Annotated in this window: 53 protein-coding genes and 3 tRNA genes; 25 read left to right on the top strand and 31 right to left on the bottom strand. The window is 65.6% G+C overall.

From position 1 onward, the window contains the following. Positions 1-168: 168 nt before the first annotated feature. The 3 genes from AC1D09_RS22675 to AC1D09_RS22665 all read right to left on the bottom strand — a co-directional run bounded on the left by AC1D09_RS22675 (position 169) and on the right by AC1D09_RS22665 (position 2,663). Complete coding sequence (locus AC1D09_RS22675; protein ID WP_477663728.1) at positions 169-726, bottom strand: DUF3617 domain-containing protein; 558 nt, start codon at positions 724-726, stop codon at positions 169-171. Positions 727-837: 111 nt separating this feature from the next. Then, positions 838-1,977: an ABC transporter substrate-binding protein gene (locus AC1D09_RS22670; protein ID WP_477663729.1), complete on the bottom strand. Its 1,140-nt coding sequence runs from the start codon at positions 1,975-1,977 to the stop codon at positions 838-840. A 206-nt stretch (positions 1,978-2,183) separates the two neighbouring features. Next, positions 2,184-2,663 (bottom strand): Lrp/AsnC ligand binding domain-containing protein, encoded by a 480-nt coding sequence (locus AC1D09_RS22665; protein WP_007872894.1) that lies wholly within the window; start codon positions 2,661-2,663, stop codon positions 2,184-2,186. Positions 2,664-2,784: 121 nt separating this feature from the next. Here AC1D09_RS22665 and AC1D09_RS22660 point away from each other — a divergent pair, with 121 nt between their 5' ends. Next, positions 2,785-5,757, top strand: a complete 2,973-nt coding sequence (locus AC1D09_RS22660; RefSeq protein ID WP_477663730.1) for an L-glutamate gamma-semialdehyde dehydrogenase — start codon at positions 2,785-2,787, stop codon at positions 5,755-5,757. 27 nt (positions 5,758-5,784) lie between these two features. Here the strand turns inward: AC1D09_RS22660 and AC1D09_RS22655 are convergent, their stop codons facing one another. The 5 genes from AC1D09_RS22655 to AC1D09_RS22635 form a co-directional block, all read right to left on the bottom strand. Beyond that, complete coding sequence (locus AC1D09_RS22655; RefSeq protein WP_074578808.1) at positions 5,785-7,653, bottom strand: potassium transporter Kup; 1,869 nt, start codon at positions 7,651-7,653, stop codon at positions 5,785-5,787. Positions 7,654-7,965: 312 nt separating this feature from the next. Beyond that, complete coding sequence (gshA, locus tag AC1D09_RS22650) at positions 7,966-9,261, bottom strand: glutamate--cysteine ligase (protein WP_074578810.1); 1,296 nt, start codon at positions 9,259-9,261, stop codon at positions 7,966-7,968. A 151-nt stretch (positions 9,262-9,412) separates the two neighbouring features. After that, the gene (locus AC1D09_RS22645; protein WP_477663734.1) at positions 9,413-10,666 is read right to left on the bottom strand and encodes a glutamate-5-semialdehyde dehydrogenase; all 1,254 of its coding nucleotides are present in this window, start codon (positions 10,664-10,666) and stop codon (positions 9,413-9,415) included. A 113-nt stretch (positions 10,667-10,779) separates the two neighbouring features. Further along, the gene (holA, locus tag AC1D09_RS22640; RefSeq protein WP_477701245.1) at positions 10,780-11,868 is read right to left on the bottom strand and encodes a DNA polymerase III subunit delta; all 1,089 of its coding nucleotides are present in this window, start codon (positions 11,866-11,868) and stop codon (positions 10,780-10,782) included. A 28-nt stretch (positions 11,869-11,896) separates the two neighbouring features. Beyond that, positions 11,897-12,319 carry an Lrp/AsnC family transcriptional regulator gene (locus tag AC1D09_RS22635; protein ID WP_477664527.1) on the bottom strand — a complete coding sequence of 141 codons (423 nt, stop codon included), beginning with the start codon at positions 12,317-12,319 and terminating at the stop codon, positions 11,897-11,899. Positions 12,320-12,457: 138 nt separating this feature from the next. Between AC1D09_RS22635 and AC1D09_RS22630 the strand changes: the two genes are divergently transcribed. Both AC1D09_RS22630 and rocF read left to right on the top strand, forming a co-directional pair. Further along, positions 12,458-13,546 carry an ornithine cyclodeaminase gene (locus tag AC1D09_RS22630; protein WP_477664528.1) on the top strand — a complete coding sequence of 363 codons (1,089 nt, stop codon included), beginning with the start codon at positions 12,458-12,460 and terminating at the stop codon, positions 13,544-13,546. Continuing rightward, positions 13,546-14,460 (top strand): arginase, encoded by a 915-nt coding sequence (gene rocF, locus AC1D09_RS22625; protein ID WP_477664529.1) that lies wholly within the window; start codon positions 13,546-13,548, stop codon positions 14,458-14,460. Before AC1D09_RS22630 ends, rocF begins: the two co-directional genes overlap by 1 nt. A gap of 16 nt (positions 14,461-14,476) precedes the next feature. Here rocF and AC1D09_RS22620 read toward each other — a convergent pair whose 3' ends face one another. The 6 genes from AC1D09_RS22620 to AC1D09_RS22595 all read right to left on the bottom strand — a co-directional run bounded on the left by AC1D09_RS22620 (position 14,477) and on the right by AC1D09_RS22595 (position 20,272). Next, positions 14,477-14,983 (bottom strand): LPS-assembly lipoprotein LptE, encoded by a 507-nt coding sequence (locus AC1D09_RS22620; RefSeq protein WP_477664530.1) that lies wholly within the window; start codon positions 14,981-14,983, stop codon positions 14,477-14,479. Between the two features lie 29 nt (positions 14,984-15,012). Next, positions 15,013-17,637, bottom strand: coding sequence for a leucine--tRNA ligase (gene leuS, locus AC1D09_RS22615; protein ID WP_477664531.1), 2,625 nt, complete (start codon positions 17,635-17,637; stop codon positions 15,013-15,015). A gap of 108 nt (positions 17,638-17,745) precedes the next feature. After that, positions 17,746-18,180: an ExbD/TolR family protein gene (locus AC1D09_RS22610; RefSeq protein ID WP_477664532.1), complete on the bottom strand. Its 435-nt coding sequence runs from the start codon at positions 18,178-18,180 to the stop codon at positions 17,746-17,748. A gap of 5 nt (positions 18,181-18,185) precedes the next feature. Then, the gene (locus tag AC1D09_RS22605; RefSeq protein WP_477664533.1) at positions 18,186-18,827 is read right to left on the bottom strand and encodes a MotA/TolQ/ExbB proton channel family protein; all 642 of its coding nucleotides are present in this window, start codon (positions 18,825-18,827) and stop codon (positions 18,186-18,188) included. A 39-nt stretch (positions 18,828-18,866) separates the two neighbouring features. Beyond that, positions 18,867-19,700: a 4-hydroxy-tetrahydrodipicolinate reductase gene (dapB, locus tag AC1D09_RS22600; protein ID WP_477664534.1), complete on the bottom strand. Its 834-nt coding sequence runs from the start codon at positions 19,698-19,700 to the stop codon at positions 18,867-18,869. Beyond that, positions 19,697-20,272 carry an outer membrane protein assembly factor BamE gene (locus tag AC1D09_RS22595; RefSeq protein ID WP_477664535.1) on the bottom strand — a complete coding sequence of 192 codons (576 nt, stop codon included), beginning with the start codon at positions 20,270-20,272 and terminating at the stop codon, positions 19,697-19,699. Before AC1D09_RS22595 ends, dapB begins: the two co-directional genes overlap by 4 nt. Before the next feature lie 125 nt (positions 20,273-20,397). On the opposite strand from AC1D09_RS22595, the gene fur reads away from it, so the two are divergent. Then, positions 20,398-20,853 carry a ferric iron uptake transcriptional regulator gene (gene fur, locus AC1D09_RS22590; RefSeq protein WP_477664536.1) on the top strand — a complete coding sequence of 152 codons (456 nt, stop codon included), beginning with the start codon at positions 20,398-20,400 and terminating at the stop codon, positions 20,851-20,853. A gap of 48 nt (positions 20,854-20,901) precedes the next feature. On the opposite strand, the gene hprK is transcribed toward fur, so the two are convergent. From hprK to hpf, 3 genes are all read right to left on the bottom strand, one after another. After that, on the bottom strand, positions 20,902-21,852 hold the full coding sequence (gene hprK / locus AC1D09_RS22585; protein WP_007872844.1) for an HPr(Ser) kinase/phosphatase: 951 nt from the start codon (positions 21,850-21,852) through the stop codon (positions 20,902-20,904). 36 nt (positions 21,853-21,888) lie between these two features. Further along, positions 21,889-22,362, bottom strand: a complete 474-nt coding sequence (locus AC1D09_RS22580; RefSeq protein ID WP_477656096.1) for a PTS sugar transporter subunit IIA — start codon at positions 22,360-22,362, stop codon at positions 21,889-21,891. A gap of 217 nt (positions 22,363-22,579) precedes the next feature. Further along, positions 22,580-22,909 (bottom strand): ribosome hibernation-promoting factor, HPF/YfiA family, encoded by a 330-nt coding sequence (gene hpf, locus AC1D09_RS22575; protein WP_007872838.1) that lies wholly within the window; start codon positions 22,907-22,909, stop codon positions 22,580-22,582. A gap of 466 nt (positions 22,910-23,375) precedes the next feature. Between hpf and AC1D09_RS22570 the strand changes: the two genes are divergently transcribed. Beyond that, positions 23,376-24,593: a patatin-like phospholipase family protein gene (locus tag AC1D09_RS22570; protein ID WP_477664537.1), complete on the top strand. Its 1,218-nt coding sequence runs from the start codon at positions 23,376-23,378 to the stop codon at positions 24,591-24,593. A 233-nt stretch (positions 24,594-24,826) separates the two neighbouring features. Beyond that, positions 24,827-25,813 (top strand): magnesium/cobalt transporter CorA, encoded by a 987-nt coding sequence (gene corA / locus AC1D09_RS22565; RefSeq protein WP_007872834.1) that lies wholly within the window; start codon positions 24,827-24,829, stop codon positions 25,811-25,813. A gap of 18 nt (positions 25,814-25,831) precedes the next feature. On the opposite strand, the gene AC1D09_RS22560 is transcribed toward corA, so the two are convergent. The 5 genes from AC1D09_RS22560 to AC1D09_RS22540 all read right to left on the bottom strand — a co-directional run bounded on the left by AC1D09_RS22560 (position 25,832) and on the right by AC1D09_RS22540 (position 28,926). Then, positions 25,832-26,305 carry an OsmC family protein gene (locus tag AC1D09_RS22560; protein ID WP_477664538.1) on the bottom strand — a complete coding sequence of 158 codons (474 nt, stop codon included), beginning with the start codon at positions 26,303-26,305 and terminating at the stop codon, positions 25,832-25,834. Between the two features lie 20 nt (positions 26,306-26,325). Then, positions 26,326-27,258, bottom strand: a complete 933-nt coding sequence (locus tag AC1D09_RS22555; RefSeq protein ID WP_477664539.1) for an alpha/beta fold hydrolase — start codon at positions 27,256-27,258, stop codon at positions 26,326-26,328. Between the two features lie 62 nt (positions 27,259-27,320). Further along, complete coding sequence (locus AC1D09_RS22550; protein WP_477664540.1) at positions 27,321-27,812, bottom strand: nuclear transport factor 2 family protein; 492 nt, start codon at positions 27,810-27,812, stop codon at positions 27,321-27,323. 83 nt (positions 27,813-27,895) lie between these two features. Next, positions 27,896-28,351, bottom strand: a complete 456-nt coding sequence (locus AC1D09_RS22545; protein WP_477664550.1) for a CinA family protein — start codon at positions 28,349-28,351, stop codon at positions 27,896-27,898. A 56-nt stretch (positions 28,352-28,407) separates the two neighbouring features. After that, the gene (locus tag AC1D09_RS22540) at positions 28,408-28,926 is read right to left on the bottom strand and encodes a phosphatidylglycerophosphatase A family protein (RefSeq protein ID WP_477664541.1); all 519 of its coding nucleotides are present in this window, start codon (positions 28,924-28,926) and stop codon (positions 28,408-28,410) included. Between the two features lie 107 nt (positions 28,927-29,033). On the opposite strand from AC1D09_RS22540, the gene AC1D09_RS22535 reads away from it, so the two are divergent. Next, positions 29,034-30,437, top strand: a complete 1,404-nt coding sequence (locus AC1D09_RS22535) for an esterase-like activity of phytase family protein (RefSeq protein WP_477664542.1) — start codon at positions 29,034-29,036, stop codon at positions 30,435-30,437. A 25-nt stretch (positions 30,438-30,462) separates the two neighbouring features. On the opposite strand, the gene AC1D09_RS22530 is transcribed toward AC1D09_RS22535, so the two are convergent. Then, on the bottom strand, positions 30,463-31,392 hold the full coding sequence (locus tag AC1D09_RS22530; protein WP_477664543.1) for a LysR family transcriptional regulator: 930 nt from the start codon (positions 31,390-31,392) through the stop codon (positions 30,463-30,465). A 113-nt stretch (positions 31,393-31,505) separates the two neighbouring features. Between AC1D09_RS22530 and AC1D09_RS22525 the strand changes: the two genes are divergently transcribed. After that, a complete protein-coding gene (locus AC1D09_RS22525) occupies positions 31,506-31,682 on the top strand; it encodes a hypothetical protein (protein WP_477664544.1) in 177 nt (58 codons plus the stop codon). On the opposite strand, the gene thiL is transcribed toward AC1D09_RS22525, so the two are convergent. From thiL to apaG, 5 genes are all read right to left on the bottom strand, one after another. Beyond that, positions 31,670-32,656, bottom strand: a complete 987-nt coding sequence (gene thiL, locus AC1D09_RS22520) for a thiamine-phosphate kinase (RefSeq protein WP_477664545.1) — start codon at positions 32,654-32,656, stop codon at positions 31,670-31,672. The two genes, AC1D09_RS22525 and thiL, sit on opposite strands and share 13 nt — an antisense overlap. A 34-nt stretch (positions 32,657-32,690) precedes the next feature. Further along, positions 32,691-33,830 (bottom strand): YbdK family carboxylate-amine ligase, encoded by a 1,140-nt coding sequence (locus AC1D09_RS22515; RefSeq protein ID WP_477664546.1) that lies wholly within the window; start codon positions 33,828-33,830, stop codon positions 32,691-32,693. Continuing rightward, complete coding sequence (locus AC1D09_RS22510) at positions 33,820-35,088, bottom strand: cation:proton antiporter (RefSeq protein ID WP_074578853.1); 1,269 nt, start codon at positions 35,086-35,088, stop codon at positions 33,820-33,822. Before AC1D09_RS22510 ends, AC1D09_RS22515 begins: the two co-directional genes overlap by 11 nt. Positions 35,089-35,418: 330 nt before the next feature. After that, a complete protein-coding gene (locus AC1D09_RS22505; protein ID WP_477664547.1) occupies positions 35,419-37,383 on the bottom strand; it encodes a site-specific recombinase in 1,965 nt (654 codons plus the stop codon). Positions 37,384-37,404: 21 nt separating this feature from the next. Further along, the gene (apaG, locus tag AC1D09_RS22500) at positions 37,405-37,806 is read right to left on the bottom strand and encodes a Co2+/Mg2+ efflux protein ApaG (protein ID WP_007874098.1); all 402 of its coding nucleotides are present in this window, start codon (positions 37,804-37,806) and stop codon (positions 37,405-37,407) included. Positions 37,807-37,911: 105 nt separating this feature from the next. Here apaG and rpe point away from each other — a divergent pair, with 105 nt between their 5' ends. From rpe to AC1D09_RS22480, 4 genes are all read left to right on the top strand, one after another. Further along, the gene (gene rpe, locus AC1D09_RS22495; protein ID WP_477664548.1) at positions 37,912-38,607 is read left to right on the top strand and encodes a ribulose-phosphate 3-epimerase; all 696 of its coding nucleotides are present in this window, start codon (positions 37,912-37,914) and stop codon (positions 38,605-38,607) included. Between the two features lie 88 nt (positions 38,608-38,695). Then, positions 38,696-40,417 carry an adenylate/guanylate cyclase domain-containing protein gene (locus AC1D09_RS22490; RefSeq protein ID WP_477701244.1) on the top strand — a complete coding sequence of 574 codons (1,722 nt, stop codon included), beginning with the start codon at positions 38,696-38,698 and terminating at the stop codon, positions 40,415-40,417. A gap of 136 nt (positions 40,418-40,553) precedes the next feature. Continuing rightward, on the top strand, positions 40,554-41,306 hold the full coding sequence (locus tag AC1D09_RS22485) for a response regulator transcription factor (RefSeq protein ID WP_477664760.1): 753 nt from the start codon (positions 40,554-40,556) through the stop codon (positions 41,304-41,306). A gap of 61 nt (positions 41,307-41,367) precedes the next feature. Continuing rightward, complete coding sequence (locus tag AC1D09_RS22480) at positions 41,368-43,881, top strand: PAS domain S-box protein (RefSeq protein ID WP_477664759.1); 2,514 nt, start codon at positions 41,368-41,370, stop codon at positions 43,879-43,881. Positions 43,882-43,888: 7 nt separating this feature from the next. On the opposite strand, the gene AC1D09_RS22475 is transcribed toward AC1D09_RS22480, so the two are convergent. Then, positions 43,889-44,503 (bottom strand): hypothetical protein, encoded by a 615-nt coding sequence (locus AC1D09_RS22475; RefSeq protein ID WP_477664758.1) that lies wholly within the window; start codon positions 44,501-44,503, stop codon positions 43,889-43,891. 130 nt (positions 44,504-44,633) lie between these two features. On the opposite strand from AC1D09_RS22475, the gene gph reads away from it, so the two are divergent. Further along, a complete protein-coding gene (gph, locus tag AC1D09_RS22470; RefSeq protein WP_477664757.1) occupies positions 44,634-45,323 on the top strand; it encodes a phosphoglycolate phosphatase in 690 nt (229 codons plus the stop codon). Between the two features lie 63 nt (positions 45,324-45,386). Here the strand turns inward: gph and AC1D09_RS22465 are convergent, their stop codons facing one another. Continuing rightward, the gene (locus tag AC1D09_RS22465) at positions 45,387-45,968 is read right to left on the bottom strand and encodes a chalcone isomerase family protein (protein ID WP_477664756.1); all 582 of its coding nucleotides are present in this window, start codon (positions 45,966-45,968) and stop codon (positions 45,387-45,389) included. Positions 45,969-46,413: 445 nt separating this feature from the next. Here AC1D09_RS22465 and trpE point away from each other — a divergent pair, with 445 nt between their 5' ends. The 8 genes from trpE to AC1D09_RS22425 are packed head-to-tail and all read left to right on the top strand — an operon-like array spanning position 46,414 to position 53,137. Next, complete coding sequence (gene trpE / locus AC1D09_RS22460; RefSeq protein ID WP_413328546.1) at positions 46,414-47,913, top strand: anthranilate synthase component I; 1,500 nt, start codon at positions 46,414-46,416, stop codon at positions 47,911-47,913. Then, positions 47,910-48,230 (top strand): chorismate mutase, encoded by a 321-nt coding sequence (locus tag AC1D09_RS22455; RefSeq protein ID WP_477664755.1) that lies wholly within the window; start codon positions 47,910-47,912, stop codon positions 48,228-48,230. The genes trpE and AC1D09_RS22455 overlap by 4 nt, the downstream gene beginning before the upstream one ends. 2 nt (positions 48,231-48,232) lie before the next feature. Next, a complete protein-coding gene (locus tag AC1D09_RS22450) occupies positions 48,233-48,814 on the top strand; it encodes an aminodeoxychorismate/anthranilate synthase component II (RefSeq protein ID WP_477664754.1) in 582 nt (193 codons plus the stop codon). Then, a complete protein-coding gene (ltaE, locus tag AC1D09_RS22445; RefSeq protein WP_477664753.1) occupies positions 48,811-49,860 on the top strand; it encodes a low-specificity L-threonine aldolase in 1,050 nt (349 codons plus the stop codon). The genes AC1D09_RS22450 and ltaE overlap by 4 nt, the downstream gene beginning before the upstream one ends. A 9-nt stretch (positions 49,861-49,869) precedes the next feature. Next, positions 49,870-50,520, top strand: a complete 651-nt coding sequence (locus AC1D09_RS22440; protein ID WP_477664752.1) for a LysE family translocator — start codon at positions 49,870-49,872, stop codon at positions 50,518-50,520. Positions 50,521-50,559: 39 nt separating this feature from the next. After that, positions 50,560-51,603 (top strand): anthranilate phosphoribosyltransferase, encoded by a 1,044-nt coding sequence (gene trpD / locus AC1D09_RS22435; protein ID WP_074578877.1) that lies wholly within the window; start codon positions 50,560-50,562, stop codon positions 51,601-51,603. A gap of 5 nt (positions 51,604-51,608) precedes the next feature. Next, complete coding sequence (gene trpC / locus AC1D09_RS22430; RefSeq protein WP_477664751.1) at positions 51,609-52,415, top strand: indole-3-glycerol phosphate synthase TrpC; 807 nt, start codon at positions 51,609-51,611, stop codon at positions 52,413-52,415. Positions 52,416-52,432: 17 nt separating this feature from the next. Continuing rightward, complete coding sequence (locus AC1D09_RS22425; RefSeq protein WP_477664750.1) at positions 52,433-53,137, top strand: uracil-DNA glycosylase; 705 nt, start codon at positions 52,433-52,435, stop codon at positions 53,135-53,137. 47 nt (positions 53,138-53,184) lie between these two features. Here the strand turns inward: AC1D09_RS22425 and AC1D09_RS22420 are convergent, their stop codons facing one another. Then, entirely contained in the window at positions 53,185-54,288 is a 1,104-nt protein-coding gene (locus tag AC1D09_RS22420) for a patatin-like phospholipase family protein (RefSeq protein ID WP_477664749.1), read from the bottom strand. Positions 54,289-54,368: 80 nt separating this feature from the next. Here AC1D09_RS22420 and AC1D09_RS22415 point away from each other — a divergent pair. From AC1D09_RS22415 to AC1D09_RS22400, 4 genes are all read left to right on the top strand, one after another. Beyond that, a tRNA-Tyr gene (locus AC1D09_RS22415) sits at positions 54,369-54,454 on the top strand. A 100-nt stretch (positions 54,455-54,554) separates the two neighbouring features. After that, positions 54,555-54,628, top strand: a tRNA-Gly gene (locus AC1D09_RS22410). A gap of 96 nt (positions 54,629-54,724) precedes the next feature. Then, positions 54,725-54,799: transfer RNA gene (locus AC1D09_RS22405), tRNA-Thr, on the top strand. Positions 54,800-54,890: 91 nt separating this feature from the next. Continuing rightward, positions 54,891-55,141, top strand: a 251-nt coding sequence (locus tag AC1D09_RS22400) for a GTP-binding protein (protein ID WP_477701243.1), incomplete at its 3' end; no start/stop codon positions are given.

Here is a 55,141-nt window from a genome sequence, read left to right as displayed (position 1 = left end):
CCGAGGCCTTGCAGGCCGCGGCTCGCGAGGCGCTTCGCCTCTGTCGCCCGTCCAGGCCTGCTCAAGCAGGCCTGGAGCCGCGGGCTCCAGCCCCTCCGGTGCCGCTGCGCCTGAGGCTCGGCAAAGCCGGTTCCTCGGCCCCTGCTAGTAAAGAGAGATCTCTTCGGGCTACTTTTTCGGTGGGGTGATGGGTTTGATAGTGCCGCAGTCGGCCGACAGCCATTTGCCCGTGGCATCCATGGTCATTTTCTCGGGCTTGCCCTTGACGGTGGTCGTGGTGTTCATCTTCATGGTGTAGCCGGTGTCGCCGTTGAAGGTCATCACGCCTTCGCCGCTGGAGGGCGGCTGGGTGCAGGCGTAAGAGAACTTCATGGTGTTGCCGCTGCGCGGCGACTGGGTGGTCTTGCAATCGCCTTGCTGCTGCTGCGGCAGCTCATTGCGCTCGGCCATTTCCTTGGTGATGCATACCTTCATGCTCATGCCGCCGCCGCTGCCGGGCGCCATGGACATGCCCTGCTTGGCCATCATGTCCTGCATCTGCTTGCGCTGCTCGGGCGGCATGCTGGCCATCTGCTTTTCCATATTGGCCATGGCTTTTTCCATTTCGCCGGAACTCGACTGCATTTTGTTGGTGATTTCCCACAAGCCGGGCTTGGTGGTTTGCGCTTGAGCGCCGGCGGCGAAGGCCAGTGTGGCACTTGCCAGCAGAAGAGATATGGATTTCATGGGCACTCCTGGTGAGGTCTGACTGGGAGGGGGTGGTTTGTGCTCGCATTATGGCCAGGGAGCGCCGCCTGGCAAGCCCCGGCGCGGCCTTGCCACAACGGCGGGCCCGGTTCAGCGCATGAATTTCCCGCCGCGCCCGATGATGGTCAGGTCGGTGAAACGCGAGCCTTCGTGGCTTTTGGGCGCGTAGCTGATGGTGAAGCCGCCCATGTTGTGGTCGCGCAGCGATTCCAGCGCCGTGGTCAGGCTTTCGCGGGTCAGGGGTTTGCCGGCCCGGCGCAGGCCTTCGGTGAAGACCTTGGCCGCGAGAAAACCTTCCATGCTCGAGAAATCAAAATCCTTGTTGCCGGCTTCCGTCATGCGCTGCTGGTACTCGCGCACGATGGCCGAGGAGGGCGTGTAGGGAAAGGGCACGACCTGCGAAATCGTCACGCCGGCCCCGGCGTCGCCCAGCTCCTCGGCCAGGGCCTTGGAGCCGACAAAGCTCACGTTGAAAAACTGGCCGCCGTAAGCCTTGGCGCGGGCCTGCTTGATCAGCGCGGCGCAGGACTTGTAGGCGCTGATCTGTATCACCGCTTCGGGCGCGGCCTTGAGGATCTCCGCCAGCGGCGCGGCCACGTCCACGCTGTTGCGCTCGACGGTGACGCTGGCTGCGGCCTTGAGGTTGCGTTTGGCCAGCGCCCGCGTCACGCCCTCCAGCCCGGCCTTGCCGTAGGAGTCGTTCTGGTAGAAGACGGCGATCCTGGTGATGCCGACGGTGCTCAGGTGCTGCACGATGCGCTCGGTCTCGTCAAAGTAGCTGGCGCGCACATGGAAGATGTTGCGGTTGAAGGGCTCGCGCAGGGCCTGCGCGCCGGTAAAGGGGCCCACCAGCGGAATGCCGGCCGCGTTGATGGCCGGCACGGCGGCCAGCGTGGTCGGTGTGCCGACCGAGCCGATCAGCGCGAATACCTTGTCCTCCTCGATCAGGGCCTTGACCGCGGCGGCGGCCTTCTCGGGCTCGTAGCCGTCGTCGCGCGAGACCAGCTTGAGGCTGCGGCCGTTGATGCCGCCCGCCGCATTCACCGCATTGAAGTGGGCCAGTATGCCCAGCTGCATGCGCTTGCCCAGCTCGGCCGCGGGGCCGGTCTGGGCGGCGAACTGCCCGACCAGGATTTCGCTGTCGCTGACACCGGTTTCCGCGCAGTGCGCGGTGCCGGCGGCCAGCGCCAGCAGCAGCGCGCCGAACCGGGACCATGGCTGGTTGTTCATCAGGAAGCCCTCCGATATTGTCCGCAGCCGGGGATACGGCTGCGCTACCTATGCAATCCACCACCTAGGTGTTGTGGTGCCAAGGTATCCCAAGCCCGCAGGCTTGGCAACGCGGTTAGCCCCCGTTCTTGCGCTTTCGGCACCTCAAGAGCGGCAAAAATGCCGCAAAAGTCTCGAATTGCACGATTTGGGTCTCGAGAGAGGTTTCAAACGCCCAGCGCCAGCCGGGTGGTGCTTTTGACTTCTTCCATCACCGCGTAGGTACGGGTTTCACGCACGCCCGGCAGCTGCCACAGCACGGTGCCGGCGAAAGAGCGATAGGCCGCCATGTCGGCCATGCGGGTCTTGAGCAGGTAGTCAAAGCCGCCGGCCACCATATGGCATTCGGTGATTTCAGGGTGGACCTGCACTGCCGCCTTGAAGGCTTCGAAGACATTGGGCGTGGTGCGGTCCAGCAGCACCTCCACAAACACCATCATGCCGGCGCCCAGCTTGAGCGGGTTCAGCAGGGCCTCATAGCCCAGGATGTAGCCGTCCCGGCTCAGGCGCTGGACCCGGGCCAGCACCGCGGTGGGCGACAGGGCCACGCTTTCGGCCAGCTTGAGGTTGGAAATCCGGCCGTCCTGCTGTAAAACATTCAGGATTTTGAGGTCTATGCGGTCAATTTCTGCGGAGGCTTCAAACATGAGTAGTGAGTTATTCGGTTATTTTCTGAAATTTAGCGGGAAACTCATCATTATTCAACGGAACATCGATGCATCCACTGAATAAGTGCCCCAAACCGTGAAATCCTCCATGGAGCCCCTGATGTCCACCTCCCCGCGCCTGCCTTTTCCCTACCGCCCTGAATCCGAGATCGTGGCCGGCCAGCTGCGAAGCCTGGCCGGCGCGCTGGACTGGGCGGCGGCGGCGCATTCGGCCCAGCCCTGGGTGCAGGCCGTGCGCGACAACCCGCCGCCTTTCTGGGCCATGGAAAGCCTGCTCAAGGAATACCCGATTTCCAGCGCCGAGGGCCTGGCCCTGATGCGCCTGGCCGAAGCCCTGCTGCGCGTGCCGGATGCCGAGACCGCGATTGCGCTGACGGCCGACCAGCTCGGGCGTGCCGATTTTGACGGTGCCGGCGACGGCGTGATGGCGCGCCTGTCGGCCTCCGCGATCGCCATGTCCAAGCTGTTTTTGCCCGAGGGCGGCCACCCCAACTTGATGAGCAAGCTGGGCGCGCGCACCGTCGTGGCCGCCACCCTGCGCGCCGTGCAGCTGTTGGGCCGGCAATTCGTGCTGGGCCAGACCATTGGCGACGCCATGGGCGAGGCCGACGACAGCCGCAAAAAAATCCCCAACCTGCGTTTCAGCTACGACATGCTGGGCGAGGGCGCGCGCACCGACGCCGACGCGCTGCGCTACCTGGCGAGCTACACCCATGCCATCCAGGCCATCGCCGCCGGCGCCAGCAGCAGCGGCCCGACCGAAAAAAACGACGGCATCTCGATCAAGCTCAGCGCGCTGCACCCGCGTTATGAAGACGCCCAGCGCGAACGCGTGATGGCCGAACTCGTGCCCCGCGTCTGGGGCCTGTGCGAGCTGTCGGCCCGGGCCAATATCAACCTCACGATAGACGCCGAGGAAGTCGACCGGCTGGAGCTTTCACTCGACGTCTTTGAAGCGCTGGCCGCGTTGGTGGCCCAACACCACCCGCAGTGGCAGGGCTTTGGCTTGGCCATGCAGGCCTACCAGACGCGCGCGCTGGACCTGATCCATCACATCGCCGCCATCGCCCGCAAATACAGGCTGCGCCTGATGTGCCGCCTGGTCAAGGGCGCGTACTGGGATTCGGAAATCAAGCGCGCCCAGGAGATGGGCCTGCCGCACTACCCGGTGTTCACGCACAAGCACCACACCGACGTGTCCTACCTGGCCTGCGCGCAGGCCTTGCTCGCCGCACCCGATGCGATTTACCCGCAGTTCGCCGGCCACAATGCCGCGACCATTGCCGCCATCCTGCAGATGGCTTCGCGCAACGCCGTGCCCTTTGAGCTGCAGCGCCTGCACGGCATGGGCGAGGGCGTGTTCCGTGAGGTGCTCAAGAACCCGCTGATCAGCTGCCGCGTCTACGCCCCCGTGGGCGCGCACCGCGACCTGCTGGCCTACCTGGTGCGCCGCCTGCTCGAGAACGGCGCCAATTCCTCCTTTGTGCACCAGCTCGCCGACGAGTCGGTCGGCATGGGCGAGCTGCTGACCTCGCCGCTGCGGCTGGAGCCCGAGTCTTCGCTGCCGCTGCCGCCCGCGCTCTACGGCCCCGGCCGGCCCAACAGCCTGGGCCTGGACCTCACGGTGGCCAGCATGCGCGCGCCGCTGCTGACCGCGCTGGCCACCACCTCCGTGCCCGCAGTGCCGGAGTTTGATCCCCGGCAGGCCGCGGCTGCGGTGGAGAAGGGCGTCGGCGCTTACCAGCAATGGCGCAAAGTGGACGTGGCCGGGCGCGCTGCCATCCTGCGCCGCGCCGCCGACACCATGGAGCGGCAAATGCCCAAGCTCTGCGCGCTGCTGGTGAAGGAAGCCTTCAAGACCTGGGGCGATGCCGTGTCGGAAGTGCGCGAGGCGGTGGACTTTCTGCGCTACTACGCCAATGAGGCCGAACGCATCATGCAGCCGGTGGCCCTGCCGGGTCCGACCGGCGAGACCAATGAGCTGCGCCTCTCGGCGCGCGGCGTCTGGGTCTGCATCAGTCCCTGGAATTTCCCGCTGGCCATCTTCACCGGCCAGGTCGCGGCTGCGCTGGCCACCGGCAACGCCGTGCTGGCCAAGCCGGCCGAACAGACGCCCGGCATTGCCTGGGAGGCGGTGAAGCTGCTGCATGAAGCCGGCGTACCCGAGGGCGCGCTGCAGCTCGCGCACGGCCCCGGCGAGACTGTGGGCGCGGCGCTGGTGGCGGCGCCCCAGGTGGCCGGCGTGGTGTTCACCGGCTCCACCCAGGTCGCCAAAATCATCAACCGCGCGCTGGCCGCCAAGGACGGCCCCATCGTCCCGCTGATCGCCGAGACCGGCGGCATCAACGCCATGCTGGTCGACAGCACGGCCCTGCCCGAGCAGGTGGCCGACGCTGTGGTGCAAAGCGCGTTTCGCAGCGCCGGCCAGCGCTGCTCGGCGCTGCGCCTGCTGTGCGTGCATGAAGGCATCGCGGACCACGTGATCGAAATGATCCAGGGCGCGGCGCAGGAACTGGTGGCCGGCGAAACCGCCGATCTTGCCACCGACGTCGGCCCGGTGATAGACCGTGAGGCCTTTGACAATATCCAGAAGCATTTGCAGCGCCTGGGTGCCAGCGCCAAGGTGCTGGTCACGCCGGCGGCACCGGCTGCACCGGTCAACCTCATTCCGCCCGCAGCCTTTGAAGTGCGCAGCCTGTCCGAGGTGAAGGACGAAATCTTCGGCCCCGTGCTGCAGGTCGTGCGCTGGGGCAGCGGCGAGCTCAAGGATCCGCAGGCCGTGATCGCGCAGATCAACGCACTCGGCTACGGCCTGACCCTGGGCATACAGACCCGCATAGACTCCCGCGCCCAGGCCCTGGCCGCGGCGGCCCATGTCGGCAACATTTATGTGAACCGCAACATGATTGGCGCAGTGGTGGGGGTGCAGCCGTTCGGCGGAGAGGGGCTCTCCGGCACCGGCCCCAAGGCCGGCGGGCCGCATTACCTTTACCGTTTCTGCGCTGAGCAGACGGTCACTGTGAATACGACGGCGGCTGGCGGGAATGCCGCGCTGCTGGCGGGCGGCGCTTGAGGGTTTGCTCGCCCTCGCAGGCGGGCGTCAGATCTCAATCTTGCTGCCCAGCTCCACCACGGAGTTGTTCGGCAAATTTAGGAAATCGGCCGCGCCGCTGGCGTTGTGGTGCATCTGCGCAAACAGCTTCTCGCGCCACGGCGCCATGCCGCTGCCAATCGTCGGGATCACGGTGTCGCGCGAGAGGAAGTAGCTGGTGGTCATGGATTCCAGCTCGCAGCCGCGGCCCTTGATCTGCTGCAGGGCCTTGGGCAGGTCCAGGTCGTTCTTGAAACCGTAGTGCACATTGACCTGCCAGCAGTCATGTCCTAGCGCCTGGATCTCCAGGCGCTTGTTCATGCCTATCCAGGGAATCTCGTGGTTGCGCACCGTGACGAACAGGTTCTGCTCGTGCAGCACCTTGTTGTGCTTGAGGTTGTGCAGCAGTGCGTTGGGCACGCTGCCGGGTTCGGCGGTCAGGAACACGGCCGTGCCTTCGACGCGGGCCGGCGGGCTTACAAAAACGGCGTCCAGGAAGCTGGGCAGGTCTATCGCGTCGGCGCGCAGTTTTTCATTGAGCAGGTGGCGGCCTTCCTTCCAGGTGATCATCAGCGTGAAGACGGCGCCGCCTATGACCAGCGGGAACCAGCCGCCGGCGAACAGCTTCATGAGGTTGGAGGCGAAGAAGGCGAAGTCGACGAGGAAGAAAACGCCGGTGGCGGCGATGCACAGGCTCAGCGGATACTTCCAGCCGTAGCGGATCACGTAGAAGGTCAGGATGGTGGTGATCAGCATGTCGGTGCAGACCGCGATGCCGTAGGCGGCCGCCAGGTTGCTGGACGAGCGGAACATCACCACCGCGAGCACGATGGTGATGAACAGGCCCCAGTTGACGAAGGGCATGTAGATCTGGCCGGTGTCGCGCACGCTGGTGTGCTGAATGTTGAGGCGCGGCAGGTAGCCCATCTGGATGGCTTGTTTGGTCACGCTGAAGGCGCCGGTGATCAGGGCCTGCGAGGCGATCACCGTGGCCATGGTGGCCAGGCCCACCAGCGGCAGCAGTGCCCATTCGGGCGCCATCAGGTAAAAAGGGTTCTTCACGGCGGCGGGGTTGCTGATCAGCAGCGCGCCCTGGCCGAAGTAATTGAGCACCAGCGAGGGCATGACCACCGAGAACCAGGCCAGGCGTATCGGTTTTTTGCCGAAGTGGCCGAGGTCGGCGTACAGCGCCTCGGCGCCGGTCACGCACAGCACCACGGCGCCCAGGATGATGAAGGTGGTGCCGGGATTGGCCCACATGAACATGACGGCGTAGTGCGGGCTCAGTGCCACCAGGATGTGGGGGTTGGTGGCGATCTGCGAAATGCCCAGCAAGGCCAGCACGGCGAACCAGATCAGCGTGATGGGCCCGAAAAACCGGCCTATGCCGGAGGTGCCGTGCTTTTGCACCGCGAACAGGGCAAACAGGATGATCAGGGTGATGGGGATCACGCCCTGCTTGAAGGCCGGCGAGACGACTTCCAGGCCCTCGACCGCCGACAGCACCGAGATCGCCGGGGTGATGACGCCGTCGCCGTAAAACAGCGAGGTGCCGAAAATGCCCACGACCAGCAGGGTGCGGCGCAGCTGGGGTTTGTCCTTCACCGCGGTGGAGGCCAGCGCCAGCATGGCGATCAGCCCGCCTTCGCCGTTGTTGTCGGCGCGCAGGACCAGCGCCACATACTTGATGGAAACGATGACGGTCAGCGTCCAGAAGAAAATGGACAGGATGCCGTAGACGTTGTCGGGGGTGAAGGGAACATGCCCGGAACCGAAAACTTCCTTGACGGCATACAGAACGCTGGTTCCGATGTCGCCGTAGACGACACCGATGGCGCCCAGGGTGAGCGCCGCGAGTGATGATTTTTGACTAGACACAAAAACTTCCCGTCTTTGCGCCAGGCCCGTTCAAACGGGTCCCAAGCGGGCGGGAATGGTTACCTTTGGGAACGCTATTTTGCGCCCGGGGACCCGGCTTGCAAGTCGGCGGGCACCCCTAAATCCAACTAATCCCGATTTTGTTGCACCGCAACAACTTGTAACAAGAGGAGGGCGCAGCACGTGCTTGGGGCTGTCTCCGGCCTATTGCCGGTTAATGCTATGTATTTAATAGTAGGCCGCCTATAGCGCATGGGGGGCGGCCCCGAAAAATCCTAAAAAGCCATCAAAAAACCCCCTTGCGGGGGTTTTTCAGTCGTAAACCTCGGCGTCCGGGTCGGTGGCTTCGAGTTCGTAGCTTGCCGCCAGCATGGCCAGCCGGGCGATCACGCCATACATATAGAAGCGGTTGGGGCTGCTGGAGCCGGGTTTTTCGCCGGGCTGCGGCAGGCGGCCGCTGTCGGCAAAGGCCAGCGGCACAAAGCTGGCGCCGGGCGCGTTGAGGTTTTCGTCCACGCCGCGCTCGGCATGCACGCGGTAAAAACCGCCGACCACATAGCGGTCCATCATGTAGACCACGGGTTCGGCCACCGCGTCGTTGACGCGCTCGTTGGTCAGCACGCCTTCCTGGATGATCACTTCGGACAGCGCCTGGCCATCCTTGGTGGTGCTCATCTTGTTCTTGGTCTTGCGGTTCAGCGCGTCCAGGTCCTTGACGTCGCGCACCGTCATGATGCCCATGCCGTAGGTGCCGTTGTCGGCCTTGACGACGACAAAGGGCTTTTCGTTGATGCCGTACTCCTTGTACTTGCGCTTGATCTTGGTCAGCAGCGCATCGACATTGGTGGTCAGGCACTCCATGCCGGTGTTTTCGGCGAAGTTGACCTCGCCGCACTGCGCGTACATGGGGTTGATCAGCCAGGGGTCTATGCCCAGCAGCTTGCCGAAGCGCTTGGAGATTTCTTCATAAGCCTTGAAGTGGTGCGACTTGCGGCGCACCGACCAGCCCGCGTGCAGCGGCGGCAGCAGGTACTGCTCGTTGACGTCTTCCAGGATGCCCGGGATGCCGGCCGACAGGTCGTTGTTCAGCAGGATGGTGCAGGGGTCGAAGTCCTTCAGGCCCAGGCGCCTGTCGGTGCGTATCAGCGGCTCGATGGTGATGGTCTCGCCGGTCGGCAGGTTCAGTGTGGTGGGCGCCTTGATCTCGGGGCTCAGCGAGCCGAAGCGCACATTCAGGCCCGCCTGGTGGAAGATGCGCTTGAGCTGCAGCACGTTGGACAGGTAAAAGCTGTTGCGCGTGTGGTTCTCGGGCACGACCAGCAGGTTGCGCGCTTCGGGGCAGATTTTTTCGATCGCGGCCATGGCGGCCTGCACCGCCAGCGGCAGCATTTCGGGCGTCAGGTTGTTCCAGCCGCCGGGATACAGGTTGGTGTCCACCGGGGCCAGCTTGAAGCCCGCGTTGCGGATGTCGACCGAGCTGTAGAACGGCGGCGTGTGCTCCATCCACTCCAGCCGGAACCAGCGCTCGATGGCCGGGGTGGAGTCCAGCACGCGTTGTTCGAGTTCGTTGATGGGGCCGTTCAGGGCGGTGATGAGGTGCGGAACCATTCGGCCACTTTCGATAGGTGATTCTGTTATTTGCTTCGGCTATAGCTGACCGAATTCTAGGGAGATTGGGATGCGGTGCCTGGGTTACAAGGGGTAACGCCAGCCAAGCCATCCAAAAATCCGTGGGCCGGCTTCGCGGCCCGGCATGCCCTCAGGAGCGCACTTCGCCCTGCCCCAGCACCACATATTTGAGGGAGGTAAGCCCCTCAATGCCGACCGGCCCGCGCGCGTGGAATTTGTCGGTGCTGATGCCGATCTCGGCACCCAGCCCGAACTCGAAACCATCGGCGAAGCGGGTGCTCGCATTCACCATGACGCTGGCCGAATCCACCTCGCGCAGAAAGCGCTGGGCGTGCATGTGGTCGCGCGTGAGGATGGCGTCGGTGTGGTGGCTGGAGTAGTGGTTGATGTGGGCGATGGCTTCATCAATCCCGTCCACCACCTTGATGCTGATGATGGGCGCCAGGTATTCCTCGTACCAGTCCTGTTCCGTCGCGGCCGTCAGGTTGGCGCCTTTAACGCCCGCCAGAATGGCCTGCGACTCGGCATCGCAGCGCATTTCAACGCCCTTGGCGGTGTAAATCGCGCCGATTTTGGGCAGAAACTGCGCCGCCACGCCGCGCGCGACCAGCAAACCTTCGCTGGCATTGCAGGGGCTGTATTTTTGGGTTTTGGCGTTGTCGGCTACTTTCACGGCCATGTCGATATCGCAAGGGTCGTCGACATACACATGGCAGTTGCCGTCCAGGTGCTTGATGACGGGCACCTTGGCATCGCGGCTGATGCGTTCAATCAGGCCCTTGCCGCCGCGCGGGATGATGACGTCCACATACTGCGGCATGGCGATCAGCTGCCCGACGGCCTCGCGGTCGGTGGTGGGCACCAGCAGCACGGCGTCGGGCGGCAGGTCGGCGTCGGCCAGGGCTTGCTGCACCAGCGCGGCCAGCGCCTTGTTCGATTCAATGGCTTCCGAGCCGCCGCGCAGTATGCAGGCGTTGCCGCTCTTGATCGCGAGCGAGGCGGCCTCTATCGTCACATTGGGCCGGCTTTCGTAAATCATGCCGAACACGCCTATGGGCACGCGCATCTGGCCCACACGTATGCCGCTGGGCTGCTCCTTCATGCCGATGATGTCGCCGATCACGTCGGCCATGGCGGCCAGCTGCTCGCAGCCCTGGGCCACGGTGTCAATGATCTTGGGCGTGAGCTTGAGCCGGTCCAGCAGGGGACCGGCCAGGCCGGCGGTTGTCGCGCGCTCCAGGTCGCGCTGGTTGGCGGCCTCCAGCGCCGCCGTGTTTTTGCGCAGCGACTTGGCCAGGTTCAGCAGGGCTTTGTTCTTGGCGGCGGCCGGCGCGCGCGCGATCTCGGCCGAAGCCGCCTTGGCCCGGGAGCCCAGCAGTTCCATCAGGCCTGCGACATCGCCCGCGATATCGCTGGAAGAAGAAAGGGCTTGGTGGGAGTCGGGCGCGTTCATGGGGCCATTTTAGGCCTGCCGCAGGGCGCCCACGGCGCCGGGGGCTATGCCTGGCGGGTGCGGCCCGGTGCCGCGCATTGCTCGCACACCATGCCTGCCAGCCGGTGCAGGGCCTGCCAGCCGTCGGCGGGCCAGTCGGGCTGCTTCAAGCCCTTGACGATGCCGTCGACCTTGTGGGCGGCGTGCAGCAGATTGGCCAGGGTGGTGTCGCCGATCTGCGGCAGCACGCGCTCGAACAATTTTTCCTTGATGCCCCAGACGCGGTTTTCGCGCAGCGCCATGGGCATGGGCCGGCCTGCGCTAATGGCGTCCTTCACGCGTTTCATGCTGCGGATGTCTTCGGCCAGCGCCCAGTGCACCAGCACCTCGGACTCGCCCTCGGATTGCAGGCCGTCCAGCATGCGCGCCACGCGCACGGCCTGGCCGCCCAGCACGGCTTCGGAGAGCTTGAAGACGTCGTAGCGTGCCACGTTGAGCACGGCGTTCTCGACTTGGTCGAAGCTGAGAACGCCGTCGCTGCCGCCCGATTGGGCCGGGTAGAGCAGGCCCAGCTTCTGGATTTCCTGGTGCGCCGCCAGCAGGTTGCCCTCGACCCGGTCGGCGAAAAACTGCAGCGTGCGCTGGCCTTCCTCGCCGGCGGCCACGCGCTGGCCTTGCTGCTGCAGGCGCTGGGCGATCCACTGCGGCAGGCTGCGCCTGTCTATCGGGTCGAACTTGACGGTGATGCCGAAGCTCTCAAGCGCGCCGAACCAGGCGCCCTTGGCTGTCATGCTGTCCAGCCGCGGCAGCATGACCAACGTGAGCGTGCTGTCGTCGCCCTGCGCGCGCTCGGCGATCTGCTGCAGCGCGACCGAGCCGTCCTTGCCGGGCTTGCCGCTGGGAATGCGGATCTCGACGATCTGCTTGTCGGCGAACAGGCTCAAGGAGCCGCCGCTGGCCAGCACCTCGCTCCAGTCGAAATGCGCGCCGGCCACGGTGTGCACCGTGCGCTCGGTGTAGCCCTGGGCGCGCGCCGCGGCGCGCAGCGCGTCGGCGAACTCCTGCACCAGCAGGGGCTCGTCGCCGTGCAGGGTGTACAGGCTCTTCAAGCCGCGCTTGAGGTGTTCCTGGAGTTGGGCGGGGGCCAGATTCATGTCGGGGAGTTTAGCGGGCGGATCAGGGTCAGAGCTTGGTGGTGGACAGCAGCAGGCTGGTCTCGGTATTGGCAATGCCCTCGAGCAGGCGTATGCGGCCCAGCACGCGGTCGAAGGCTTCCAGGCTGTCGGCCTGCAGTTCGGCCACCATGTCCCAGCGGCCGTTGGTGGTGTGCAGGGCGCTGACGGCCGGGTCGCCGCGCAGCGCGGCCAGCACCGCGTCGGTGCGGTTGCCCTCGACCGCCACCGTCATGAAGGCGCGTATGCGGTGGCCCTCGGCCTGGGGCTTGAGGCGCACCGTGTAGCCGGTGATGGTGCCGTCGGCCTCCAGCCTGGCCAGCCGGTTCTGTACCGTGCCGCGCGAGACCCGCAGCACCTTGGCCAGCGAGGCGACGGAGGCCCGGGCGTTGTCGCGCAGCAGGGACAGCAGTTGGCGGTCGGTATCGTCCATAGGCCAATTTTATTGGCGAAACGCCAATATGGGCTGACTATTTGTTCAAACAACCCGAGAAATTGATCAGTCTACTGACTTTTCTTTGCCATGGGGGTTGCGGACAATGGAAATCAACATAAAGATGGGAGCCCCACCATGGTTGACTACATTGGCATTGAAAGCATCCAGAAAATCGTGCGCCAGCGCGGCGCCGCCTCCTTTATCGAAGGCCTGGCCGGCGAGATCGAGCATGACTACCGGCGCTGGAACGATTTCGACAAGTCGGCGCGCCACGCCATCCATTCGCCCGACGGCGTGATCGAGCTGATGCCGACCAGCGACGGCCACCAGTACTCCTTCAAATACGTCAACGGCCATCCCAAGAACACCGAGCTGGGCCTGCTGACGGTCACCGCCTTTGGTGTGCTGGCCGATGTGGATACCGGCTACCCGCTGCTGCTGTCCGAGCTGACCATCACCACCGCGCTGCGCACCGCCGCCACCTCGGCCCTGGCCGCGAAGTGGATGGCGCGTCCCGACAGCCGCGTCATGGCCCTCATCGGCAACGGCGCGCAAAGCGAGTTCCAGGCGATTGCCTTTCACCACATGCTGGGCATACGCGAGATGCGTCTCTTCGACATCGATGCCGTGGCCAGCGACAAGCTGGCGCGCAATCTGCACGCCATGGGGCTGCAGGGCTTGCGCGTGACGGTGTGCCGCTCCGCTGCCGAGGCCGTGCAAGGCGCCGACATCGTGACCACCATCACCGCCGACAAGCGCAATGCCGTGATCCTGACGCCGGAGATGGTCAAACCCGGCATGCACCTGAATGCCGTGGGCGGCGACTGCCCCGGCAAGACCGAGCTGCACGCCGACATCCTGCTGCGCAAGGACGCCCGCGTGGTGGTCGAGTTCGAGCCGCAGTCGCGCATAGAGGGCGAAATCCAGCAGATGCCCGAGGACTTCAAGGTGGCCGAATTCGCTGACGTGCTCAAGGGCACGGCCGTGGGGCGCGCCTCGCCTGAAGAAGTCACGATATTCGACTCGGTCGGTTTCGCGCTGGAGGACTATTCGGCCCTGCGCTACCTGCACAAGCTGCAGCTGGCCGACCCGGCCCTGCGCCGGCAGATCGACCTGGTGCCGCGCCTGGACAACCCCAAGGACCTGTTCGGCTTGCTGGCACCGGCCGCAGCCCGTACAGTCAAGGCACCCCGTCCCGATACCATCCCTGAAATGACCTCTTGATGAGCATTCCCGTTGACCTGATAGGCGCGCCCACCGACATAGGCGCGGGCAGCCGCGGCGCTTCCATGGGCCCCGAGGCCTTGCGTGTGGCCGGCATCCGCGAGGCGCTGCACGCGCGCGGCCTGGAAGTGGCCGACACCGGCAACCTGGCCGGCCCGACCAATCCCTGGCTGCCGCCGGCCGACGGCTACCGCCACCTGGCGGAGGTGGTCGAATGGAACAAGGCCGTGCATGAGGCCATGTACCAGAGCCTGGCCGCGGGCCGCCTGCCCATCCTGCTGGGCGGCGACCACTGCCTGGGCATAGGCTCCATCAGCGCCGTGGCGCGCCATTGCCGCGCCAGCGGCAAAAAACTGCGCGTGCTCTGGCTGGACGCCCACACCGACTTCAACACCAACACCCTCACGCCCACCGGCAATGTGCACGGCATGCCGGTGGCCGTGCTGTGCGGCCACGGCCCGGCCGAACTTACCGGCATAGGCGGCGCCACGCCGGCCATGAGCCCCTCGGCGATACGGCAGGTCGGCATACGCAGCGTGGACGAAGGCGAAAAACGCTTTGTGCGCCAGGAGGGGCTGGAGGTCTTCGATATGCGCTACATCGACGAGATGGGCATGCGCCACACCATGGAAAAAGCGCTGGCCGGCATGGATGCCGACACGCATCTGCATGTGAGCTTTGACGTGGACTTCCTGGACCCGTCCATCGCGCCCGGCGTGGACACCGCCATCAAGGGCGGGCCGACCTACCGCGAGGCCCAGCTGTGCATGGAAATGATCGCCGACACCGGCCTGCTGGGCTCGCTGGACGTGATGGAACTGAACCCGGCGCTGGACGTGCGCAACGGCACGGCCGAAGTCGCGGTGGACCTGATCGAAAGCCTGTTCGGCAAGAGCACCCTGATGCGGGCTTGATGCCCGCCGGCACGGCCTAGAGTTCCGTCACGGCCGCCAGTCGGCGCATGATCTGCTGCACCACGTCGCTTTGCATGTCGCGGTACAGCAAGGCTTCCTCGGCTTCCTTGGCCAGCACGGCGGATTCGTTGAAGCTGATGTCGCGCTGCTGCAGGATTTCGGTCTCGGGAATCAATTCCTTGCCCGCCAGCGTGCGCAGCTTGAAGCGAAAGCGCAGCCGCAGCTGGAACTCGCGCACCTGGCCCGAGGCGTTGGTGCTGAGCACCACCTTCTCGCGCTGGTCGCCCAGCACGTCGAGGATCACCTGTGCTTCGTTGATGCGGCGGACGTCGGAGATCACCTCCACCTTGCGGGTCGATTGCAAGGAGCGCCTGAGCTCCACGCCCAGCGCCGAGCTTTCGCCCAGGGACGAAAAAAGCGTGCTGAAGGCGAAGTTGGGCGCCTTGCGCAGGGCGAAACCGCAGCCGCCCAGCGTGAGGGCGGCGGCCGCGGCCGACAGGGAAAGGAATGCGCGACGCTGCATGGGCTTGCCTTCTTTTCGTTAAAACGGTCTCAGATGACGATGTTGACCAGGCGGCCGGGCACCACGATCACTTTTTTGGCGGGCGCGCCCGCGGCCTGTTTGGTAAAGGCCTCGGATGCCAGCGCGGCCGCCTCGATGGCGGCCTTGTCGGCGCCGGCCGGCACCGTGACGGCGCCGCGCAGCTTGCCGTTGATCTGCAGCACCAGTTCGATCTCGTCCTGCTGCAGGGCGGCGGCGTCCACCTGCGGCCAGGGCGCGTCGAGCAGCTCGCCGTGCTGCGCGGCATAACCAAGCTGCGACCACAGCGCATGCGCCAGGTGGGGTGTCGCCGGGTACAGGCAGCGCAGCAGGATGCCGAAGCCTTCGCGCAGGGCGGCGTCCGAACCGGCGGAGGCCGCGCCCTTGAAGTCTTCCAGCGCGTTGAGCAGCTTCATGTTGCCCGACACCACGGTGTTGTACTGCATGCGCTGGTAGTCGTAGTCGATCTGCTTGAGCACCGTGTGGATCTCCAGGCGCAAGGCCTTGGTGTCCTTGTCGAACGCGGGCGCGCCGCCCTCGGGCTGTTTGCCGGCGCCGAGCTTGACGCCGAAATTCCAGACGCGGCGCAGGAAGCGGTAGGAGCCCTCGAGCGCGGCGTCATTCCACTCCAGCGTGGTGTCGGGCGGCGCGGTGAACATGGTGTAGAGCCGGGCGGTGTCCGCGCCGTACTTTTCGATCAGGTCCTGCGGGTCGACGCCGTTGTTCTTGGACTTGGACATGGTGGTCCAGCCCTCGTAGGGCACCGGCAGGCCGTCGGCCTTGGCGGTGGCGGAGAGCACCTTGGCGTGCTCGTCGCGCACGATGTCGAGCTCGTGCGCCCAGAAATACTGCTTGCCGGTGGTGGTGCGCGCGAAGGCTTCGTTGAGCACCATGCCCTGCGTGAGCAGCTTGGTGAACGGCTCGTCGACCTTTACCAGGCCCAGGTCGCGCATGACCTTGGTCCAGAAGCGCGCATAAAGCAGGTGCAGGATGGCGTGTTCGATGCCGCCTATGTACTGGTCCATGGGCATCCAGTAATTGGCGCCTTCGGCCACCATCTTGTCGCTGTTCTTCGGATCGCAGTAGCGCATGAAGTACCAGGACGAGTCGACAAAGGTGTCCATGGTGTCGGTCTCGCGGCGCCCGGGCTTGCCGCAGACGGGGCAGACCACGCCGGCATGAAAGCCCGCGTGTTTGTGCAGCGGGTTGCCGGATCCGTCGGGCACGCAGTCTTGCGGCAGCACCACGGGCAGGTCTTTTTCCGGCACCGGCACGGCGCCGTGCTCTTCGCAGTGGATGATGGGAATCGGCGTGCCCCAGTAGCGCTGGCGGCTCACGCCCCAGTCGCGCAGGCGCCAGGTGGTCTTTTTCTCGCCCAGGCCCTTGGCCGCGAGGTCGGCCGCGACGGCCTCCACGGCCGCCTTGAAGGACAAGCCGTCGTATTTGCCGGAATTGATGGTGATGCCCTGCTGCTTGTCGCCGTACCAGTCGGCCCAGGCCTCCAGGCTGTAGGCCTGGCCCTTGACGTCGACCACCTGCTTGATGGGCAGGCCGTATTTTTTGGCGAACTCGAAGTCGCGCTCGTCGTGCGCCGGCACGCCCATGACGGCACCGTCGCCGTAGCTCATCAGCACATAGTTGCCGACCCAGATTTCGACCTTGCCGCCGGTGAGCGGGTGCGTGACAAAAAGGCCCGTGGGCACGCCTTTCTTTTCCTGCGTGGCGAGTTCGGCTTCGGTCGTGCCGCCGGCCTTGCTTTCCTCGATGAAGGCCGCGACCTTGGGGCTGGCGGCGGCGGCATGCAGGGCCAGCGGGTGCTCGGGCGCCACGGCGCAGAAGGTCACGCCCATGATGGTGTCGGCGCGCGTGGTGAAGACGTACATCTTGCCGTCGCCGATCAGCGTGCCGGAGGCATCCTGGATGTCGTGCGTGAAGGCAAAGCGCACGCCTTCGCTTTTGCCTATCCAGTTTTCCTGCATCAGCTTGACGCGCTCGGGCCAGCCGGGCAGCTCGTGGCTGACGCTGTCGAGCAGCTCTTCGGCGTAGGCCGTGATCTTGAGGTAATAGCCCGGGATTTCGCGCTTTTCCACGGTGGCGCCGGTGCGCCAGCCCTTGCCGTCAATGACCTGTTCGTTGGCCAGCACGGTCTGGTCGACCGGGTCCCAGTTCACGACCTGGGTCTTGCGGTAGGCAATGCCTTTTTCCAGCATCTTCAGGAACAGCCACTGGTTCCACTTGTAGTAGTCCGGGTCGCAGGTGGCGACCTCGCGGCTCCAGTCGATGGCCAGCCCCATCGCCTGCATCTGCTTTTTCATGTAGGCGATGTTGTCGTAGGTCCAGCGGGCCGGCGGCACGCCGTTTTTCATGGCGGCGTTTTCGGCCGGCAGGCCGAAGGCGTCCCAGCCCATGGGCATCAGCACGTTGTAGCCCTTCATGCGCAGGTGGCGCGTGAGCATGTCGTTGATGGTGTAGTTGCGCACATGGCCCATGTGCAGCTTGCCGCTGGGGTAGGGCAGCATGGAGCAGGCGTAGTATTTCTTGCGGCCGGCATCCTCCGTCACGCGGTAGGCGTCGGCGGCGGTCCAGTGGGCTTGAGCGTCGCGCTCAACGTCGAGATGGTTGTATTTGTCTTGCATGGAGAACCGGGAAGGCGGAAAGCGGAACAGGAAACAGGAAAAAGGCCGGGCGGCGCGGGCCGTTGCCGGGAATCCCCGATTTTAGGGGCTGGGCCGTACCGGCGTGGTTTAGCGGTTCGGGGCCGAGGCGGAAGGGTTGTCGGCCACAAAGCCTATGCGGTTGAGCCCGGCTTTTTGCGCCAGGCCCATCACCTGCACCACCTTGCCATAGGGCACACCCTCGTCGGCCCGCAGCTGGACCTCGGTCTCGGGGTCCTGGGCGGCGGTCTCACGCAGCCGGCCCGCGAGTTCGTCGGTGTTCAGGGGTTTGTCGTTCAGGAAAGCCTGGCCGGATTTGTCGACCACCAGCGTGACGAATTTCGGGGTGTCGGCCGGCTTGGCGGCGTCGCTCTTGGGCAGGTCCAGCCGTATGCTGCTGGCCAGCAGGGGCGCAGTGATGATGAAGATGACCACCAGCACCAGCATCACGTCCACCAGCGGCGTGACGTTGATCTCGCTCATGGGCTGCGGGCCCTGGGTGCGTTCAAGGCGTCCAAAAGCCATGGTCGTCAGGCCTTGTGTGCCACAAGTTCACGCAAATCGCGCGCGAAGCCTTCCAGGTCGGCTTCGATGCGGCCTATGGAGCGGCCGAAGATGTTGTAGGCCAGCACGGCCGGGATGGCCACGGCCAGGCCGGCGGCCGTCATGATGAGGGCCTCGCCGACGGGGCCCGAGACCTTGTCGATGGTGATCTGGCCGGCCGAGGCGATGCCGACCAGCGCGTGGTAAATACCCCAGACCGTGCCCAGCAGCCCCACGAAAGGCGCGGTGGAGCCGACGGTGGCCAGCAGCACCTGGCCGAATTGCAGCTTGTGCAGCACGGCGTGCAGCGCGTCGCGCAGCACGCGGGTCAGTTGCTGGGACTTGTCGCCCGCCGTGGCCAGCGTGCCGGCGGCCGGGAGTTTGGTCGCGGCGATCAGCGGCAGCACCAGCGCTTCGCGGTCGAAGGCGGCGACTTTTTCAGCGGCCTGTTCCATCGAGGCCGATTGCCAGAAGGCCGCGGTGCTGCGCGCCACGTCGCCGGCGGCGCGCTGAAGCAGCCAGGTTTTCCAGAGGATCACGACCCAGCTCGCCACCGACATGGCCAGCAGCAGGATGGCCACCAGCTGGCTGACGACGCCGCCTTGGGTCATGAGGCTCAGGAAATCCATGTGGGTCACACCTTTGAGTTGCCGCGGCCCGGGCCGCGCTTATTTTTTCAGGCCCAGCACGTCGAACATGTCGAAAAGCCCGGTGGCGTGCCCGTCCAGGAAACGGGTGGCGCGCAGGCTGCCCTGGGCGTAGTTGCTGCGGCTGGACGACTTGTGGCTGATCTCGATGCGTTCGCCGGTGCCCAGGAACATCACGGTGTGGTCGCCCACCACGTCGCCGCCGCGCACGGCGGAAAAGCCGATGGACAGCGGGTCGCGCTCGCCGGTCACGCCTTCACGGGCATAGACGGCGCAGTCCTTCAAGTCGCGGCCCAGCGCGCCGGCGATGACCTCGCCCATCTTGAGCGCGGTGCCCGAAGGCGCGTCGACCTTGTGGCGGTGGTGGGCTTCGACGATCTCGATGTCGTAGCCGGTCGAAAGTGCCTGGGCCGCCATCTCGAGCAGCTTGAACGTGACGTTGACGCCCACGCTCATGTTGGGCGCCATGACGATGGCGATATCCTTGGCGGCGGCGGCGATTTCGGCTTTCTGCGCATCGGAGAAGCCGGTGGTGCCTATGACCAGCTTGACGCCCATCTCGCGGCAGGCCGCCAGGTGGGCCAGCGTGCCTTCGGGGCGGGTGAAGTCGATCAGCACGCGGGAGTCTTTCAGCCCCTGGCGGATATCGGCGCTGATGGCCACGCCGCTGGCGCGGCCGGTGAACGCGGCGGCGTCGGCGCCTATAGCCGGGCTGGAGGCCAGGTCAAGCGCGCCGGTCAGCTGGCAGTCGGTGCTGGCGTTGATTGCCTCGATCAGCATCTGGCCCATGCGGCCGCTGGCACCCGCCACCGCGACCCGGTGGCGGCGGGCCTGGTTGGCAACCGCCCCGCTCACTGTTTCGGGCTTTCGAGGGGAGGGTAGCTGGCGGCCGGCGCGCCGGCGGGCACGTTCGCGGACGTTGCGGCGGTGCTGTCCGCAGCCGGCTTGGATTTTCCGGCGGCCTTGACCAGCTGCTCTTCGGTGGCTTCAAGCACGGGCACCTCGCCCAGTTTGCGCCGGTTGCCCAGCTTGGCGATGAATTCGGTTTCGCTCGGCATGGCGTCGCCTTCAAAACGTTCCAGCTGGTCGTTCTTGAAGAACACGGTGTATTTGTAGGACTGGGGTTCCACGCCCTGGCGCTTGAGCGTAAAGACGTAGTCCCAGCGGTCGGCGTGGAACAGGCTGGCCATCAGCGGCGTGCCCAGCGTGGCCTTGACCTGGTCGCGCGTCATGCCGGCTTTGAGCTGCTCGACCTGCTCCTTGGACACGAAGTTGCCCTGGATCACGTCGACCTTGTAGGGTGTGACCCAGTTGATCGGGTTGGCGGAGCTGGCGCTCATGCCGCTCAGGCTGCTGCAGGACGCCAGCACCGTGCAAGCCAGGAGCAGGAAAGCGGTTCGGGCGCCGTAACGATGATTTGCAGGCATGGCTGACATAGTAAGGGGGTGTAGCGATATGATTGTTCATTGTAGCGGCTGGGGGCTCCCGGCCGGCATCTGCCCGGACGGGCCGCATTGCCGCTTTACACCGGTTTTACCCAGAGAGTTTTCCCATGAGCAACATTGACGAGCTGAAAAACACGGGTTTGAAGGCCACGCTGCCGCGCCTGAAGATCCTGGAAATTTTTCAGGCGGGCAAACAGCGCCACATGACGGCCGAAGACGTGTTCCGGGTCCTGCTCGAAGAACGCTCGGATATCGGCCTGGCCACCGTTTACCGGGTGCTGACCCAGTTCGAGCAGGCCGGCCTGCTCAATCGCAGCAACTTCGAGTCCGGCAAGGCGGTTTACGAGATCAACGAAGGCCAGCACCACGACCACCTGGTGTGCCTGGACTGCGGCAAGGTCGAGGAGTTCTACGACGCCGAGATCGAAAAACGCCAGCAGCTGGTCGCCAAAACCAAGGGCTTCGCCATCGCCGACCACTCCCTGTCCATTTACGCCAACTGCACCAAGGACAAATGCCCCAACCGCAGCACTGGCACGCCGGTCAGGCACCACCATTCTTGAGGGGTTCGGGGGTAATCCGGCAAAGCGCAGAAGGTTTATTCGCGCCTTCTAATCATCCTGTTCCATGGCTCGTCGGTGCCTTTCGACGAATTCCTGGTAAGTATTGATGCCGCGCAGCTGCAAAATCGCGTTGCGCACCGCGGCCTCGACCAGCACGGCGATGTTGCGGCCGGCCTCCACCTGGATGATGACCTTGCGCACCGGTATGCCCAGCACGTCCTGCGTCAGCGGTTCATAGGGAATGCGTTCGTAGTCGCGCTCCAGCGTCTCGCGGCGCACCAGGTGCACGATCAGCTTGAGGCGCATCTTGCGGCGCACCGCCGTCTCGCCAAAAATCGCCTTGATGTCGAGCAGGCCTATGCCGCGCACTTCAAGCAGGTTTTGCAGCAGCTCGGGGCAGCGCCCCTCGATCGTGGTCTGGTTGATGCGGTACAGGTCCACCGCGTCGTCGGCCACCAGGCCGTGGCCGCGCGAAATCAGCTCCAGGCCCAGCTCGCTTTTACCCAGGCCCGACTCGCCGGTGATCATCACGCCCATGCCCAGGATGTCCATGAACACGCCGTGCATGGAGGTGCGGTCGGCGAAATGTTTGGACAGGTAGGCCCTGAGCACATCGATCACGAAGGCGGCCGACTCCGGCGTGGAAAACATCGGCAGCTGCGCGCGCTCGCACATGGACAGCAGCGTGTCGGGCGCCACCTGGCCGTCGGCCACGACCAGCACCGGCGGCTCCAGTGTGATGATGCGGGAGATGCGGCGGGCGCAGTCCTCGGGGCTGGCGTTGGTCAGGTAGGCGACCTCGCGCTCGCCCAGAATCTGCACGCGGTAGGGGTGGATGTAGTTGAGGTAGCCGACCAGGTCGGCGCCGGAGCGGGCGGCCCGCACGGCGACTTCGTCGAAGCGCCGCTCGGAGGCGCCCAGGCCGGCGACCCATTCCCATTTCAGGGAGGCGCGGTGGTCTTCAAATAAAACGTCGGCGCTGACAACGGTGGGCTTCATGCCGGCCTGTGGTGCGGGAAAAGAGCCCGGTGCGGGCTAGGAGCTGACTTCGTGGACCGAGTGCCAGGAAGCGATCAGGTGGTGCAGTCCAGCGGCATCGGTGCTGGTCTTGAGCTGCTCGCGCAAGGTGCTGTCGCTGAGCAGTTCGGCGATTTCCGAGAGGATCTCGAGGTGTTTTTGCGTGGCGGCTTCGGGCACCAGCAGGAAGATCAGCAGGCCCACGGCCTGTTCGTCCGGCGCGTCAAAGCCGATCGGCGACTGCAGCAGGAACACCGCCGCCATGGGGGCTTTGAGCCCTTTGATGCGGCCGTGCGGAATCGCCACCCCATGGCCGAGGCCGGTTGAGCCCAGGCGTTCACGGGCGAACAGGCTGTCGGTGATCAGCGCCCGGTTCAGGCCGTGCTGGTTCTCGAACAGCAGCCCGGCTTCTTCAAAAGCACGCTTTTTGCTGGTCGCTTCGACGCTGACCAGCACTTGGGAGGGGGGCAAAATTTGCGAAAGACGGTTCATAACAATCTTTTAGTCGCCGAATTATGCACTTTGCAGCGGGTTTGCTGGGAAAAGAGGCATAAAAAAGCCGCTTGAGCCTTCAAGCGGCTTTTTTCATGCAACTTGCGCAAACCCGGTGCCGGTCGCCAAGGCGGACTCTCCAATCGAGCCGCGTCGGGAACAGCGCGCACCCTTGGCGGGGCGGCGCACCGGCTCGGGCAAAAAACGGGTAGGCCCTTCAGGCCTGGCGCTTGGCGGCAACGTGGTGGTGGTCCTGGGTTCTGGTTTTGTAGCGTCCGACCTGGCGGTCCAGCTTGTCGGTCAACTCGTCTACGGCGGCGTAAAGATCAGCGTGGGAACTCTCGGCGAACAGGTCGCGGCCCTTGACATGCACATTGCACTCGGCCCGCTGGCGTCTTTCCTTTTCTTTCATGTTGTCCACTGTCAACAGGACTTTTACGTCCACTACCTGGTCGAAATGCCGGGTAATCCGATCCAGCTTGCTGGTCACATAGCCGCGCAGCGCGGGGGTGACTTCAAGATGGTGACCGCTGATCGTCAAGTTCATAAAGAGACTCCTTTTCCAAAGTTGGAGCTGGGGTTGAAAACGCCACCCGGCCCGTGAGGGGAGGGCGGCAGACGGGGACAACGCTCTTGGATTTACTATGCGCCCGAAGGCCGTCAATTGCAACCGGGCTTGCAATAAATAATGAAACCTTCTGAAAATCCACTTGACCGGTATGGCGCCGCCTCCGCGAAGCCGGCCGGGGCGCCGCCCCCGCGGGCGCGGCAAGCGCTTGATTTCGCAGGCTTTTTGCGGCCGGCGCCATGCGAGCGCGGGTGCCAGGCTTGCGGGAAATCCGCATGGGCGGCATCATGCGGACAAGGTTCACGCTGGCTGCTCCGGGGCCGAAACAAGGCCCATCCAGGACCGGGCCGCTGTGTGCCCGGCTGTAGGAAAACCATAACAACAGGCCTCTTCACGACCATGCACCGCCTGCTCTTCCCTTGTTCGCCTCCGACCAGGCCCGGCCATGTCGCTTGAGACCATTATTTCCTCCGCATTGACCCGGCCCGACGAGGAGCGCAATGCCCTGGTGCTCATGGGCGGCGGAGCCCGCACCGCCTACCAGGCTGGCGTGCTGCATGCGCTGTCGACCATGCTGAGCCTGCAGGGCGGCGCGGCCGGCGAGCGTTTTCCATTCAGCATCCTGGTGGGCACCTCGGCCGGCGCGCTCAATGCCGCTTTCCTGGCCAGCCGCGCCGGCGAAGGCCTGCAGGCCTTTGCCCAGCTGGCGGCCTTCTGGACCACGCTGCGGTCCTCGCATGTCTACAAACTCAAGGTGCCGGCCTGGATACGCTCGAGCCGCATCGCCGCGGCGCTGTTTCTGTCGCAGCAGGTGCGGGCGCAGCAGGCGCTGCTGGACAACACGCCGCTGGTGGACACCTTGCACCGCACCATCTCGCTGGGCCGCATCGAGCAGGCCCTGCAGGACAGGACGCTGCGCGCCGTGGCCGTCACGGCTTCAAGTTACAGCAGCGGCGTGCACTGGACCTTCTGCCAGATGGCGGCGGGCCGGCAGTCCGACCTGTGGAGCCGCCCGGGGCGCCGCGCTGAATTCCAGCCCATCACCATCGAGCACCTGATGGCTTCCAGCGCCATCCCCTTCCTGTTTCCGGCCACGCCGCTGTGGGTGGACGGCCATCCCGAGTTCTTTGGCGACGGCTCCATGCGCCAGAGCTCGCCGCTGTCGCCCGCGCTGCACCTGGGCGCCGGCAAGGTGCTGGTGATAGGCGTGGGCCAGCCCGAACGCGCCGGCTTTGTGGGCGGCGGCAACGGCGCCAGCGTCACCGGCCGGCCTTCGCTGGGCGCGATTGCCGGCCATGCCATGGCCAGCGTTTTCCAGGATACGCTGCAGGCCGACGTGGAGCAGGCGCAGCGTGTCAGCAAGACCGTGCGCCAGATGCCGCGCGAGATCGCGGCCATCATGCCCTACCGGCCGGTGGACATCCTGGCGATCGCGCCCTCGCAATCGCTGGACGCGCTGGCGCAGGCCCATGCGTCCGAACTGCCCGCGGCGACCTACAACGCCCTGGCGGGCCTGGGCGCGCTGGGCGCCAAGGGCAGCCCCGGCGGCGCGGCGCTGGCCAGCTACTTGCTGTTCGAGCCGGGCTTTGTGAAGGCGCTGATGGCGCTGGGCGAGCGCGATGCCTATGCGCGCAAGGACGAGCTCATCGCCTTTTTTATGTAGCCTAAGCCGGACCTGAAATGCCATAATCGCCGCTGTTCAATTACGGAGAAATCCTTGGAAAGCAGCCCTAGTCGCTAGCTTTCAACACCGCAGACTGACGCAAGCCTTGCAAAGGCTCACGTTCAAAAGGGGGTTGAAAGCGATGCACCATCCCACCGCCCCTTTACCGCGCTTTGCGCAAGGCCCGAGCGCAGGCCTTGTGTGCAGCCCCCTGAACCGATAGGCAGTCAGTCATGCTCAATATTTTCACGCTCGCCAACGGCCGGCTTTTCCAGGAAGAAATCGAATCCCTGGAAGAACTCTCCCGGTTCCAGCCCATCTGGGTGGACCTGGAATCTCCAACCCTCGAAGAAAAACGCTGGATCAAGCAGTACTACGGCTTGTCCATCCCGGAAGACGCGATGGACGAGGACATCGAGGAGTCTGCGCGCTTTTACGAGGAAGACAACGGCGAGTTGCACATACGCTCGGACTTCCTGATCGCCGACGACGCCGAGCCGCGCACCGTGCGCGTGGCCTTCATCCTGAACCTTGTCAACGACGACCTCAAGAGCAAGGGCGTGCTGTTCTCCATCCACGACGAGGACGTGCCGGTGTTCCGGCTGCTGCGCATGCGCGCGCGCCGCGCCCCCGGCTTGATCGAGGATGCCAAGGAGGTGCTGCTCAAGCTGTTCGACGCCGACGCCGAATACTCGGCCGACACGCTGGAAGGCATTTACGTCGAGCTCGAGAAAGTCAGCACCCAGGTGCTGTCGGGCGACGTGACCGACGCGCTGGCCGGCGAAGTGCTGGGCAGCATCGCCCGCCACGAAGACTTGAACGGCCGCATACGCCGCAACATGATGGACACGCGCCGCGCCGTCAGCTTCATGATGCGCAGCAAGATGCTCAATGCCGAGCAGTTCGAGGAGGCGCGGCAGATCCTGCGCGACATCGACTCGCTGGACTCGCACACCGCCTTCCTGTTCGACAAGATCAACTTCCTGATGGATGCGACGGTCGGTTTCATCAACATCAACCAGAACAAGATCATCAAGATCTTCTCGGTGGCCAGCGTCGCGCTGCTGCCGCCCACGCTGATCGCCAGCGTCTACGGCATGAACTTCAAGCTCATGCCCGAGCTGGACTGGTCGCTGGGCTATCCCTACGCCATCCTGCTGATGGTGGCCAGCGCCGTCGTGCCGATGTGGTACTTCAGGAAACGCGGCTGGCTGAAGTAGCCGCCGCGCCGCGGCCGCTCATGCGTCGCCGTAGACCGGCTCGCAGCGCACCTCGGTCTTCACCGAGTTGGCGATGAAGCAGGCCTCGTGCGCGTCGTGGTGCATCTTGGCCAGCTCTTCGCGGCTGGGCTGGTGCTCGCCGGAAAACGCCACTTCGGGATGCAGCGTGACCACGGTCATGGCGACCTTGCCTTGCGCGTTCTTTTCCATGACGCCGACTGCCGCGTCGAAGTAGCGGTCCACGCGGAACTTGCGCTTGACGGCCATGGTCAGGAACCACAGCATGTGGCAGCTTGACAGCGCGGACACAAAAGCTTCTTCCGGGTCCAGCGCCGACGCGTCGGACATGGGCAGCGGCACGACGCTGGGCGAGGACGAGCCGGGCACCTCCAGGCCGCCGTCAAATCGCAGCAGGTGGCGGCGGCTGTAGCGGTTGTCCAGGAAATTGGCGTCCTTGCGTTCCCACAAGGTTTGTGCGGTGTAGTGCGACATGTTGCTAGGCCCGGAGTGGATCAGTGGAAGAAGTTGCGCAGCGCCCGCGCGGTGGCCTCGGGCTGCTCTTCGGGAATGAAATGCCCGGCCGCCATGGCCTGGCCGCTGACTTCGCCGCTGCACTGCGCCTGCCACAGCGCCAGCGGGTCGAACAGGCGGTGCACCACACCTCGCTCGCCCCACAGCACCAGCAGCGCGCAGGCCAGCTTCAGGCCCTGCGCGCGCCCGTCGCGGTCATGCTCCAGGTCTATGCCGGCGCTGGCGCGGTAGTCCTCGCAGGCGGCGTGCAGTGCCTCGGCGTTGCAAAAGCTGCGCTCGTATTCGGCCAGCGCCCGCGGCTCGATGTAGTTCAGCCCGGCGCTGCCCCAGCCGCCCAGCTTGGCGTGCAGGTAGGCCTTGGCGGTTTCCGGGTGGTTGGCGCCCATCATGATCTCGGGCAGCGGCGCGGGCTGCAGCATATGGAACCAGTGGTAATAGGCGCGGGCAAAGGCCATATAGGGTTCGGTCATGCTGCGGCCCTCATACATGTCGAGCGTGGGCGCGATGTCGATGATGCAGAGCTTGGGCACGCGCGCCGCGTGGTCCAGTGCCAGCCGATGCGCCACACGCCCGCCGCGGTCGTGGCCGCACAGGAAGAAGCGGTTCACGCCCAGCGCATCCATGACGCCAATCATGTCGTGCGCCATGTTGCGCTTGCTGTAATTGCTGTGGTCGGGCAGGCCCGCCGTCTTGGAGGAGTCGCCGTAGCCGCGCAGGTCGGGCATCACCAGGAAATAGTCGCCGGCCAGGCGCTGGGCCACGCGGTGCCACATCACATGCGACTGCGGAAAGCCGTGCAGCAGCAACAGGGCCGGGCGTACCGGGTCGCCGGGCACCACACGGGAAACCCGCGCATTGATGGATGCGCCGTTCACTTCGAAGTTGCGCAGCTCAAACCCGTCAAACCAGCTCATGGAGCCTCCCGGTGAGATTCAACTCTTGCGTTGGGCTAGCGTCGCGTTCCGCGTGCCCCGTCTCATGCGGGACGCGACGCCAGATATTTTTGCAGATTCGCGGCCGCCTGGGCCCGCACTTTGTTACGCAGAAAAGGCGCCCAGCCCAGCAGCAGGCCGGGCGTGCCCAGCGCCTGGCGCGACCAGGCCCAGAAATCGAAGCGGTCGCGGTGGCGGCTGATGAGCCCCTGTTCGTTGAACTCGAACTGGCCGTCGATCACGTTATGCACCATGCGCCCGGTGGCGCTGAAGCGGTAGTCGGCCTCCCAGTGCGCCTTGCCGGTCTGCGCGCCGGCCTCGATACCGCTCCATTTCAGCTTCCAGACGTCGGCGCCCTTGGCCTTGGTCACATCGCAGAGCATGTGCCACATGCCGGTGACCTCCTTGTGGCCGCGCAGCGAGAAGGCCTCGTCGTCGAACTGGGCATCGGGCGCGTAGCAGGCGGCCATGGCGTCCGAGTCGAGGCGGGCGAAGGAGGCGTAGAAATTCTCGAGGGTGATCTGGTTGGGATGCATGCTGTCTCCTGGTCGGGGATGTCGGTGAGGATCGGGTCCGCGAACTCTATAGCGGCCGGCGCGGGGCGGGCGTCACTCAGGCGTCAGCCGGCTTCTTGCGGCGCTTCCGGCGCCTCCGGCTCTTGCAGCAATTGCAGCAGCCGCCGCAGCGCGTGCGCCACCGTGGCGCCGCGCACCGCGGCCCGGTCGCCGTCAAAGCGCCTGACTTCCGACACCAGCCGCCCCGGCAGCGCGAAGCCAAACCATACCGTACCCACGGGTTTGGCGGCGCTACCGCCCGTCGGGCCAGCCACCCCGGTGACCGCCACGGACACCTGCGCGCGTGAGTGGCTGATGGCGCCGGCGGCCATGGCACGCGCCACTTCCTCGCTGACCGCGCCGTGGCGGGCGATCAGCGGGGACGGGACGCCCAGCAAATCCGTCTTGGCTTCGTTGGAATAGGTGACAAAGCCGCGCTCAAACCAGTTGCTGGAGCCGGCCAGGTCGGTGCAGGCCGCGGAAATCATGCCGCCGGTGCAGCTTTCGGCGGTGGCCAGCATGCGGCCCTGGGCCTGCAGCAGGCCGGCGAGCTGTCCGGCCAGCCCGGCTACGCCGTTCACCAGAACCTCCAGAGCGCGATCACCAGCAGCGTGCAAAACGCCGCCACGAAGTCGTCAAACAGGATGCCAAAGCCACCGCGCCAATTAAAGCCCTTGAAGGCTTGGTCGGCCCAGGCCACGGGGCCGGGTTTGACGGCGTCAAAAAAGCGGAACAGCCCGAACGCGGCCAGCTGGGCCCCGAAGTCCGCCGGCATCACCAGCCACAGCACCAGCCAGAAGGCCACGACTTCGTCCCAGACGATGCTGCCCGGGTCCAGCACCTTCATGGCCTTGGCCGTCACGGTGCAGGCCCACCAGCCGGCCAGCGTGGAGGCGGCGATCAGCCAGCCCATCTCGGCCGGCGTGAGCCACTGCTGCAGCACCAGAAAGGCCAGCCAGGCCCAGAGCGTGCCGGCCGTGCCGGGCGCGACCGGGCTCAGGCCGGCGCCAAAGCCCAGGGCAATGAAGTGCGCGGGATGCGTCAGCAGGAATTTCGCGGTAGGCCGGAAGGCGGGCGGCGGCGTGGTGTCGGTCATGTGTGGGGGTGGGCGGCGAATGCCCGGGGCAGTGGCTGATTTTGTCACAGCGGTTTCACACGCGGCCGGCACAGTCCTGCGATTCAGCAGACAAGAGGGAATTCGGGATGAGCAAGCACAAACAGGTTTTGAACAAGATGAACGCCTTGACCCTGGCCGCCGCCTGCGCGCTGTGCCTGGCGGCCGGCAGCGGCCGCGCCCAGACGGCGCCGGCCGTGGAGGCCGTGCTGGCGGGCCATGCGTCCCTGGCCGCCGATGCTTCGGTGGCGGCGCCGCGCGATGCGGGGCCTTTTTTCGCCACGGCGGGCAAATTCGCCAATGCCAAACGCCAGCGCAACGAGCAGCTCGGCAGCGAAAACGCCAACACCTTTGTCGGCGACCCCAAATACCCGCGCGCCTCCGGCGGCGCGCTGCCCATGAAGGGCCAGTCGGTGCAGGGTTTTTCGGGCATCGTCTCGCTGGGCAAGGGAGAGTTCCTGGCGCTGACCGACAACGGCTTCGGCAACAAGGTCAATTCGCAGGACGCGCTGCTGATGGTGCACCGGTTGTCCGTGGACTGGGGCAAGGGCCGGGTCCTGCGCCGCGGCACGACCTTCCTGAGCGACCCCCATAAGCGTATTCCTTTCCACATCCAGAACGAAAACACCTCGCGGCGCTACCTCACGGGCATCGATTTCGACCCCGAATCCCTGCAGGTGGTGGGCAATGAATGGTGGATAGGCGACGAATACGGCCCCTACCTGCTGCGCACCGACTTCCAGGGCCGGGTGCTGGGCGTGATCGAAACCGTCATCAAGGGCAAGCTGCTGGCCTCGCCCGACCACTACATGCAGGGCCGCCTACCCAACCTGCCCGGCGAAGCCTTGTTCGAGGTGCGCCGCTCCAACGGTTTTGAGGGCATGGCCAAGTCACCCGACGGCAGCAAGCTTTATCCCATGTTTGAAGGCCCGCTGTTCGACACCACGGCCAAAAGCGTCGAAAAATCCGGTGACAAGACCTATGTGCGCATCAACGAGGTGGACGCGGCCTCGGGCAGCTACACCGGCAAGCAGTGGAAGTACTTGCTCGAGGAAGTGGGCAATGTCGCGGCCGACTTCCAGCTGCTGGACGCCACCACCGGCCTGGTGATAGAGCGCGACGACAGCACCGAAGGCCAGGCGCCGGCCTGCCCGGGCGAAGCGCGCACCGATTGCTTCACGCGGCCCGCGCGTTTCAAGCGCGTCTACAAGATAGACTTGGCGGCCGCCGATGCCGATGGTTTTGTGCGCAAAGTGGCTTATATCGACCTGACCCGCATCGCCAACCCGCAGCGCCTCGCGAAGCTGGGGCCCAATGAAGCGGTGTTTTCGCTGCCGCACCTGGGCCCTGAGGGCCTGGCGATAGTGGATGCGACCCACGTCGTGCTGGTCAACGACAACAATTTTCCGTATTCATCGGGCCGTGAAATCGGCAAGCCCGATGCCAATGAGCTGACTTTGCTGGATATCCGCGCGTTGGTCGACGCCAGATAACCCGGCCGAATCAACCGGCAGGGGGTCAGCGGATCAAGTCTCCTTCGTGGCTGAACCACTCGGCCCAATAGTCTATGCAGGCACGGATTTTCGGCAGCCGATGGCGCCCGCCCAGCGTCACGGCATGGATGGGCACGGGCTGCTCGTCGACAAAGCCCGGCAGTACCGGCACCAGCAGGCCGCGCCGCACCAGGGGCTCGGCCGCCAGCATGGCAAAGCGCGCTATGCCCAGACCCTGAAGGGCCAGCTGGCTGGTGGTGCCGGTGGAGTCGGCGCGCCAATGGCCGTCTGCCGTGATCACCACGGGCTGGCCGTCGATGATGAAGGGCCAGCGGTTGAGCGTGGTCGCGCCGCTGTTACTGATCAGGCGGTGCCGGCCCAGGTCGTCGGGGTGCTCGGGCGTGCCGTGGGCCTCCAGATAGCTCGGCGTGGCGTATAGCCTGCGCCCATGCGTGCCGATCTGGCGCATTACCGTGTTCTCGTTGGTGTGCGTTCCGCTGCGGATCGCGATGTCGACACCGTCGCGCACCATGTCCACCAGGCGGTCGTCCACCTTCAGTTCCACACGAACCTGCGGATGGCGCTGGCTCAGCCCTTCGAGGCTGGGCACCAGCAGGTATTCGGCCATCACCGTGCTGGCCGCCACCCGCACCCAGCCGCTGGCCTCGCCGCTCTGGCTGGCGAACTCGCCTTCCAGGTCGTCCAGTGTGTGTGTCATGCGCCGGCAGTAGCCGAGAAAAGTCTCCCCCTCGGGCGTGAGGGTCAGCGCATGCGTGCTGCGCTGCACCAGCCGCGCATTGCAGGTTTTTTCGATGCGGGCGATGGCGCGGGACACCTGGCTGACAGGCACGCCGCGCGCGCGGGCCGCGGCCGAGAAGCTGCCCAGCTCGGCCACGCGTGCGAACAGGTGCATGTCGTCAAAGTTCAGGTTCCGCATGCCGGCCATATTACCCATCGCCGGGCTTTTTGTTTTGCGCCTGGTGCAAGACGCATTTGCGCCGCGGGTGGTTTCCGGCGGCGGCGGTTTTGCGCACAGTGGAGCCGTACCCCAACTGAAAGGACGCTCTCATGAATTCCGCCTACACCGCATCCGAAGAAAGCCGCCTGGCCGCCGCCGCGATGGCCGAGGCGCGGCATTTGCGTGCCCTGGCACCGGCCCAGTTCTGGTCGGTGCTGGGCCGCCTCGCGCGCGGCCTGGTGCACGCAGCGCGCCCAGGCGCCGGCATTCGCCCTCAGGCGAAGTGATCGAAAGAAGCGTAGCGCCGCTCCATCAGCACGCCGGCCGCGTCCAGCAGGCGCAGGCCGAGGACCGTGTCGATGCGGCCTATGCGGCTGACGGGCGTTTGCGCCTGTCTTGCCGCTGCCTGCACGGCTTCGCGGGCGTAGACCGGCGCGGTGAAGGCGAGCTCGTAGTCGTCGCCGCCGGCCAGTGCGAACTCCAGCTGCTTGTCCGCGCCAATGCCGGTTCCGGGCCAATCCGGGTGGGCGCAAGCGGCCACCAATTGGGCGGCGAGCGCCGTCTCGAGTGTGGCGCCCACGCCTGAGGCGCGCAATATGTGCTGCAGATCGCCGATCAGGCCGTCGCTCACGTCAATGGCCGCCGAGGCGATGCCGCGCAGCGCCTGGCCCAAGGCCACGCGCGGTGTGGGTTGCTCCAGCCGGCGCCTGGCCTGGGCCAGCAAGCCGGGCGGCAAGGGCACGGTGCCGCGCAGCGCGTCCAGCGCGAGTCGCGCGTCGCCCAGCGTGCCGCTGACGTACACATCGTCGCCGGCTTTTGCGCCCGAGCGCAGCAGCGCCTGGCTTTTGCCGTTCAGCACGGTCACTTCGCCGAACACGGTGATGCAGATATTGAGCGGCCCCTGCGTGGTGTCGCCGCCCACCAGTTCGCAGCCGTGCGCATCGGCCAGCGCCAGCAGGCCTTGGGAAAATGCGGCCAGCCAGGCTTCGTCGACCCGCGGCAGGGCCAGGGCCAGCGTGAAGGCCAGGGGTTTGGCGCCGCAAGCGGCCAGGTCGCTCAAATTGACGGCCAGCGCTTTGTGGCCCAGCGTGAGGGGGGCCACGTCCGCGAAAAAGTGCCGGCCCTCGACCAGCATGTCGCTGGAAATCGCCAGCTGTGTGCCGGGCGCGGGCTGCAGCAGCGCGCAGTCGTCGCCCACACCCAGCGCCGCGCGGGCGGCGGGGCGCGTGAAGTAGCGCGCAATCAAGTCGAATTCACCCATGGCGCAGAGCATACAGGCTGCACCGGCGGGGATTTCAGGAATTCTGCTGGTGCGTCACGCCGCCGCGAAAACGTTCCGACGCCTGGCGTATGACTTCGGCCAGCAGGTGCTCCTCGCCCTGCCTTTCGCGCAGCCAGCGGGCGTCGTTGTCGCCGCGCTCCACACTGTTGCGCAGCAGGTGCAGCGAGGCGCCCGCGCCCATGGCGGTGGCGTGGCGCTCGATCCGCGCCATGGTCTGCAGGATGTGTTCGCGCAGCGGCATGTGGCCGCCGGTGGCCGGGTCCACGTAAACCGCGTCCAGGCCGAAGCGGCAGGCCTGGAAGCGGTTGTAGGTGTAGACCAGGTAGTCGTCCTCGGTGGGCACAAAGGGCTGCTCGTGCATGAACCAGGAGGCCAGCGACTGGACAAAGCCCGCCAGCGCGGTGGCGCGCTCCACCGTGAGCGGCGTGTCGAACACGCGGATCTCGATGGTGCCGAACTCCGGCTTGGGCCGGATGTCCCAGTAAAAGTCCTTCATGCTCTTGACCACGCCGGTGCGCGTCATCTTGTCGAAGTACACGGTGAAATCGTCCCAGGTCAGCGCGAAGGGCGCGCGGCCCGAGAGCGGGAAGGCGAACACCGAGTTGAGCCGCGCCGAGTCGAAGGCCGTGTCCTGGCCCTGCACATAGGGCGAGGAGGCCGACAGCGCGATGAAATGCGGGATATAGCGCGACATGCGGTGCAGCGTGAGCAGCGCGCTGTCGGCGTCGGGGCAGCCCACATGCACATGCTGGCCGAAGATGGTGAACTGCTTGGAAAGATAGCCGTAGAGCTCGGACAGCTCGCGAAAGCGCGGCTTGTCGTAAATGCGACGCTCATGCCACTGCTGGAAGGGGTGGGTGCCGCCGCCGACCACGGCGATGTTGAGCTTGTCGGCGCTCTTGACCAGCGCGTCGCGGATCTGCGAAAGCTGGCCCAGCACCTCCGATGCGTTGTGGCAGATGCCGGTCGAGACCTCAATCATGCTGGAGGTCATCTCGGGCACCACGGCGCCGGGCAGCGGGATTTTGGACATCAGGCGCAGCATGTCCTCGGCATAGGGCGCGAGGTCGTAGTCGTGCGTGTTCACCAGCTGCAGCTCAAGCTCCACGCCCAGCGACAGCGCGGCCGATTTGTGAAAAGGTTCAAGGCTCATGGACGGGTCCGGATGCGGGGCCGCGCGTGAGCGGCGCCCAGGGTTTGGAACTTTCGCCGGCGCGGTAAATGGCCACGGTGGCCAGCACCGCGCCCAGCACCTCCATCAGCAGGATGGCGGGCAGGGCCACGCTGGCGATCTGCCGGCCCAGGGCGCCCGAGGCCGTGGCGAACTGCGACACCAGCAGCAACGCGACCGAGGACATCGGCGACATCGCGCAGCCCACCCACAGCGCCTGTTTCCAGCTGGCACCGCTGCCCGCATTGCCGATGGCGACACCGATGATCTTGGCCGCCATGCGCGCCAGGACCATGGCGATGACCAGACCGGCCACCGGGCCGCTCCAGTCGGCCTGCGCAGCCACCACCGAGACCAGCACGAACATCAGCATGGTCAGCATGGCGGAGGCCGTGCCCATCTGCCGCGGCCACGACCAGGGGCGCGGGTTGAGCTGCTTGAGCAGCATGCCGCCCAGCAGCGCCGCCAGCGGTGCCGAACCGCCGAAGTGGGCTGCCAGCGCGGCGCCGGCGGCGATCAGGGCCAGCAGCAGGATGGCGGTGTTTTCGCTGGTGGGGCTCATCACGCGCAGCGCGGTGCGCAGCGTGAGGGCCAGCACCGCGCCCACCACCACCGACAGTCCCAGCACCACCAGCACCGGGTAGAGCGTGCTGAGCACGCTGGCCACACCCGATTCGGGGCGGTGCATCATGCCGGCGCGGGCGCTGCACAGCGTGAGGGCATAGAGCGTGCCCAGCGTGGACAGCACCAGCGCGCGTTCGGTGACCGGGCCGGCCGCGCGCGTGTCTATGGCTACGCGCGACAGCACGGCCGGCGAAGCGGCCATGGCCAGCAGGGCCAGCGGTTCAGCCACGGCGACGCGCACGCTCATCGCGCCCAGGGCCCAGTACACCAGAATAAAGGTCAGCGCCGATTCGGCCAGGCTTTGCACCAGCACCATGGGGTTGTGGCGAAACCAGCGCAGCGGGATGCGCCCGCCGGCCTCGAACAGCACCACGGCCACGCCCAGTTCCAGCAGAAAGAGCCCCGTGCCCTGCAGCGGCCAGACCGCGCCGGTGAACCCGGCCAGGCCGGCAACGCCGCCGACCAGCGAATAGCCGACCACCTTGGGCAAACCGGTATAGCGGTTCAGCAGGTGGCCCGCGGCGGCGGCCACAGCGAGAAGGATGGACCACTGCACGGTCGGCAAGCCTGCCGAAGGTTTGATCCATTCGGCCCAGATGGCCAGGATGTCATTCATGGGGGATGGGTCTCCACTCTGATGGGAACTTCTGCAGACAGGCCCCTGGAGGCGGCCTGTTGCGCGTTGGTCGGCCGGCCTTTACGGCCTGGGGCCCGGTGGGTTTGCGCGAAACGAAACTTGTTGCATTAATTTACAGGGGCCTCCGGTGCAGGCCTGTAGGACAAGGCCGGAAATGCCGCCCGATGCGTGTTGGGTGAAGAGTTCAACGGCGCAAACCAAATGGGGGTGTCACCATCGGGGGCCGCGGGACTGGCTTTGCCAGACCGCAGGCGCCGTCCCCTCGAGGGGAGAACAGGCTACACGCAGTGAGCCTGGACAGGGGTGAGCCTATTCAGGCATGAAGAAGCTGCGCGGATGGCTGCGCCAGCGCGCCCAGATCGCTGCGCGAATGCGGGCGCGGTCCACATTGCTCACGTTGTGCGCTTGCAGGGCCAGGCGGAACGCGAGGTAAAAACTCACGCCGAGGTTGAGCGCGCCTATCAACGGAATGGCCGCGACGCACCACCAGATGGTGGAGTGCCTGAAGGCTTCCAGGCCCAGCGAGGCGCCGGCCGCAGCCAGCTGGCCGGTGGACAGCGTGACGTGGCGCGCCTGGAGTTCCGCGCCGAAGAAACCGGTGAAGGCCGGGATCAGCCCCAGCATGAAGCCCAGCGCGATGTTGGAGGCGAAGCCCGAGATGTTGTCGCGCATGAAGCTTGACCAGCGGGCCGCGCGCTCGCTGCCCAGCACGGCGGTGATGCGCGGGTTGTGGCGCATGGCCGAGTCCAGGCGGTGCAGCACGAACCAGTTTTCGGTCCAGCCCGCGATCATGCTGGCCGCGAACAGGATGCCGCCGGTAAAGCCCGCCCACATCAGCGTGGGGCCCAGCAAGGTCAGCGTGCCCAGCACATGCTCGGCCTCGGTAGGGCTGATCATGGGCCGGCCCAGCAGCAACAGCACCAGCGTGTTGACCAGCAGCACCGCGGGCACCACCATGAACACGTTGCCGAAGACCGCCGCCACCTGCGAGCGCACCAGGTGCGTGACCTCGTCGACAAAAGCTTCGATGGTGCTGGCGGCATCGGCCGAGCCGAGGTCCTTGAGCTTGGCCGCCATGGCCGGCGCCGTCATGGCCGGCTGCTTGGTGGCCAGCGTGAAATGCAGCAGCTGGATCAGGACGAAGCTGGCGGCATACATGAGGCCGGACCAGAAGCCGCCCCAGAAGGCCGAAAGCCCCACCGCGACGATCATGAACTTGAGCAGCGTGGTGAGGGCCGTGACGGCGCCGCCGCCCATGGCCTTGCCCAGCATTTCACGGTATTCGCCGCGCGTGCGGGTGATGTAGGTCTCGCCGGTCTCGGCGCTGCGCTCGGCCACCTTGGCCGACAGCAGCGTGGAGTTGGCGCTGATCAGCGCGCTGATGCTTTTGCCCTCTTGCGCGGTGATGACGCGGCGCCCCAGCAGCTTGACGGCCGCCATGGCCGGCTTGGGCGAGACCAGGCTGTCGAGCAGCTCGCGCACGCGCAGCATGCGCTCGCGCAGCTGGCGCAGGCGAAACACCATGCCGACCGAAATGCCGTTTTCCTCCAGGTGCGTGTAGATGCTGTTGACGGCCTGGCGGCAGGCGTCCAGCCGCTCGCGGTATTGTGCGATCGCGGCCTGCAATTGCGCCTCGTCCCGTTCGGGCTTGAAGAAAGCGTTGCGCAGCCCGTCGATGTCGGCCGGCAGCGCATGAAAGGCGCGCGCGTGCGGGGTGGCGCGGTTCATGCGCAGGCGCAGCTCGGGGGCGAAACCGGTGGCGCGGATCTGCGCCGTGCAATAGGCCAGCGCGTCCATCAGGCTGTAATGCCAGTGCAGCGTGTCCATGTCGGGGCTGGCCGACAGCAGCAGGGTGAGCCGGGCGATTTGGGGCTCCTCGAGCGCGCCCATCCACTGCGCGTCAAAGCGGGTGGGCGCCACCAGGGGAAACAGCTCGGAGGCGTCGACGGTCTCGGGCGTGCCGGGCAGCCATTTGCGGCGCAGGCGCTCGGCCAGTTCACTGACGAAGGCCGTGCGCGGCGCGAAGCCGAAATCGGCCAGCAAGGTGGTGATGTCGACTGTCTGGATCAGCGTCTGCCACCAGGCCTGCAGGCGCGCGCGCAGCTCGGGCTGCATCTCGACGGCATCGATGAAGGCCTGCACCCGCGCCACCGCGGCCGGGACGGACGTCTCATCGCCGCGTATCCATTCGAAGAGCTTGATCAGCCAGACATGGCGCTGGGCCAGGCCGGCGTCCGGATCCAGCGCCTTGAGCAGGGATGCCAGGTCTTTCATCGGGCGGTCAGGACCGGGGGCCTAATGCAGGACGCGGCCGGGCGGGACGCTGCCATTGCCGTTGTGCGCCTCCAGCACGAACATGGGGATGGGTGCCTCGAAGCGTTCGCCGTCCTCAGCGACGCAAAAATAGCTGCCGTGCATGGTGCCGCTGGGCGTGCGCAGGCGCGACCCGCTGGTGTACTGGAAGGATTCGCCCGGCTTGAGCAGCGGCTGGTGGCCGACCACGCCCAGGCCCTTGACCTCCTCGTTGTGCCCGTTGGCGTCGCTGATGACCCAGTGGCGCGAGATCAGCTGGGCCGTCACTTCGCCGGTGTTGGTGACCGTGACGGTATAGGAAAACCCGTAGACATGGTCTTCCGGCGCCGATTGCTCGGGCAGGTACTGGGGAACGACTTCGCAGGAGAACTGGTATTTGGGCATGATGGGCATTGACCAACCATGTTAACCGCCTGCACCGGCTGTTGGCCGGGCGAAACAGCAACACCGCGGCAGGCGGCGGGCCCGGCTTGCTGCGACAATCCTGCCATGCCTAAAAACCAGCCGCCCACCTACCGGATCGCCCCTTCCATCCTGTCCGCCGATTTCGCCCGCCTGGGCGATGAGATCAAGGCCGTCATCGCCGCCGGCGCCGACTGGATCCACTTCGACGTAATGGACAACCACTATGTGCCCAACCTGACTTTCGGGCCCATGATTTGCCAGGCGCTCAAGCCGCACGCCAAAAAGGCCGACGGCACCCCGGTGCCTGTGGACGTGCACCTGATGGTGCAGCCCGTCGACGCGCTGGCCGCGGCTTTTGCCGACGCCGGCGCCGATCTGATCAGCTTTCACCCCGAGGCCTCCGGCCACGTGCACCGCAGCGTGCAGGCCATCAAGGCCAAGGGTTGCAAGGCCGGGCTGGTGTTCAACCCGGCCACGCCGCTGGATGTGCTGGACTGGATGATCGAGGATATCGACCTGATCCTGATCATGAGCGTCAACCCCGGCTTCGGCGGGCAAAGCTTCATCGACTCGGCGCTGCGCAAGGTCGAACAGGCGCGCAAGCGCATCGAAGCCTCGGGCAAGGACATCCGCCTCGAAGTCGACGGCGGCATCAAGGCCGACAACATCGCGCGCGTGGCCGCCGCCGGCGCCGACACCTTTGTGGCCGGAAGCGCCATTTTCGGGAAACCCGACTACAAGGCGGTCATTGACGCCATGCGGGCGGAACTGGTGAAATAGGCCGGCACGCGACGACGCCGACCCGCGCGCCAACCCCGGTAACCGGCCAGGCCGGACGCCGGCCCCCCGCCACACATGGAGGAGCCGCATGACTGAAGCTGTAAGCCAGCAAGACGGGCAGCGCCCCGCGCGCCGAGCCCGCATCCTGGTGGTGGACGACACGGCGGACGTCCGGTTTTTCCTGGTCGCCCTGCTGCGCGACGACTATGAGGTGGAGGCCGCCGAGTCGGGCGAAGAGGGCCTGCAGGTGGCGCTGTCCGAGCGGCGCCCTGAAATCATCCTGCTGGATGTGATGATGCCCGGCATGGACGGCTACGAAGTCATGCGGCGGCTGGCGCGCGACCCGCGCACGGCCGACATTCCCGTCATCTTCCTCACGGCGCTGAGCAGTGTGGAGGAGGAGCAGTTCGGGCTGGACCTGGGCGCCACCGACTACATCACCAAACCGATCAGCCCGCCCGTGCTGCTGGCGCGCGTGAGGCTGCACCTGGAGCGCAGCGCCAATGCCAAGCGCCTGAAGACCCTGTCCGAGCAGCTGTCGCGCTATCTTGCGCCGCAGGTCTACCAGTCGCTGTTTGATGGATCCCGCCAGGCAGAGATCCAGACCCAGCGCAAGCGGCTCACGGTGTTTTTCTCGGACATCAAGAACTTCACCGCCTCCACGGCGCAGTGGCAGCCCGAGGAAGTTACGTTTTTGCTCAACAGTTACTTTGAAGAGATGTCGCAGATCGCCGCCGAGTACGGCGCAACCCTGGACAAGTTCATCGGCGACGCCATCGTCATCTTCTTCGGCGACCCCCACACCCTGGGCCCGCGCCAGGACGCGGTGCAGTGCGTCAGGATGGCCGTCGCCATGCAGCAGCGCATGGCCGAGCTGCGGCAGCGCTGGAAGGCCATGGGCATCCCCAAGGCTTTCGAGATACGCATAGGCATCAACTCGGGCTTTTGCGACGTCGGCAACTTCGGCAGCAACCTGCGCATGGACTACACCATCATCGGCCGGGAGGTGAACCTCGCGGCCCGGCTGGAGCAGGCCGCCGAGCCCGGCGGCATCCTGATTTCCAGGGATACCCACGACCTGGTGCAGGGCGACATCGAGGTCGAGGAGCGCGAGCCGGTGATCGCCAAGGGGTTTTCCGAGCCCATCACGGTCTACGCGGTCCGCAAAACCCCGGCCCCGCCGGTCGCGGCGGCGGCGGGGGTGATCCAGTGCGACCGGCCCGGCCTGCGCCTGGAGCTGGACCCGGGCCGCCTTACGCCCGTGCAGCGCGCGGAGGCCGTCGCCGAGCTGCGCAGGGCGCTGGACAGCCTGGAGCCCGCGCCGCAGGCCGGTGCCGGCGCCGCCGCGCCGGCACCCGCGGCAGATGCCGGCGCGCAGGCCTCCCGCCTTGCCGCCGTGCAGGCGGCGGATGCGGCGGGCGCCGGCGATGAGGCGCTGCCGGACAGCATTGCCGGAATCAACCTGACGGTGGGCTTGAGCCGGGCGATGAACATGAAAGGCTTTTACATCTCGATGCTGCGCCGATTCATGGACGGCCGCGCGGACACGCCGGTGCGCATCCGCGAGGCGCTGGCGGCCGGCGACCTGAAGGCGGCGGAACTGCTGAGCCACTCGCTGCGCGGCGTCTCGGCGCAGATAGGCGCCACGCAACTGCCGCAGGACGCCGAGGCGCTGGAGCAGGCGCTGCGCGACAACGCGCCGCGTGAGGGCGTCGACGAGCTGCTGCTGCGCATGGAAGAATCGCTTGGTGAACTGATGGAGGCGCTGCGCTCGGCCTTGCCGCCGCCCGATGCCGTGAAATCGCCATGAACACCCGGGCCGGCCCGCTTGGTGTATCTTCTTGCTACGGGCCTACGCCATTCGGGCCGGCCCTGGACCCTTAGAATCATCAGGCAGGGCGCCCAGGCGCATGTCATGCCCCTTACCCACAGAGAGGAGCTACACCGTGCAGTACAACGACATCTACGCAGTTACGCCCAAAGGCCAGCAAGAGCTGCGCAGCGCCGCCACCACGATTTCACCGCCCGAGGTGGAGCTGCTGGTGCGCCTCGACGGCATCCTGTCCATAGCCCAGATACGCCAGAGCGTGGGGGAAGCCGTGGGCGCGACGCTGGACAGCACCGTGAAACTGCTGCTGGCCAAGGGGCTGGTGACGCAGGTCGCGCCGGACCCGTTCGCCGCCTCACTGCAGTTCCAGCTGAGCCCGACGGCGCTCACGGAGGCGGGTGCCGAAGCCGATCTCTGCGCGGCCACGCTCAAGAAGTCCAACTACTACGTGCGCATCGCCCGCAAGCGCGAGCACCCGCGCCAGCACGCGCCCGGCGAACGCCTGTCGGCCATCATCGTGGACGACGACGAGCACCTTGCCAAATTCCTGAACCACTACCTGACCTTCGAGGGTTTCGACGTGCGGGTGGCGGGCTCGCGCGCCGAAGTGGTGGCCGAGTTCCGCAAGACGCCGATTCCCGACCTGGTGCTGCTGGACGTCATGCTGCCCGATGCCGACGGCTTTGACATCCTGCTGCGCATCCGCTCGCACCCCCAGCTCAAGGACATTCCCGTGATCATGCTCACGGCGAAGGCAACGCGCGAGGCGGTGCTCAAGGGCCTGGCCAGCGGCGCCGACGGCTACATCACCAAGCCCGTGGAGACCGAGTCGCTGCTCCAGGCGGTCCGCACCGTGCTGGGCTCGCAGTAGCGCGCGAGCATGGCGAGATGAGCCGCTTTTCTGGTCAACCAGGCCTGCCGGCTCAAGTGCCATGAGGCTGCCTTTTCGCGCCACCATCAACGTCGCGCTGGGCGCCGGGATGGTCTTGATCATCCTGAGCATCGCGGCTTCCTATTTCACGATCAATTCACTGATCAGCGGCACGCAGAGCGAAACCGAGGCCCGCGAAACGGTGCTGCTGCTGGAGCAGGTCGTCTCGGAATTCCAGGCGGCGGAGTCTTCGCAGCGGCGCTACCTGCTGACCAACGTTGCCAGTGACATGGCCGCCTACCAGCGGGCCCGCTCGCTGAGCCAGCAGGCGCTACAGCGCGTGCATGCGCAGGCCGGCACGGGCAAGGACTGGCGCGCCCTGGGCGAGGCCATGACGCGCCGCTTCGAGCTCATGGAGCTGGCCATCACCGCCCGGCAGCAAACCGGGCTGGACGCAGCGGCCGCCATTGTCGGCAACGCGCCCAACCGCCAGCTTCATGACGAGATAGAGGCGCTGGTGGCCCGCATCAAGGTGGCCGAAACCCAGACCCTGGAGCACTCGAAAGAGGAGACGCGCCAGACCGCGCAGACCGTCAAGCAACTGATCCTGCTGGGCGGGTTGTTGTGCCTGAGCGTATTCGGCTGGGCCATCCAGATGATTGTCCGGGCGCAGGAAAAGCGCCGCCGCATCGAGGCCAGGCTTTCCGACAGCGAGGCCATGAGCCGGGCCGTGACCGAGAGCATGGCCGAAGGGCTGGTGACGGCCACCCAGGAGGGCATCATCGTCAACGCCAACAGCGCCGCCCGCCATCTCTTCGGCTACCGGCTCGACGACCTGGTGGGCCGGGAAGTGACCATGCTGCTGCCCACGCGTTACCGCATGGGCTTTCAGGCCTTCTTTGCGAGCCTGGGCGGGCGCCAGCGCGGCTTTCGCGAATGGGACGTCAAGGTCCTGGGCCTGCGCCACGACGGCACCGAGTTCCCGGTGAACGCGTCCTTCGGCGACGTCAATGTCGGCGGCCGCCGCCTGTTCACCGCGATCATCCACGACATCACCGAAAGCAACCGCATCAGCGACGCCCTGCGCAGCAGCGAAGCCCAGCTGCGCGAGCTGACCGACGCTGTTCCGGCCTTGATCGCCTATGTCGACAGGGAGGAGCGTTTCCGGTTCCACAACCGGGCCTATGAAGAGGCCTTCGGCCTTGTGTCCGAACAGATACAGAACCGGACCCTGTTCGAGGTCATGGGGCCGCAGCTGTACGAGCAGGTCAAGGGCCATGTGCAGGAGGCGCTGGCGGGCTACTCGGTTCGCTACGAGTGCGTGCAGGTGACGCCCGGCGGTGAGCGGCGCGAATACGTCATGAGCCATTTCCCGCGCTACGGCGAGGGGGAGGAGCAGGGCACGGTCATCGGTTTTTCCTCGCTGGGCAATGACGTGACCGAGCTCAAGCGCATAGACCGCATGAAGAGCGAGTTCGTCTCCACCGTCAGTCATGAGTTGCGCACGCCGCTGACCTCGATACGCGGCTCGCTCGGGCTGGTCTGGGGCGGTGTGACCGGTGAGCTGCCGGCGCAGGCCAAAAACCTGGTGGGCATCGCCAAGAGCAACTGCGAGCGGCTGATCCGGCTCATCAACGACATCCTCGACAGCGAAAAAATCGAATCCGGCAAGATGAGTTTTGAGCTGCGGCCCATGGAGCTGGAGCCCTTGCTGGAGCAGGCCCTGGCCGCCAATGAAGGCTTCGCGGAGCAGCACGGCGTGACGCTGGTGCTGGGCAGGATGGAGGCGCCCGTGCAGGTCTGCGTCGACAGCGACCGGTTGATCCAGGTGGTGACCAACCTGCTGTCCAACGCCATCAAGTTCTCGCCGCCGGGAGGCGCCGTGCAGGTGTCGCTGCGCACGGACGCGGCGCGCGCGCGCGTGGAGATTACCGACAGCGGCCCCGGCATTCCGGATGAATTCCGCCAGCGCATCTTCCAGAAGTTTTCGCAGGCCGACTCATCCGACACGCGGCAAAAAGGCGGAACCGGCCTGGGCCTGAGCATCTCCAAGGCCATCATCGAGCGCATGGACGGAAGCATAGGCTTCAGCACGGAAAGCCGGGTGGGTACGACCTTCTTTTTCGAGCTGCCCGTATGGCGGGAAGCGCCGCCGGTCACGGCGCCCATGGAGCTTGACGGTGTGGCGCGCCCGCGCGTGCTGGTGTACGAAGACGATCCCGATGTGGCCCAGCTTATCGGCATGATGCTGGACAACGGCGGCTATGCCGTGGACATGGCGCACACCACCGAGCAGGCGCGCGACCACCTCAAGATGGAGTCCTACGCGGCGATGACGGTGGACGTCAGGCAGCCCTATGAGAGCGGGTTCTCGCTGATACGCGAGTTGCGGGCGAACAAGCGCACCGCGCGCCTGCCGGTGCTGGTGTTATCGGTCACCGCCGCGGAGGCGCGGCAGCAGCCCGGCAGCCAGACGCTGGGGATCTCGGGCTGGCTGGAAAAACCCCTCGACGAGCAGCGCTTGCTGGGCAGCCTGGACCGCGCGATCCAGGCCAGGCGCCGCGCCGCCTCTTGAGCGCCGTTCAGGGGTAGAGCATTTCCTTGTTGATGCTGATGCAGCCGCCCGGCATGCGGATCAGGTACACATGGTGGGTGGGCGAATACGGCAGCACGCTGATATTGCGCCCTATCACGTTGAGCGGCTGCGCATAGCGGAAGTCTTGCAGGGCAACGTCCTGGCAGGACTTGTTCCAGGTGCTGACGGTGTCATAGCCGACGTCGCAGCCGCCCATCAGGCCGGGACTGAAAAACGCGCTGACAAAGGTGGTGCCCGCGGGCCCGCTTTTTTCAATCGAGGCCGAGAAGGCCGAGGCGGCCGGCGCCACGCGGTTGGCCATCAGCATCACGGCATAGCCGCCCTCCGGCCCGGTCAGCACCGGGCCCAGGGTGCGCAGGGCCTTGGAGCAGCTGGTGATCCCGGCCCCTGTCGCCAGCCGTTCAAAGGTGTTGGCGCCGGGCGGCACCGCGGCAAGCGGCGCGGGTGCAGGTGCGGGTGCAGGTGCAGGTGCAGGTGCAGGTGCAGGTGCAGGCTGGGTCAGCGTGGGCCCCGGCATCGCCGCGGCAAACAGTGCGGCACAGGCCGCGGCCAGCCGCCGCAGTGCTTTGTTGCGGCATCGGTCTTGAGAAAAAGCATTCATGGCATTCCTGGAAGGTCGGTGGCGGCAATGGAAAAAGCGCAGGCCTAGCGTAGCGCAGAAAGCCGGGCGCCAGGCAGTGGGTTCTGGCATGATCGCCGCTCCGCTTGCCACCTTTCACCGGCTGTTTTGCATGAATCCTGCTGTTCTGACGCTCACCCATTTCGACGCCGCCATGGTGGACCTGGACGGCACGCTGGTGGACACCCTGGGAGATTTCGTGGCCGCCGTGAACGCCATGCTGGCCGAACTGGGCAGGCCGGGCCAGGCGCAGGCGCTGGATGCGGCGACCGTGGGCCGCATGGTCGGCAAGGGCTCCGAGAATCTGGTGAGGACGGTGCTGGCGCATGCCGGTGAGGACCTGCCGGCGCGCTACGCCGAAGCGATGGCGAGCTACCAGCGGCATTACGCCGCCATCAACGGCTTGCACTCGGCGGTGTATCCCGGAGGGCTGGAAGGCTTGCGCGCCCTGCAGCAGGCCGGGCTCAAGCTGGCCTGCCTGACCAACAAGCCATTGGCCATGGCGCGCCAGCTGCTCAAACTCAAGGGCCTGGACGGTTTTTTCAGCGAGGTCTTTGGCGGCGACTCCTTCGCGCGCAAAAAGCCCGACCCTCTGCCGCTGCTCAAGACCTGCGAGGCGCTGGGCAGTGCGCCCGCGCGCACCCTGATGATCGGCGACTCCAGCAACGACGCGCGGGCCGCGCGGGCGGCGGGCTGCCCGGTGCTGCTGGTGACCTACGGCTACAACCACGGCGAGCCGGTGCGCGAGGTCGATGCCGACGGCTTTGTCGACTCGCTGGCCGAACTGCGCTTCCAGAAATAGCACTGGGGCGGTGAAAACGGCAACGGGGCTTGCGCCCCGTTGATCATCCGAAAGCCGCAGGCCTTATTTACCGAGCAGCGCGTCCTTGAGTTTCCAGTCAGCGGGCTGCGGGCCCAGCCAGATGCGCACCAGGGCGTTGAAAAACTCGGCTTCCTTGAAGGGCTCGCCTTGCGGTTTGCCTTTGACGGAAATCACGGTGCCGGTGCCGGGAATCCAGTCGATGGTGAAGCCTTCGCCGGCCACCAGCTTCTTCTGGTCGGCAAAAAGCTGGCCCATCCTGATCAGGCCGGGGATCAGCTTGGACATTTCCGCCTTGGGCGCGTTTTCGGTGAAGGCGGTGGTAAAGCTTTTGCCCAGTTCGTTGGAGTCAATCTCGCGCAGCAGGGTGATGCTGATGCGCTTGGGGCCGGCCATGGTGTAGACCTCTTCGGGGGTGGAGGCCTTTTTGGGCAGGTACATGCCCGCCACGTAGACTTTGAAGACGGCCTTGTAACGAATGCCCGCGCCATTGAGCTGGAGCTTGGTGCCGTGAAGCTCCACCGGGTCGTCGAGTTTGACGCCCGCCACTTCCATAGGTGCGGCAAGAATGCCGAATGAGAGCAACAGGCTGGTCAGGCCCGCGATGCATCGCGCTGTCAAAGTCATGGGCTGTCTCCAAAGAAGGGTTGAAATAGAACGAGCGTTCTTTTTTTATGTCACCATTCTCGAGTTCAGGGGCGGCCTCTCGCAAGAGGGTTTGCGAGATAAGCATTAGTACTAGTTTGTCCCGGCCATGCTTGCCCGGTGCGGGCCGGTCCCGGTCTTTGCTACACTTTGCCCTACATGTTCATTCATCGCATCATTCAAACAGGTTGTGGCGACCGGGGAGCCTGGCCCTGGCGTACCTGTCATTTCTCGCACGCCTGAGGCGCATGCGGGCCGGCGCGTTACCACGCTGCCATCGGCCCGCGCAACTGCCGCAGGTTCTGCGACACCCCCCTTTCTCATCGATGCCCTCCCGAGAGGTGCATCCCGGCCCCGGTCCTCGGGGCGTTTTGAATGACCGGCGGCGGCGCCTCTTTGCGCTTTGCCTCCCAGCGAAGGATTTACCGTGATCACTGAACTCGAATTTAAAAGCCTGGCCGGCCAGGGCTACAACCGCATTCCCCTGATGGCGGAGGCGTTTGCCGACCTTGAAACGCCGCTTTCCCTCTACCTCAAGCTTGCGCATTCCAAGGACGGCGGCAAATTCAGCTTTCTGCTGGAGTCCGTCGTCGGCGGCGAGCGCTTCGGCCGCTATAGCTTCATCGGCCTGCCGGCCCGCACGCTGGTGCGCGCCTCGGGCTTTGGCGCCGACCGGGTCACCGAGGTGGTGACGGACGGCCGCGTCGTGGAAACCTCGGCGGCCAACCCGCTGGACTTCATCGCCGACTACCAAAAGCGCTTCAAGGTCGCGCTGCGGCCGGGCCTGCCGCGGTTTTGCGGCGGCCTGGCCGGCTATTTCGGCTACGACGCGGTGCGCCACATCGAGAAAAAACTCGAAGCCAGCTGTCCGCCCGACACCCTGGGCTGCCCCGACATCCTGCTGTTGCAGTGCGAAGAGCTGGCGGTGATCGACAACCTCTCGGGCAAGCTCTACCTGATCGTCTATGCCGACCCGGCCCAGCCCGAAGCCTATGCCAACGCCAAGAAGCGCTTGCGCGAACTCAGGGAAAAACTCAAGTACTCAGTCAGCGCCCCGGTGGTCAAACCCTCGCAAAGCTATCCGGCCGAGCGCGACTTCGCCAAGGCCGACTACATCGCCGCCGTGGAGAAGGCCAAGCGCCTGATCGAAGCCGGCGACTTCATGCAGGTGCAGGTCGGCCAGCGCATCAAGAAACGCTACACCGAGTCGCCGCTGAGCCTGTACCGCGCGCTGCGCTCGCTCAACCCCTCGCCCTACATGTATTACTACCACTTCGGCGACTTCCATGTGGTGGGGGCTTCCCCCGAAATTCTGGTGCGCCAGGAACAAGTCAGCGAAGGGCAGAAGATCACCATCAGGCCCCTGGCCGGCACCCGCCCGCGCGCTTCCTCGCCCGAGGCCGACAAGGCCGTCGAGCAGGAACTGGTCAACGACCCCAAGGAGCGCGCCGAGCACGTCATGCTGATTGACCTGGCGCGCAACGACATAGGCCGTATCGCCAAGACCGGCACGGTGAAGGTCACCGAGGCCTTCGCGGTCGAGCGCTACAGCCATGTGATGCACATCGTGAGCAACGTCGAGGGCGTGCTGCTGGATGGGATGACCAGCATGGACGTGCTCAAAGCCACTTTCCCGGCCGGCACGCTGACCGGCGCGCCCAAGGTCCACGCCATGGAAATCATCGACCAGCTCGAACCCACCAAACGCGGCCTCTACGGCGGCGCCTGCGGCTACCTCAGCTATGCCGGCGACATGGACGTGGCGATTGCCATACGCACCGGCATCATCAAGGACCAGACGCTGTATGTGCAGGCGGCGGCCGGCGTGGTGGCCGACTCGGTGCCCGAGCTCGAATGGAAGGAAACCGAAGCCAAGGCGCGCGCGCTGCTGCGGGCGTCCGAGCTTGTCGAGGAGGGCCTGGAATGAGCACGACCATCCGCCCAACCGTGGAGCACTGCCATACCATGGCCGACGTGCGCCGCAACATCGATGCGCTTGACGACCGCATCGTGGCGCTGGTCGCCGAGCGCAGCGCTTACGTCGCGCAGGCCGCGCGCATCAAACAAAGCGCCGGCGAGATCGTCGACAACGCGCGCATCGAATTCATCGTGGACCGCGTGCGCGCCCAGGCCCGCGCGGCCGGCGCCCCCGAGGCTGTCCTGGAAGCGGCCTACCGCGCCATGATCGCCGCATCCATTGATTTTGAGCGCGGCGAATTCCAACGCCTGCGCCAGGAGGCCTGAACATGAAGCGCAGCAAACTCTTGATGATCGACAACTACGACAGCTTTACCTACAACATCGTCCAGTACTTCGGTGAACTGGGCGCGGAGGTCGAGGTGTTTCGCAATGACGAAATCAGCGTGGCGGACATCGCCGCCTGCGCGCCCGACCTGCTGGTGGTCTCGCCCGGGCCGTGCTCGCCGGCCGAAGCAGGCATCTCGGTCGCGGCGATCCAGCATTTCGCCGGCAAGCTGCCCATCCTGGGCGTCTGCCTGGGCCACCAGAGCATAGGCGCGGCCTTCGGCGGCAACATCATCCGCGCGCAGCAGCTCATGCACGGCAAGACCAGCGTGATCACCACCACGCAAGAGGGCGTGTTCGCCAATTTGCCCGAGCAGTTCGTCGTCAACCGTTACCACTCGCTGGCGATTGAAAAATCGTCCTGCCCCAAGGCCCTGGCCGTCACGGCCTGGACGGACGACGGCGAGATCATGGGCGTGCGCCACAAGGAGCTGCCCATCCAGGGCGTGCAGTTCCACCCCGAATCGATACTGACCGAGCACGGCCACGCCATGCTGAAAAACTTCCTGGAGCAAAGCGCATGAGCCAGGCATTTGTGGATTTACGCAGCGACACCGTGACCCGGCCGACCGCCGCCATGCGCGAAGCCATGCTGGCCGCGCCGCTGGGCGACGACGTGTTCGGTGATGATCCCGCCGTCAATGGACTGCAGGAAAAAATCGCCGGTCTGCTGGGCTTTGAGGCCGCGCTGTTTGTGCCCACCGGCACGCAGAGCAACCTCTGCGCCATCCTGAGCCATTGCCAGCGCGGCGACGAGTACATCGTCGGCCAGATGGCGCATTGCTACCGCTGGGAAGGCGGCGGTGCGGCGGTGTTCGGCAGCGTGCAGCCGCAGCCGCTGAACCACCATAGCGACGGCACGCTGGCCCTGGCCGAGATCGAGGCGTCCATCAAGCCCGACGACGCGCATTTCGCGCGCACACGCCTGCTGGCGCTGGAAAACACCCTGGGCGGAAAACTGCTGCCTTTTGACTATGTGCAGCAGGCCACCGCGCTCGCGAAAAAGCACGGCCTGGGCCGCCACCTGGATGGCGCGCGGCTGTTCAATGCCGCTGTCGCGCAGGCCGCGCAAACAGGCGGCAGCGCGCTGGCCGAGGCCAAACGCATCGCAGGATGCTTTGATAGCGTCTCTGTCTGCTTCAGCAAGGGCCTGGGCGCGCCTGTCGGTTCGGCGCTGTGCGGTTCGCGCGAGTTCATCGCGCGGGCGCACCGCATCCGCAAGATGGCGGGCGGCGGCATGCGCCAGGCCGGCATGCTGGCGGCGGCGGCTTCGTTTGCGCTGGACCATCATGTGGGGCGCCTGGCCCAGGACCACGCGCTGGCCAGGCAGCTGGCTGACGGCCTGGCCGGCATTGAAGGCCTGCAGGTTGAAGCGCCGCAGACCAACATCGTGTTTGTCGACCTGACGGGCGCGGCGCGCGAGCAGTCCGCGGCCCTGCTCAAGCACCTGGCTGGCAGGGGCATACAGGCCACGGGCCTGTACCGCCTGCGTTTTGTCACTCACCTGGATGTGGATGCCGCCGGCGTGGACCGCGCGGCGGCCGCCATCCGGGAATTCTTTCGTCGCTGAGGAGCCGCCATGCCAGATTTCCAACACCTGTTGCTGTTTATCGCGGCCGGCTGGCTGCTCAACCTGACGCCGGGCCCTGACGTGCTTTACATCGTGACCCACTCGCTGCGCTCGGGCGCGCGCGCCGGCATCGTGGCCGGCCTGGGCATCACCGCGGGCTGCTTTGTCCACATCTTCGCGGCGGCCGTGGGTGTGGGCGCATTGCTGGCCACGTCGGCCCTGGCCTTTACCGTGCTCAAGTGGATAGGCGCGGCCTACCTGCTGTGGATAGGCGCGAAGATCCTGCTGTCCAGGGCACCCCAGGCCACGACCGACCTCGCCGCGGTCGCCGCCGCCGAAGCGCCCAAGCCCCTGAAGGCGATTTTTATGGGCGGCTTCTGGACCAATGTGCTCAATCCCAAGGTGGCGATTTTTTTCCTCGCCTTTGTGCCGCAGTTCATCGCACCGGGCACTGAAAACAAGGCGCTGGCCTTTGTGCTGCTGGGCATGCTGTTCAACCTGAACGCCATTCCGGTCAATTCGGGCTGGGCCGTGGCGGCCGCCTGGATGGCCAGGCGCGACGCCGTGCAGCGCGGCATGCACTGGCTGGACCGTGCGGCCGGCGCCATGTTCATCGCGTTTGGCCTCAAGCTTGCCTTTACCGATAATCCCGCGAATTGAGCCTTACTCCAGCCCCGGAACAAACAAGCGAGACACGCCATGCCCCATACCCACAAAATCACCCCGCAGGAAGCGCTGCAGCGCACCATCGAACACCGCGAGATCTTCCACGACGAGATGCTGCACATCATGCGGCTCATCATGAGCGGCGAGATGTCGCCCGTGATGATGGCCGCGCTGATCACCGGCCTGCGCGTCAAGAAAGAGACCATAGGCGAGATCACCGCCGCCGCGCAGGTGATGCGCGAGTTCTCCACCAAGGTTCACGTGGCCGACAAAACCCACCTGGTCGACATCGTCGGCACCGGTGGCGACGGCTCGCACACCTTCAATATCTCCACCTGCTCCATGTTTGTGGCGGCGGCGGCCGGCGCCAAGGTCAGCAAGCACGGCGGGCGTAGCGTGAGCAGCAAGTCGGGCAGCGCCGACGTGATCGAGTCGCTGGGCATCCATATTGGCCTGAAGCCCGAGGCCATCGCCAAGTGCATAGAACAGGTCGGCGTGGGTTTTATGTTCGCGCCCAACCACCACCCGGCGATGAAAAACGTCGCCCCCATCCGCAAGGAACTGGGCGTGCGCACCATCTTCAACATCCTGGGCCCGCTGACCAACCCGGCCGGCGCGCCCAACATCCTCATGGGCGTGTTCCATTCCGACCTGGTGGGCATACAGGTGCGCGCCCTGCAGCGCCTGGGTGCCGAGCATGCGGTGGTGGTCTACGGCAAGGACGGCATGGATGAGGTCAGCCTGGGCGCGGCCACCGTTGTCGGTGAACTCAAAAACGGTGAAATCACCGAATACGAAATCCACCCCGAAGACTTCGACATGCCCATGGCCAGCAACCGCGCGTTGCGCGTGGAAACGCCCGAGCAGTCCAAGGCCATGCTGCTGGGCGTGCTGGACAACCAGCCCGGCGCGGCGCGCGACATCGTGATCCTCAATGCCGGCGCGGCGCTGTACGCTGCCAATGTGGCCGACTCCATGAAGGCCGGCATAGGCCTGGCCCGCGAGGCGCTGGCCTCGGGCGCGGCCAAGGCGCGCCTGCAGCAGCTGGTTTCCACCACCCAACAACTTGCGGCCTGAACACCATGTCCGACATCCTCGACAAAATCATCGCCGTCAAGCGCCAGGAAATCGCCGAGGCGGTTCGCAAGAAACCCTTGGCCGTGATGCGTGAAGACGCCGAATCGCGCGTGCTGACGCGCGACTTCGTGGGCGCGCTGCGCGCCAAGATCGCGGCGGGCCAGCCCGCGGTGATCGCCGAAGTCAAAAAAGCCAGCCCGTCCAAGGGCGTGCTGCGCGCCGACTTCATCCCGGCCGACATCGCGCAAAGTTATGCCGAGGGCGACGGCACGCTCAGCGCGGCATGCCTCTCGGTGCTGACCGACAAGCAGTTCTTCCAGGGCAGCGTCGACTACCTCAAGCAGGCCAGGGCTTCGTGCAGCCTGCCGGTGCTGCGCAAGGACTTCATGGTCGACCCTTACCAAGTCTATGAGGCGCGTGTCATGGGCGCCGACTGCATCCTGCTGATCGCCGCCTGCCTGGACGATGCGCAGATGAAGTCGCTGGAGGCGCTGGCCATGTCGCTGGACATGGCGGTGCTGGTCGAGGTGCACGACAAGGCTGAACTGGAACGCGCGCTCAAGCTCAAAACGCCGCTGATCGGCATCAACAACCGCAACCTGAAAACCTTCGAGGTCTCGCTGGACACCACGCTGGGCATGCTGGGCCAGGTTCCCGCGGACCGCTTGCTGGTCACCGAGTCCGGCATCGCCACGCCGGCCGACGTAAAACGCATGCGCGACGCCGGCATCAACGCCTTCCTGGTCGGCGAGGCCTTTATGCGCGCCGATGAGCCGGGCCTGGCGCTGGCGCAGCTGTTTAGCGGCAAGTAAACCAGGAGGCGGTGCAGATGAACCCTCCGGACCAGCTGCTGAGCGCGGACCCCGCGGACTGGCCGGTGGCACCCGGCTGGCGTCCCACCACCGAGGCCTTTTTCGCGTCCCCTACCGGCGGCAAGCTGCTGGATTTCCTGCAGGGCCGGCTCGCGCAAGGCGCGGTGATCTTTCCGCCCCAGCCGCTGCGCGCGCTGGAACTTACGCCGCCCGAAGAGGTGCGCGTCGTGATCCTGGGCCAGGACCCCTACCACGGCCGGGGCCAGGCCGAGGGGCTGGCCTTTTCCGTCGCGCCCGGCGTGGCCTTGCCGCCTTCGCTGCGCAACATTTTCAAGGAACTGCAGCGCGACCTGGGCACGCCGCCGCCCAAGTTCCCGGTGCCCGGCGGCAGCCTGGTGAAATGGGCCACGCACGGTGTGCTGCTGCTCAATACCTGCCTCACGGTGGAAGAAAGCCAGCCGGCCAGCCATTCAGGCAAAGGCTGGGAAGTGTTGACCGACACGCTGATCCGCCAGGTCGCCGACGGCGACCACCCGGTGGTTTTTATGCTGTGGGGCTCCCATGCCCAGAGCAAGCGGGCCCTGATTGACGCCAAGCGCCACAAGGTGCTGGTGGCCAACCACCCTTCGCCACTGTCGGCCCTGCGCCCGCCCTTGCCTTTTATCGGTTGCGGCCATTTCTCGCAGGCGCGGGAATGGCGTGACGCGCACCCGAAACCCTAGCGTTGGACGGCAAGCACTAATTTAACAAGGGGCTGTGAGCGGGCGCCCTAGAACTCCTGGGGGAGGCTGCCGACATAGTCGCGCCGGATATTGACCGTGCTTTGTTGGCCCAGCGCTTCAAAGTGGCGGCGCAGCCAGCGTTTGGCCGCGCCCTGGCCCATTTCAAACAGTTTTTCGATCATGGCGCCGTCGGCCGACATCTTGCTCGACGAGGGCAGGTTTTCCAGGGCCTCGCCGCCGTCGATGCGGTGCAGCAGCAGGCTTTTGTACTTCACGCCTTCCTGCAGGCGCCCGTCCGCCAGCAGGCGGTTGATGAAATCGATGGTGCGCATCTGGGACAGCAGGCTGGCGTTAAAGGTCAGCTCGTTCACCCGGTCCATGATGTCTAGCGGCGTGTGGGGCACCTCGGGCCGCCGCAACGGGTTAATCTGCACCACGATGATGTCGCGGCTGCTGCATTCGCTGATCAGGGGCAGCAGGGAGGGATTGCTGGAAAATCCACCGTCCCAATAAGACTGGCCGTCAATTTCCACCGCCTGGAACAGCGTGGGCAGGCAGGTGGAAGCCATCACCGCCTGCAATGTCAGGCGTTTGCCCGAAAAGATTTCGGCCTGGCCGGTGTTGACATGGGTCGCGGACACAAAAGCCTTGGGCAGTTGCAGGGCGGCGACGGCGGGAAAGTCGATTTCCGCCTGCAGCAGCTTGCGCAGGGGATTGATGTCCAGCGGGTTGGACTGGTAGGGCGACAGCCATTGGCTCATGGCGTTGCTAAAAAAGTTAGCGCCCACTTTATCGGAGGGCCAACCCCCCAGAAGCATCTTGCTGATGCCGTCGGCCATGGAGCCCAGGCTGCCCATGGCGGCCACGCCCTGCCAGATCCGGGCCAGCGAGGCGCGGGCCGCCTCCCGGGGATTGGGCGTTCCGCTGTCTTTGTGCGCGGCGACGGCAAATCCGTGCGCCAGCGCCACGGCATTGACCGCGCCCGCGCTGGCGCCGCTGATGCCGTCGAACTGGATGCGCTCGTCCTGCAGCAGGGCGTCCAGGACGCCCCAGGTGAAGGCGCCGTGGGAGCCGCCGCCCTGCAAGGCCAGGTTGACCCGGCGCTGGGAGGAGGGGTCGGGCGGCGAGGGGATTGGGGGCGGGGTGCTCATGAGGTATTTTTAATGCTTTTTGCGATACCCGGGGATTCCGTCCGACATAAAACCGTGGCATAATCCGAGGTTCGCTTGAAGGATGGGTGCCCGAGTGGCTAAAGGGGGCAGACTGTAAATCTGTTGGCTAACGCCTACGCTGGTTCGAATCCAGCCTCATCCACCAGATTTTTGTTGATTTTTGGCAGGCGGACAGTGCAAGGCAGTCGCAAAAAGCGGGTTTTGAGCTGTGAGTGGTTTGATGTGAGTTGAATTGGCAGAGCTGCGCGGGAGTAGTTCAATGGTAGAACCCTAGCCTTCCAAGCTAATGACGCGGGTTCGATTCCCGTCTCCCGCTCCACAAAGTCGCGGTTTTGTGGTGTTTAAGGGCTCTGTTGGTTGGTCTTGCGTTGGATTGCGGTGGGATTGAAGTCGTTTGACTTTTTGAAGAATTTAAGCCCTTTTGGCTCAGTGGTAGAGCACTCCCTTGGTAAGGGAGAGGTCGCGGGTCCGATTCCCGCAAAGGGCACCAATTTTGAGCCGGCGCAGCATGCAAGGTGCTGCGGCTGGCGGTAGTGATTCACTGGTTTTGTAACTCTTTATAAATTTCTGGAGTTGAAAAAATGGCAAAAGGCAAATTTGAGCGGACCAAGCCGCACGTCAACGTAGGCACGATTGGCCACGTGGACCATGGCAAGACGACGCTGACGGCGGCGATCACGACGGTTCTGGCATCGAAGTTCGGCGGCGAAGCCAAGGGCTACGACCAAATTGACGCGGCACCGGAAGAAAAAGCGCGCGGCATCACGATCAACACCGCCCACGTCGAGTACGAAACGGCCAATCGCCACTACGCCCACGTGGACTGGGACTG

It is taken from the genome of Polaromonas sp. P1_A2 (assembly GCF_056406895.1).
Note: the sequence above shows the minus strand (reverse complement) of the source record. Positions and strands in the feature narration are given on the sequence as shown.

What these genes read in the sequence shown, in the direction of transcription:
- AC1D09_RS22675 (WP_477663728.1), bottom strand. Translation starts at nt 726, where the DNA reads ATGAAATCCATATCTCTTCTGCTGGCAAGTGCCACACTGGCCTTCGCC.
- AC1D09_RS22670 (WP_477663729.1), bottom strand. Translation starts at nt 1,977, where the DNA reads ATGAACAACCAGCCATGGTCCCGGTTCGGCGCGCTGCTGCTGGCGCTG.
- AC1D09_RS22665 (WP_007872894.1), bottom strand. Translation starts at nt 2,663, where the DNA reads ATGTTTGAAGCCTCCGCAGAAATTGACCGCATAGACCTCAAAATCCTG.
- AC1D09_RS22660 (WP_477663730.1), top strand. Translation starts at nt 2,785, where the DNA reads ATGTCCACCTCCCCGCGCCTGCCTTTTCCCTACCGCCCTGAATCCGAG.
- gshA (WP_074578810.1), bottom strand. Translation starts at nt 9,261, where the DNA reads ATGGTTCCGCACCTCATCACCGCCCTGAACGGCCCCATCAACGAACTC.
- AC1D09_RS22645 (WP_477663734.1), bottom strand. Translation starts at nt 10,666, where the DNA reads ATGGAACTGCTGGGCTCCCGGGCCAAGGCGGCTTCGGCCGAGATCGCG.
- holA (WP_477701245.1), bottom strand. Translation starts at nt 11,868, where the DNA reads ATGAATCTGGCCCCCGCCCAACTCCAGGAACACCTCAAGCGCGGCTTG.
- AC1D09_RS22635 (WP_477664527.1), bottom strand. Translation starts at nt 12,319, where the DNA reads ATGGACGATACCGACCGCCAACTGCTGTCCCTGCTGCGCGACAACGCC.
- AC1D09_RS22630 (WP_477664528.1), top strand. Translation starts at nt 12,458, where the DNA reads ATGGTTGACTACATTGGCATTGAAAGCATCCAGAAAATCGTGCGCCAG.
- rocF (WP_477664529.1), top strand. Translation starts at nt 13,546, where the DNA reads ATGAGCATTCCCGTTGACCTGATAGGCGCGCCCACCGACATAGGCGCG.
- AC1D09_RS22620 (WP_477664530.1), bottom strand. Translation starts at nt 14,983, where the DNA reads ATGCAGCGTCGCGCATTCCTTTCCCTGTCGGCCGCGGCCGCCGCCCTC.
- leuS (WP_477664531.1), bottom strand. Translation starts at nt 17,637, where the DNA reads ATGCAAGACAAATACAACCATCTCGACGTTGAGCGCGACGCTCAAGCC.
- AC1D09_RS22610 (WP_477664532.1), bottom strand. Translation starts at nt 18,180, where the DNA reads ATGGCTTTTGGACGCCTTGAACGCACCCAGGGCCCGCAGCCCATGAGC.
- AC1D09_RS22605 (WP_477664533.1), bottom strand. Translation starts at nt 18,827, where the DNA reads ATGGATTTCCTGAGCCTCATGACCCAAGGCGGCGTCGTCAGCCAGCTG.
- AC1D09_RS22595 (WP_477664535.1), bottom strand. Translation starts at nt 20,272, where the DNA reads ATGCCTGCAAATCATCGTTACGGCGCCCGAACCGCTTTCCTGCTCCTG.
- fur (WP_477664536.1), top strand. Translation starts at nt 20,398, where the DNA reads ATGAGCAACATTGACGAGCTGAAAAACACGGGTTTGAAGGCCACGCTG.
- hprK (WP_007872844.1), bottom strand. Translation starts at nt 21,852, where the DNA reads ATGAAGCCCACCGTTGTCAGCGCCGACGTTTTATTTGAAGACCACCGC.
- AC1D09_RS22580 (WP_477656096.1), bottom strand. Translation starts at nt 22,362, where the DNA reads ATGAACCGTCTTTCGCAAATTTTGCCCCCCTCCCAAGTGCTGGTCAGC.
- hpf (WP_007872838.1), bottom strand. Translation starts at nt 22,909, where the DNA reads ATGAACTTGACGATCAGCGGTCACCATCTTGAAGTCACCCCCGCGCTG.
- AC1D09_RS22570 (WP_477664537.1), top strand. Translation starts at nt 23,376, where the DNA reads ATGTCGCTTGAGACCATTATTTCCTCCGCATTGACCCGGCCCGACGAG.
- corA (WP_007872834.1), top strand. Translation starts at nt 24,827, where the DNA reads ATGCTCAATATTTTCACGCTCGCCAACGGCCGGCTTTTCCAGGAAGAA.
- AC1D09_RS22560 (WP_477664538.1), bottom strand. Translation starts at nt 26,305, where the DNA reads ATGTCGCACTACACCGCACAAACCTTGTGGGAACGCAAGGACGCCAAT.
- AC1D09_RS22555 (WP_477664539.1), bottom strand. Translation starts at nt 27,258, where the DNA reads ATGAGCTGGTTTGACGGGTTTGAGCTGCGCAACTTCGAAGTGAACGGC.
- AC1D09_RS22550 (WP_477664540.1), bottom strand. Translation starts at nt 27,812, where the DNA reads ATGCATCCCAACCAGATCACCCTCGAGAATTTCTACGCCTCCTTCGCC.
- AC1D09_RS22545 (WP_477664550.1), bottom strand. Translation starts at nt 28,351, where the DNA reads ATGCTGGCCACCGCCGAAAGCTGCACCGGCGGCATGATTTCCGCGGCC.
- AC1D09_RS22540 (WP_477664541.1), bottom strand. Translation starts at nt 28,926, where the DNA reads ATGACCGACACCACGCCGCCGCCCGCCTTCCGGCCTACCGCGAAATTC.
- AC1D09_RS22535 (WP_477664542.1), top strand. Translation starts at nt 29,034, where the DNA reads ATGAGCAAGCACAAACAGGTTTTGAACAAGATGAACGCCTTGACCCTG.
- AC1D09_RS22530 (WP_477664543.1), bottom strand. Translation starts at nt 31,392, where the DNA reads ATGGGTAATATGGCCGGCATGCGGAACCTGAACTTTGACGACATGCAC.
- AC1D09_RS22525 (WP_477664544.1), top strand. Translation starts at nt 31,506, where the DNA reads ATGAATTCCGCCTACACCGCATCCGAAGAAAGCCGCCTGGCCGCCGCC.
- thiL (WP_477664545.1), bottom strand. Translation starts at nt 32,656, where the DNA reads ATGGGTGAATTCGACTTGATTGCGCGCTACTTCACGCGCCCCGCCGCC.
- AC1D09_RS22515 (WP_477664546.1), bottom strand. Translation starts at nt 33,830, where the DNA reads ATGAGCCTTGAACCTTTTCACAAATCGGCCGCGCTGTCGCTGGGCGTG.
- AC1D09_RS22510 (WP_074578853.1), bottom strand. Translation starts at nt 35,088, where the DNA reads ATGAATGACATCCTGGCCATCTGGGCCGAATGGATCAAACCTTCGGCA.
- AC1D09_RS22505 (WP_477664547.1), bottom strand. Translation starts at nt 37,383, where the DNA reads ATGAAAGACCTGGCATCCCTGCTCAAGGCGCTGGATCCGGACGCCGGC.
- apaG (WP_007874098.1), bottom strand. Translation starts at nt 37,806, where the DNA reads ATGCCCAAATACCAGTTCTCCTGCGAAGTCGTTCCCCAGTACCTGCCC.
- rpe (WP_477664548.1), top strand. Translation starts at nt 37,912, where the DNA reads ATGCCTAAAAACCAGCCGCCCACCTACCGGATCGCCCCTTCCATCCTG.
- AC1D09_RS22490 (WP_477701244.1), top strand. Translation starts at nt 38,696, where the DNA reads ATGACTGAAGCTGTAAGCCAGCAAGACGGGCAGCGCCCCGCGCGCCGA.
- AC1D09_RS22480 (WP_477664759.1), top strand. Translation starts at nt 41,368, where the DNA reads ATGAGGCTGCCTTTTCGCGCCACCATCAACGTCGCGCTGGGCGCCGGG.
- AC1D09_RS22475 (WP_477664758.1), bottom strand. Translation starts at nt 44,503, where the DNA reads ATGAATGCTTTTTCTCAAGACCGATGCCGCAACAAAGCACTGCGGCGG.
- gph (WP_477664757.1), top strand. Translation starts at nt 44,634, where the DNA reads ATGAATCCTGCTGTTCTGACGCTCACCCATTTCGACGCCGCCATGGTG.
- AC1D09_RS22465 (WP_477664756.1), bottom strand. Translation starts at nt 45,968, where the DNA reads ATGACTTTGACAGCGCGATGCATCGCGGGCCTGACCAGCCTGTTGCTC.
- AC1D09_RS22455 (WP_477664755.1), top strand. Translation starts at nt 47,910, where the DNA reads ATGAGCACGACCATCCGCCCAACCGTGGAGCACTGCCATACCATGGCC.
- AC1D09_RS22450 (WP_477664754.1), top strand. Translation starts at nt 48,233, where the DNA reads ATGAAGCGCAGCAAACTCTTGATGATCGACAACTACGACAGCTTTACC.
- ltaE (WP_477664753.1), top strand. Translation starts at nt 48,811, where the DNA reads ATGAGCCAGGCATTTGTGGATTTACGCAGCGACACCGTGACCCGGCCG.
- AC1D09_RS22440 (WP_477664752.1), top strand. Translation starts at nt 49,870, where the DNA reads ATGCCAGATTTCCAACACCTGTTGCTGTTTATCGCGGCCGGCTGGCTG.
- trpD (WP_074578877.1), top strand. Translation starts at nt 50,560, where the DNA reads ATGCCCCATACCCACAAAATCACCCCGCAGGAAGCGCTGCAGCGCACC.
- trpC (WP_477664751.1), top strand. Translation starts at nt 51,609, where the DNA reads ATGTCCGACATCCTCGACAAAATCATCGCCGTCAAGCGCCAGGAAATC.
- AC1D09_RS22425 (WP_477664750.1), top strand. Translation starts at nt 52,433, where the DNA reads ATGAACCCTCCGGACCAGCTGCTGAGCGCGGACCCCGCGGACTGGCCG.
- AC1D09_RS22420 (WP_477664749.1), bottom strand. Translation starts at nt 54,288, where the DNA reads ATGAGCACCCCGCCCCCAATCCCCTCGCCGCCCGACCCCTCCTCCCAG.